The organism is Hypericibacter sp. (assembly GCF_050729195.1).
Taxonomy (GTDB): Bacteria; Pseudomonadota; Alphaproteobacteria; order Dongiales; family Dongiaceae; genus Hypericibacter.
Genome location: NZ_JBOHKS010000159.1, coordinates 1 through 55987, shown reverse-complemented (window position 1 = coordinate 55987; position 55987 = coordinate 1). Strand labels below are relative to the sequence as shown.

Below are 55987 nucleotides of genomic sequence, written 5' to 3'. Positions count from 1 at the left end.
GCGAGCTTGGTCAGCTTCACCGACGGCCGCGCATGAAGACCCACCTGGTGGGTGATGAGGATCGAGCGTTCGGTGGCGTCAGGCATCGTGGTTCTCGAGATCGTCATCGGGGCGAAAGTTCTTCGGCGGTGGCGCGAACGGCCTGCAGATTGCCGCCGCCCGCGGCCTCGGTCGCGGCCATCACCGCGCCTTCGACGATTGGCGCATTGCAGACCACGACCTTGTCGCGGCGATCCTCGGGCAGCATCTCGATCGCCATCTCGCTGTTGCTTTCAGCACCGCCGAGATCGACCAGGATCGCGACCCCTTTGGGCGACCAGGCCTTGTCGATGGCGGCCAGGATCGAGGCCACGTCGGTGCCGAGCCCGCCGGCCGGATTGCCGCCGCTGAAGGCCATGGGAATCTCGTTGCCGACCATCTGGCGCACCATGTCGATGGTGCCCTTGGCGACCTCGTGGGAGTGCGACACCACCACGATGCCCACCCGATCGGTCATGCTTTCCGCGCGTTTCATGTTCTCAAGGACTCCGCGACCGCGTCGCATACCGCATGGATCAACAACTGGCTCGAGCGGGCGCCCGGATCGAGATGGCCGATCGACCGGTCGCCCAGGAAGGAAGCCCGGCCTTTGGTGGCCTTCATCGGCTTGGTGCGTTCGAGCGCGGCATCGGCCGCGGCGCGCAGGCTCGCCATCGTTTCCGCCGCCGGCGCATGGTGCGACAGCTTGCCGGCAAGCGTCTCGCTGACCGGCACCAGCACATCCAGCATCGTCTTCTCGCCGACATCCGACTTGCCGCGCTTCTTCACCGCGGCGATGCCTTCGTTCAGCATCGTCTGGACCTGCGCGCCTTGCGTCGGATCGCCCGCGACCGCCTTGCCCATCGCCATCAGCAGGCTGCCGAAGAGCGGCCCCGAGGCACCGCCGACCTTCATGACCAGGGTCATGCCGGCCTTCTGCAGCGCATCGCCCAGCGGCAGCGCCTTGATCTCGGCGGCTTCCGCGATGGCATCGAAGCCACGCTTCATATTGATGCCGTGATCGCCGTCGCCGATCGCTTGATCGAGGCCGGTCAGTTCGTCGGCATGGTCGCGGATCGCCGTCACCGCGGCATCGACCAGACGGCCGGTCAGCTCATGTGCCATGGCGCAGCTCTCCCCGGTCGGGTCGTTCGCTGCGCGCTGCCCAAGGCAGGCGCCGGCCTTCGCGATCGAAGAACAAAGTGGTGCCGGGGATGACGCGCACGGTGGTGTTGTCCTGCGGGCGCAGCATCGGGCCCGGGCCCGCCAGCGCATGGACGCGCGAGCCCGCCACCTCGAGCAGGATCACGGTCTCGGCCCCCAGCGGCTCGACCGTCAGGACCCGACCCGCCACCCCACCCGCACCAATGACCACGTCCTCAGGCCGAACGCCGATGGTGGCGGCACCGGCCGGTCCGTCCATGATGCCGAGCGACCCCACCGGAAGCTCGTTGATCTGCGGCGAGCCGAGGCGGTTGGCGACATAGAGGCTGTCGGGCTCGGCATAGATCTGGCGCGGCGTGCCGATCTGCACGAGGGCCCCCTCGCGCAGCACCCCGATCCGGTCGGCCATGGTCATGGCTTCGACCTGGTCGTGGGTCACATAGAGGATGGTGGCGCCGAGATCGAGCTGGATGCGCTTCATCTCGATCCGCAGGTCGGCGCGCAGCTTGGCGTCCAGCGAGGAGAGCGGCTCGTCCATCAGGAACACCGCCGGCTCGCGCACCAGCGCGCGCCCGATCGCGACGCGCTGCATCTCGCCACCGGAAAGATGAGTCGCCTTGTTCTTCAGCTTGGGCTCGATCCGCAACAGGGTCGCAACCTCCCGCACCCGTTGCTCGACTTGAGATTCGGGCAAGCGGCGCAAGGGCGAACGCAAGGGGAAAGCCAGATTGTCGAAGACGGTGTAATGCGGATAGAGCGAGAATTGCTGGAACACCATGGCGACATCTCGCGCCGCCGGCTCGAGTTTCGTCACGTCGATTCCAGCGATCGAGATCGAGCCGACCTCGGCCCGCTCCAGTCCCGACACCAGCCGCAAGGTCGTGGTCTTGCCGGCACCGGTCGGCCCCAGCAGCACCACGAACTCACTGTCGGCGATCGTCAACGAAAGGTCGCGGACAGCGGTGACGGGCCCGAACTTCTTGGTCACCTGGTTGAGAACGACCTCAGCCATGGGCCGCCCTCCGACTCGCAATCGGGGCACCGTTCATGAGATCGCTCGCCAGCGCGCGTTCGGTGCGTCCATCGAACAGGACCAGCGCCTCGCTCCGGAAATCGATCCCCACCGTGTCGCCCACTTTCGCCTTGCCGGTATTGGCCGCCCTCACCTTGATACGACCGACCGACGTATCCACCGTGACCAATTGGCGCGCACCGAGATATTCGACGCCGAAGACCCGGCCGCGGAACGCAGCCGCGTCCACCAGATCCAGATGTTCGGGTCTCGCCCCCAACATCCCGCGATCATGCGGCAGAGGCTCATGCAACTTCGGGATCGACACGCTGGTGCCGTTCACCGCGACCGTCTGTGCGCCCGCGGCCACCGGCCCGGAGACGGGCAGGAAGTTCATGGCCGGGCTGCCGATGAAGCCGGCGACGAACATGGTGGCCGGGCATTGATAGACCTCGTTGGGCGGCCCCGCCTGCAGGATCTCGCCCTTGTCCATGACCGCGATCTGGTCGGCCATCGACATGGCCTCGATCTGGTCATGGGTGACATAGACGGTGGTGGCCCCGATCCGGTCATGGAGCTGGCGCAGCTCCTCGCGCATCAGGTCGCGGAATTCCGCGTCGAGCGTGCCCAGGGGCTCATCCATCAGGAAGGCCTTGGGCCGGCGGATGATGGCACGGCCGAGCGCCACGCGCTGGCGGTCTCCGCCCGCAAGCCGCCCGACCGGCGACTTCAGCAAATGCTCGATGCGCAGGAGCCTCGCCACCTCGGCCACCTGCTTCTTGACCTCGGCTCGCGGCGTTCCCTCGCTTTTGAGCGGAAAGGCCAGGTTCTGTCCCACATTCATATGGGGATAGAGAGCGAAGAGCTGGAACACGAAGGCGATGTCGCGTTTCGAAGCGCGCAGGAAGGTGACATCCTCGCCGTCGAGCAGAATCTTGCCGGAGGTCGGGATCTCCAGGCCGGCGATCATCCGAAGGGTCGTGGTCTTGCCGCAGCCCGAAGGACCCAGCAGCACGAAGAAATCGCCATAGCGGACAGTCAGGTTGGAATCGCGCACGGCCACGAAGTCGCCGAAGCGCCGATGCAGGTTTTCGATGCGGATCTCGGCCATCTTCCTACTCCGGGAAATGGCTGACGATCACGAACATGAGCGTACCCACGAGGATGATCGAGAAGGAATAGGTGAAGAGCACAAGGGCCAACGGCTGCATCAGCATGATCACGCCGGCCGCGATCAGGCAGCAGGCGAGGTTCTCGAGCGGACCCCGCTTGAGCCAACGACGCCAGCCCGGTTTCTCGACGGTCTGCATCGTCATTTGCGCACCGCGCCGAAGGTGATGCCGCGCAGCAGATGCTTGCGCAGGATGATGGTGAAGAAGACGATCGGCAGCAGGAACAAGGTCGTTCCGGCGCCCACCGCGGGCCAGTCGAGCCCGCCCTCGCCGATGATGGTCGGGATGAAAGGCGGTGCGGTCTGCGCCGTGCCGCTGGTGAGCAGCAGGGCAAAGGCATATTCGTTCCAGGAGAAGATCAGGCAGAAGATCGCCGTGGCGGCGATTCCGGTCACCGCCTGCGGCAGCACCGCCATGCGGAAGGCCTGGAAGCGCGTATAGCCGTCGATCATCGCCGCCTCCTCATATTCGGGCGGGATCTCGTCGATGAAGCCCTTCAGAAGCCAGACCGCGAGGCTGATATTCACGGCCGTATAGAGAATGATCAGCCCCAGATGGGTGTCGCTCAAACCCAGCACGCGATACATCAGATAGATCGGAATCGCGACCGCGATCGGCGGCATCATGCGGGTCGAGAGGATGAAGAACAGCAGATCGTCCTTGATCGGCACCTTGAAGCGCGAGAACCCATAGGCTGCGAGCGTGCCGAGGAAGACCGCGAGGAAGGTCGAGCCGAAGCCGACGATCAACGAGTTGATATAGCGCCCGCCGATCGGCGACGGCCCCGCGATCACCATGTTGCGGGTGCGCACCAGCGCGTCATACCAGGTCTCCGGCGGCGGCAGGCTCTGCATATACTCCGGCGTCTGGCGCGTGCGGGTGGTGAAGAGGTTCACATAGCCCTCGAGCGAGGGCGAGAAGAACACCTTGGGCGGATAGGCGATCGCGTCGGGCGGCGTCTTGAAGCCGGTCATGACGATCCAGAGCAGCGGGATCGACGCCACCAGCGCATAGAGGATGACCAGCCCGCCGGACAGCCATTTGGTCCGGGCCGTCGGTTCGAGAACCGTGCGGGCGCTGTCGGAAGCGGCGCTCATCGCTGCTTCACCTTGTTGAGGATCTTCACATAGATGTTCGCGGCACCGAACACGGTCACGAACAGGATGATGGCGAAGGCCGAGCTGTAGCCCGTGCGCCAGTTCTCGAAGGCCTCGCGCTTGAGATTGATCGAGGCGAGTTCCGTGGCCGAGCCTGGGCCGCCCGAGGTCAGGTCGACCACCATGTCGAACATCTTGAAGTTCTCGATGGCGCGGAACAGCACCGCCAGCATCAGGAAGGGCAGCACCATCGGCACGGTGATGTGCCAGAACTGGCGCCATTGCGAGGCGCGATCGATCTCTGCCGCCTCATAGATATAGTCGGGAATGGAGCGCAGCCCCGCGAGGCAGATCAGCATCACGTAGGGCGTCCACATCCAGGTATCGACCAGCACGATCGCCCAGGGCGCCAGATCGACATCGCCGATCATGGTGAAGCTGTCCGGTTCGATGCCGGCGAAGAAGGCGATGATGTAGTTGAAGATGCCGGCCTGGGGTTGGAACAGATAGGTCCAGAAGTAACCGACCACGGCGGGCGACAGCATCATCGGCAACAGAATGACGGTGGTCCAGGTCGCATGACCCTTGAAGCGTTTGTTGATCAGCAGCGCCAGGCCGAAGCCCAGCAGCACCTGGAGCGCGATCGAGAAGACGACGAAATGGGCGGTTGCCTGCAGATAGCCCCAGATGTCGTCGCTGCCGAGGATCTGCTCGTAATTGCGCAAGCCCACCCATTTGACGGGAACGCCGGGCTTGTTGGCGCGATAGTTGGTGAAGCTCAGATAGATCGCCCAGATCAACGGGAAGATGTTGATCGCCAGCAGCAGCAGGATCGTCGGCGAGATGAAGAGCCAGGCGATCGACCGGTCGCTCAACCCTTTCAGCTTGCCGCCGATAGCCGGGGCGGACCGGGCCCGCCTGGGTCGCTCCGCTTGAGCGACGCCGCCAGAGGGCGCGATGTTGGTCGCGTCGGTCATGTAAGGACGTATCCCGTAGAAATCCGCTTGTCGTGCAGCCGTCCGCCGCCGGGCCCGGCCGGCGCCCTTTCGGACGCAGGCCGGATTCCGGCTTGAGACGTGATGCTATTCGGTCAGCTTGCCGTCGTCGATGAAGACCTGCTTCCAGTCGGCGACCAGCTTGTCGAGGGCTTCCTGCGCCGTGCCCTTGTCGGCCACGACATAGTCATGCACGCGCTTCTGCATCGCCTGGAGGAGCTCGGCGTAAGTCGGCTCCTGCCAGAAGTCCTGGACATGGCTCATCGCCTTCAGGAAGTCCGCCGCGAACGGTGCCGACTGCGGGAAATCAGGCGCCTCGAGCACCGCCTTGGCGCAGGAATAGCCGCCCAGTTTCCACCACTTCTTCTGCACGTCGGGCTGAGCGAACCACTTCAGATATTCGAGGGCCAGATCCTTCTTGTCGGAATAGCTGACCACCGAGATGCCCTGGCCGCCGAGCGTGGAGGCCTCGACCTTCTCCATCGGATTGACGAAGAAGCCCGACTTGTCGCCGCCGACATCCGGATCCTTGGCGATGCCGGGGAAGAAGGCGAACCAGTTCATCTGCATCGCCACCTGGCCCGACTTGTAGGCGTCGAGATTGGCGGTCATGTAGGCGTCGGAGTGACCCGGCGGGACGCAGCACTTATAGAGCGACTTGTAGAACTCGAGCGCCTTCACGGCGTCCGGGCTGTTGACGAACCCGTCCATGTGATAGGGCTTGTTGGGGTCCTGATACTGGAAGCCCCAGGCATAGAGCGCCGCGGTCACGCCCATGGTGATGCCCTCGGAGCCGCGCTCCGTGTAGATCGCCATGCCGTAGACCTTCTTGCCGTCGATCTCCCGACCCTGGAAGAACTCGCCGACCTGCTTGAGCTCGTCCCAGGTCTTGGGCGGGCCCAGGTCGCGGCCATACTTCGCCTTGAACTCGGCCTGAAGCTCCGGCCGTGCGAACCAGTCCTTGCGGTAGACCCAGCCGAGCGCATCGCCCATCGCCGGCAAAGCCCAGTAGTTCGGCGTTCCCTTGGGCCAGGTCGAGTAGCCATAGACCGCGGCCGGCAGGAAGTCGTCCATCTTGATGCCGTTCTTGTCGAAGAAGTCGTTGAGCTTGACATAGTGGCCGTAGGTGGCGGCGCCACCGATCCACTGGCTGTCACCGATCAACAGGTCGCAGAGCTTTCCCTTCGAGTTCAGTTCGTTCAGGAAGCGATCGGCAAAATGCTCCCACGGCACGAATTCGAATTTCATCTGAATGCCGGTCTTGGTCGTGAAGTCCTTCGACAACTCGACCAGCGCGTTGGCCGGATCCCAAGCCGCCCAGCAGAGCGTGATCTGCTTGTCTTCGGCTTGAGCGTTGCCGACTCCGATGCCCGCGAGGCCCGCCGCCAGAGCTGCGGCCGCCAGGCATGTTTTCCACAATCGCATTGAGCGATCCTCCCCAGTTGTGAGACGGCCCGGCTTCTTAAGAGTCCGGGCCCGACACAGTTTCGCGATCCGCACGATCTTTTTCTTGTTCGGGCCTCGTCGTCGATCCGAGGACGGTCGCTGAGAACCCGCTGCTCTCATGTTGAGCTCAGTGGACCTATACTCAACTAAACTAAACATGCGTCAAGCCAGCCGTCTCGCGAGTGCGAAGTCGCGCCGCAACATGACAGGGAATGTCTGTCAGACGGGAAACGAGCAGATCGAAGAATCCCTGCGGCGCAACAACTATTCTGATTCCGATCGCGACGCGAAGAGTAGGACTCTAGCCCGCCGGAGCCGCCGGCGAGTGTGCTTCGCAACCAAGGATTGAGGCAGCGTTGTTTACATATTTCATCGAAATCCAGGAGCCTCGGCAGAGGAAAAGGGGATTTAGGATTTTATTCTTGCCCCCTGCTCGCCCGGGCTTCCGGCGCCGCGCCGCGACGGAATTGCCCGTCTCCGGAAAAGTTGCGTCTCCGCAACCCGAAAAGAATTGGAACCCCCGACAAATGCTGGCGTTTTGCCACGGTACGGCCACGGTTTCCGGTTTCATTACGCGTGGCGCCCATGGCAAGCAGCGGCTAGACTCCCTCTCACCTGCCCGACATGACATCGCTTTGAAAGACACCGGGCCTGCCCGGACTGCCGCTGGATCCGTTTTGTTTTCTGTATTGGAGACGATGTTGGTGAACTGTCTGCGAGGCCTCCTGGTCGCGGCGACCGGCCGCGACAACCCATTGCCCTTTCTTTCTGGGCGATCGCCGCAGCGATTGGCCGGTCTCGCACTCGCCCTGGCCCTGCTGGCCCTGCCGCTGGCCCAGGCGCAGGCGGCCGACACAGGCAGTGCGACGACCAGCGGCGGCAGCTCGACCGACACGTCCACGGCGACCACCACGACAACGACGACCACGCCCGAATCCGGAGCCACCGACAGCGCGGTCTCGCGGACCGACATCGACCATCTGATCCAGATCCTCCAAGACGACAAGGCGCGCGGCCAGCTGATCGAGGGCTTGCGCGCGGCGGCCGGCGAGGAACCGGCCGCCAAGACGGAAGCCACGATACCCGAACGCCCGGCGACCCGTTTCCTGGTGTCGCTGGGCGAGGCGGTCACCGGCGTCGGCCGGGCGATCGCGCAGGCCGGCGACTTCGTGCGCGACTTCCCGCGCTTCTATCGCTGGGCGCAGCATCGTCTCTCGGATCCCGACACGCGCGAGCAATTGATGCTCGAGGTCGGGCAGGTGGTGGTGATCCTGGCCGTCGGCGGCGTGGTCGAGTTCGGATTGCCCCTGCTCTACCTCGCCTGGCGCCGCCGGCTCGAGCGGCAGACGCCGGCGACGATCTGGCGTCGGATCCCCTTGGCGCTGGGATTCACGCTGCTGCGGCTGCTGCCGATCATCGGTTTCTGGATCGCTTCCATGGCGATGGTGGCGGCGTTCCGTCCCGATCCCCTCGCGACATTGATCGCGGTCGCGATCGTCAATGCGCATGTCGTCACCGCGATCCTGAGCCTCACCCCCTTCTTCCTGCTGGCACCGACGGCGCCCGGGCTCCGGCTCGTGAAAATGCCGAACCGCTCGGCGCGCGATATTTACGGCACGATCAGCACCATCATCGGCGTCGCGGCCTTCGGCTATTTCGCAGCGATCGCAATGGGCGCCGCCGGCCTGCCGCCGCATATCTACGAGTTCCTGCTCGACCTTCTCGGCGTGGTGGTCGCCGGCCTCCTTGCCCTACGCGTCTGGCAATGCCGGCCGCGCACCGACCGGCAGGAGCCCGTGGCGGAACCCCAGACCGCGGTCGAGCGCAGCCGCAGCTGGATCGAGAGCATCTGGCATTGGCCGGTGCTGGCCTATATCGCGTTCGCGCTCCTGGTCTGGCTGACGCGCGGCGGCGACGGCATCCTGTTCCTGGCCCGCGCCACCGCGACCACCGCCTTCATCGCCGCCGTCATTGCCGTCATTATGCTGGGCGTTCGCCACCTCCGGAGCCGGCTCGAAGTCCGCACCGGCCGGATCCACCAGCGCAATGCCTCCTTCGGCGGCCGGGTCAAACTCTATGTGCATGCCATCATCTGGCTGATCCTGGCCGCGGTTACGGTGATCGCCGTCCTCGCCGTGGCCGAAACCTGGAGCGTGCCGATCATGGTCTGGCTCGCCACGGTCGGCGGCGAAAGGATCATCGGCAGCCTGATCTCGATCGCGATCATCACCGCGGTCGGGCTGGTGCTGTGGGAGCTGCTCAATTTCGGCATGGAGCGGCTGGTCCGGCCGGACGATCACACCCTCGAGGGCATGCGACGCGCCGCCCGGCTGCGCACCCTGCTACCCCTGTTCCGGCAGGTGAGCCTCGCGGTGTTGGCCCTCTTCGTCGTGCTGATCAGCCTCTCGGAGATCGGGATCGACATCGGGCCCCTGATCGCCGGCGCCGGCGTGGTCGGTATCGCCGTCGGCTTCGGCGCCCAGGCCATGGTCAAGGACATGCTGGGCGGCGTCTCGGCCCTGATCGAGGACACGATGGCTGTCGGCGATGTGGTCGCGGCCGGCGGCAAGAGCGGCGTCGTGGAACTGATGACCTTGCGCTCGATCCGGCTGCGGGACTTCGACGGGACCCTGCATACGGTTCCCTTCAGCGACATCACCATCGTCAGCAACTCGACCAAGGATTTCGCCTTCGCCGTCTTCCGCGTGAACGTGGCCTACAATGCCGACATCGCCGAGGTGCAGGCCATCATCCAGCGGATCGTGAAGAAGCTTCGCGAGGAACCCGAATTCAAAGCCCGAATCTGGGACGATGTGGAGATGCTGGGCGTCGACAGCTTCGGCGATCTCGCCGTCACCGTGCTGGCGCGCGTAAAGGTGGCGCCCGGCATGCAATGGGCGGTGACCCGCCGGTTCCAGGGTCTGCTCAAGGAGGAGTTCGATCGCGAGCGGATCGACATGCGCTCCCCCGCCCGCAGCATCTCCCTGCCGCCGCCGACGGTGACGACCGCGCCGGCAGAGACCACGCCAAACGAAGACGAGGCCCAGACATCCGCATGACGGCGGATGTCGCAGGGCCTCGTCGATCATGCAAGGGCATCCTGAGGCTGCCGGCCGGCAACTCCGGGAAGGCGGCAAACTCTCAGGCGGGAAAGGACGCTGGCGGCCGGAGCCTTCGCTACAAGACCGCGCCGGCACCGAGCATCGGGAGCACGCGGACGAGAATGGCGCCGAGGCAGACCAGCACGATCAGGATCTTGAGCAGATTGCCGAGACGGCCGTCGCGCACGAAACGGTCGACGACCCAGAAGAAGATCGCGCCAATGACAATGATGATCAGAATGTTGATGGCAAGCAAAACCATGAAACCCTCCTTGAGCGACGCTCGTTCCTGCAATGCCCGCAGCCTCGATTGAGGTCGCGGTGGAACCGCGCCAACCCCGTCAAACGCAGGCGGGGCTTGCCAGGTTCCCAGGAACCGAGCCCGACGGGCAGAGAACCTGCCTTCAAGAGATCCAGGCCTTCCGACATGCCTGATATAACACGCCATGCCGTACCGCGGTTAATCATGATTCGATTCCAAGGAGATATCACCCATGAACGGATCGCGACTCGTCGCCATTGTTCTGATCGCCGCCGGCGTTCTCGCCCTTGCCTATGGCGGATTCACCTACACCAAGAAAACCCATGAGGCGCAGATCGGGACCCTCGAGCTGTCCGTCCAGGAAAAGGAGACCGTGGACATTCCGATGTGGGCAGGCGTCGCGGCCATCGTCGGTGGGGCGGCGCTGCTGCTCCTGGGTGCACGCAAGAGCTGAAGGTTACCTCAGGCACGCGCCAGGGTAGCGGCGATCTCTCGCTCGATCGCGGCGCGTGCTCATGACCCTCGGTGGCGAGCAGCGCGGGAAATTTCTGTCAGCCCTGTCTGTCGCCGGGTCGACTGAATCCGAACGGGACGCGGTCCCGCCCCTGTGACATGGCCTTCGACCTCCGAGCGATCCCCGACATAAGCGGTGATGCAGAGGCAGGGGGCATGGGACACCCTGCCCTCGCCTCGACGACCGCCCCCCGCGATTCGAAATACGCCTGCCCGCAGGCAGGCAAACGCGGGCGCAAGGGCGAAGCCAACCCCTCTCTCGTTGCAGAAAATTCATATTGGGCGCCGGATCAGCGATCCCTTTGCGCGGGCGGCTTCTCCAGGCTTCCTGCCGCAGCAGCAGGCGCTGTCATATAACTTTCATCCAACTTCAATAAATTAAAACGGCTTCTTGGCGTCAGGTTCGGCCCGCCAGGTCGCGACGGGGGCGAATGGGTTCTTGGTGCTCGCGGCAGATGGCATCTCAACAAATGAGAGGGTTCCCATGAACTTGTCTGTAAAAGCCATTCGGCTTCTGGCGGCCGGCGTTGCGGCAGCCGGCTTCGTCACCGCAGCCTCGGCGGCCGAGATCTCCGGCGCCGGCGCGACCTTCCCTTATCCGATCTATGCCAAGTGGGCCGATGCCTACAAGCAGATCAGCGGCAACAGCCTGAACTACCAGTCGATCGGCTCGGGCGGCGGCATCAAGCAGATCACCGCCAACACGGTCACCTTCGGCGCCTCGGACAAGCCGCTGACGCCCGAAGAGCTCGACAAGGCGGGGCTGGCCCAGTTCCCGACCGTGATGGGCGGCGTGGTGCCGGTGGTGAATCTGGAAGGCGTCAATCCAGGCGACCTGGTGCTCGACGGCCCGACGCTCGCGGACATCTTCCTCGGCAAGATCACCAAATGGGACGACGCGGCGATCAAGAAGCTGAATCCGAGCCTGACGCTCCCCTCCCAGGCGATCGCCATCGTGCATCGCTCGGACGGATCGGGCACCTCCTTCATCTTCACCAACTATCTCTCGAAGATGAGCAAGGAATGGGCTGACTCGGTCGGTTCGAACACGGCGGTCCAGTGGCCGACCGGCATCGGCGCCAAGGGCAATGAAGGCGTCGCCGCGAACGTCGGCCAGACCGGCGGTTCGATCGGCTATGTCGAATACGCCTACGCCAAGCAGAACAAGCTGACCTTCACGAAGATGGTCAACCACGAGGGGCAGACTGTCGCCCCGACAGCCGACGCCTTCACGGCGGCGGCGGCCGGAGCCGATTGGGGCAGCGCCAAGGGCTTCTACATGATCCTGACGGATCAGGCCGGCGCCCAGAGCTGGCCGATCACAGCGGCGACCTTCATCCTGATGCAGCGCCGCCCGACCGACCAGGCCGCCTCGATCGAAGCCCTCAAATTCTTCGATTGGGCCTATGCCAATGGCGATCAGATGGCCGCGGACCTCGACTATATCCCGATGCCCGACGCCGTCGTGAAGCTGATCCACGCCTATTGGAAGGAAAGCATCAAGGGCTCGACCGGCACGGCGATCTATAGCGGCAGCATGTAAGACGGCTGTCATCGAAGAGTGCCATCGGTTCTTTAAGTGCCGCGCAGGCGGTGAGGAGGCTCCGAGAAGCCCCCTCACCGCTTGCTAAATTTGGGGATCAGCCTGCATGTCCGAAGCCGCCATGCCCGAATACAGCGCCGCTCCTCCGATGGACACAAGCCGCCTCGCGGCAGCGCGCCGTTTCTCCCGCAAGGATCATTTCTTCCATCGCCTGACCCAGGCATCGGCACTCGCCGTTCTGGGCATTCTCGTCGGCGTCATGGTGTCGTTGCTCATCGGCGCAGCGCCCGCGCTCGGAACCTTCGGCTTCAGCTTCCTCTGGACCGAATCCTGGAACCCTGTCACGGAGAAGTTCGGTGCCCTGGCGCCGATCTATGGCACGCTGGTCACCTCGGCGATCGCCATGCTCATCGCGGTCCCGATCGGCATCGGCATCGCGACCTTCCTGACCGAACTCTGCCCGCCCATTCTGCGCCGCCCCGTGGGCATCGCGATCGAACTCTTGGCCGGTGTGCCCAGCATCATCTACGGCATCTGGGGCCTGTTCGTGTTGGCGCCGATCCTGCAGCGCACCGTCCAGCCCTGGCTGATCGAGGTTTTCGGTCAGGTCCCCGTGCTCAGTTCCATCTTTGCCGGACCGCCCTACGGCATCGGCGTTCTCACCGCCGGACTAATCCTGGCGATCATGGTGCTGCCCTTCATCACGTCGGTGACACGCGACGTCTTCGACGCCGTGCCGCCGATGCTCAAGGAATCGGCGTATGGCCTCGGCTGCACCCGGCGCGAGGTGATGTGGAAGGTCGTGCTGCCCTATGCGCGCGTCGGCGTCACCGGCGGCATCATGCTGGCGCTGGGCCGCGCGCTCGGCGAGACCATGGCGGTCACTTTCGTCATCGGCAATGCGCATCGCATCAGCGCCTCGATCCTGGCTCCGGGCACGACGATCTCGGCCTCGATCGCCAATGAGTTCACCGAGGCGGTCGAGGACATCTACACCTCGTCCCTGATCTCCCTCGGCCTGATCCTCTTCATCATCACCTTCATCGTGCTGGCCCTGGCGCGCTACATGCTGCTGCGCATCGAACGCAAGACGGGAGGCTGAGTCATGGACGCAAAGATCTACGGCGTCCGGCGCATCCGGAACCATATTTTCCTGACCTCCTGCTTCGTCGCCACGGCGATCGGATTGACCTGCCTCGCCGTGATCCTCATCACACTGGTGGTGCATGGCGTCAGCGGCCTCAACCTCGCGGTCTTCACCGAGAGCACACCACCGCCAGGGTCCGCCGGCGGGCTCCAGAATGCGATCCTCGGCAGTCTGGTGATGACGACCCTGGCCGTGATCTTCGGCACGCCCCTGGGGATCATGGCCGGCACCTATCTCGCCGAATATGGCCGCCACGCCAAGCTCTCGGTCGTCATCCGCTTCATCAACGACATCCTCCTGAGCGCGCCCTCGATCGTGGTCGGCCTGTTCGTCTATGAGGTGATCGTGACGACCATGGGCCATTTCTCGGCCTGGGCCGGTGCCGTGGCGCTCGCCATCATCGTCATCCCGGTGGTGGTCCGCACCACCGAGGACATGCTGCGGCTGATCCCCGATCCCCTGCGCGAGGCCGCATCGGCGGTCGGTGCCCCGCGCTGGACCATGATTTCCCAGGTCGCCTACAAGGCGGCCCAGTCCGGCATCATCACCGGCATCCTCCTGGCCGTGGCGCGCATCAGCGGCGAGACCGCGCCCCTCCTCTTCACAGCGCTCAACAACCAGTTCTGGAGCAACAACTTCAATTCGCCGATGGCGAGCCTGCCGGTCACCATTTTCCAGTTCGCCATGAGCCCTTATGAGGAATGGCAGCAACTGGCCTGGACCGGCGCGCTGCTCATCACCTTCGCGGTGCTGGCGCTCAGCATCGGCGCGCGCATATTGGGATCGAAACGGAGATAACACATGGCCGCAACCGCGGTGAAGGTAGCCGTCAACAACCTGTCCTTCTATTACGCCAACTCGAAGGCGCTGAAGAGCATCAATCTCTCGATCCATGAGCGCGAAGTGACGGCCTTCATCGGGCCCTCCGGCTGCGGCAAGTCGACCCTGCTGCGCGTCCTCAACCGGATCTACGAGATGTATCCCAAGCAGCGCGCCGAGGGCGAAGTGCTGCTCGACGGGAAGAACATCCTGGACGGCGCCCAGGACATCAATCTCCTGCGCGCGCGCGTCGGCATGGTGTTCCAGAAGCCCACGCCCTTCCCGATGACGGTCTATGACAATGTCGCCTTCGGAATCCGCCTCTATGAGCGCTTGCCCAAGTCGGAGCTGGACGGGCGGGTCGAGCATGCGCTGCGCCATGCCGCCATCTGGGACGAGGTCAAGGACAAGCTCCATGCCAGCGGCCTGGGGCTCTCGGGCGGTCAGCAGCAGCGCCTCTGCATCGCCCGCACCGTCGCGACCAAGCCCGAGGTCATCCTGCTGGACGAGCCCTGCTCCGCGCTCGACCCCATCTCGACCGCGAAGATCGAGGAGCTGATCGAGCAGCTCAAAAACGAATACACGATCGCGATCGTGACCCACAATCTGCAGCAGGCCTCGCGCGTCTCCCAATACACGGCCTTCATGTTCCTGGGCGAGCTGATCGAGTTCGGCGAGACCGAGAAGGTCTTCACCAAGCCGAAACAGAAGAAGACCGAGGAATACATCACCGGCCGCTTCGGCTGAGGACAAGGTCGAGGCCGTCGGCTTCGCGCGACGGCTAAGGCTCGAGGCTCGCCCGGAACGCGGCCAGCTCCGGCGAGTTCTTGACTTCCGTGGCGCCGACTTCGACCAACTGGTCCACATCCGCATCGGGGATCGTCAGGCCGGTCGGAATGGCCGCGAGCCGCGCCCGCAGGGCGGGATCGGCGATCTCCTGCAGCGAGAGATGGATGAAATAGCCCTCGACATCCTCGCAAGGGTGGCCGTCGATCACGGCCCCCTCCTCGCAACGCACCTGGCGAATGGCCTTGACCATTTCCTGAAGCTGCAATTGCGCCAGCATCGAGGTTTCGAAGTTGTAGCTGTCGATCTGGGTGCCGGACACGGCGCTGAAGATCTGGCCGATGCTGCTCACCGTCCGTTGCGTGGGCCAGCTGGTATCGCGGCTGGCCTGTCCGTCGACGCTGACGAGAAGGACACGGCGCGCCTTGTCCAGACCGGCAAAGCGGATCCGCTCGGGATCGTCCGCATAAGCGAGGATGCTGTTGATGAACCCGCGCATCGCCAGATTGTCGGCGATGCCGCCATCCATCAGGTGGATGTATTTGGTGTTCTTGCCGTCGAGATAGAGGCGGGCGAACTGCGCCAGATAATGCTCCCGCGAATTCGCGCTCTTGGCCTCGCCGCGCGTGACCCAGCCCGGGACCCAGCCATTGCAATCCTCGGCATGGTTCTCGAGCGTGATCGGCGTGAACAGGACGGGGAAGCCGTTGGAGGCCGCGACCGCGCGCGCGACCGGGAAGCTGCTCAGATCGGAGCAGATCAGGTCGAACTGGTCCTGAACGAACGGGAACACCGTGCCGAAATTCACGTCGGTGGCATCGATCGAGATCAGCGGGCGACCGAGCTTGATCAGGTCGGCATAGGTCGCGCCATGGAACATGAGCTGGTCGTAGATTTTTTCCATCTGGTCGTTCGTCCCGTAGAGCGGGTTGAACCACCATTCCCAGTTCCAGGGCAGCAGATACATGCCGTAGATGTAGCTCTCGAGATCGACGCGCAGGAAATCCTTCTCGAAATCGGTGAAGATCTTGTCGCGATAGAGCCCGTAATAGGCGGCCGGGAAGCTGCCGCCCGAAACGGCCGACATCGAATCGACCTCGTCGAGCAGCCGGCGCTCGCGCCCGCCGATCTTGATCGTCAGATCGCGCAGGCCGGTCAAGGCGCCATAGCCGAAGGCCGCCGATCGCTTGCCGCCGCCGGAAAAGGCCAGCGCCACGAACAGCTCGGGCGAATTGTCGGTGGGCGGCAAGGCACCGAAACGATAGCCCTTGCTCAGGTCGGGTCCGGCGGTCGCGACATCGGCCTTCGCCGGCAGCGATCGGTTCATGGGAACCGTCGTGCAGCCCGCCAAGAGCAGAACAAGGCCGACCAGGACGAAGCGCATGGCGCCCGATTATGCGCAAGCCCGCGCGATATCGAAATGGACCTTTTGGAGGCCGGCCGGGGGGCGCCCCCTGCTTCCTTGCAGCGACGGGAGCCGGCCGTTAGGGTCGCGGTCCCGTCGCCGAAATGTCATCCATGAGCCCGCGCCGCACCTCCCATCTCGAACTCGTCATCATCCTCGGCGCGCTGACCGCCTTCGCGCCGCTGGCGATCGACATGTATCTGCCGGCGCTGCCGACGCTCGAGCGCGCCTTCCTGGCGACGACGGCCGAAGTGCAGCGAACGCTGGCGACCTTCTTCCTGGGCTTCGCCCTGGGCCAGGCCCTCTATGGCCCGGTCGCCGACCGGTTCGGCCGCAAGCCGCCGCTCTATGCCGGGCTGGTGCTGTTCGGCCTGGCCTCGATGGCCTGCGCGCTGGCGCAGTCGGTCGAGGCCCTGTCCGCCCTGCGCTTCCTCCAGGCCATCGGCGCCTGCTCCGGGGCTGTCGTCGCCCGGGCCATGGTGCGCGACCTGTTCGAGCCGCAAGAGACCGCGCGGATTTATTCGGCCCTCATGCTGGTGATGGGCGTGGCGCCCATCCTGGCCCCGCTGCTCGGCGGCTATCTCCTGGTCTGGTTCGGCTGGCAGGCGATCTTCTGGCTGCTGGCGGCGCTGGCCCTCGCCTCGATCGCAGCGGTGGCCCTCCGGCTGCCCGAAACGCACGACCCCAAGACCGCTCATTCGCTGTCGCTCGGCCCCGTGCTGGCGCGTTATGCAGCACTTCTGCGGCACCGGCATTTCGTGGGCTATGCGCTCTCGGGCGGCATGAACGCGGCAGGCATGTTCGCCTATATCGCCGGCTCGCCCTTCGTCTTCATCGAGCTCTATCACGTGGCGCCCGAGCATTTCGGCTGGATCTTCGGCACCAATGCCGCGGGCCTCATCTTCGCCTCGCAGGTCAATGGCCGCGTCGTGCATCGCTACGGCGCCGACAGGATCCTGCGCTTCGGCAATCTGCTGCAGACGATCGCCGCCTTGGCGCTGGTCGCCACCGCAGCGACGGGATGGGGCGGCATTCTCGGCATCGTGATTCCGCTCTTCGTCTATGTCGGTTGCGTGGGTCTCGTCAGTCCGAATGCGATCGCGCTCGCCATGGCGCCGCAAGGGGCACAGGCCGGCAGCGCGTCGGCCCTGGTGGGAACGCTGCAATTCTCGGTGGCCGCGATCGCCGCCACTGCGGTCGGCGCCATTCATCGGGAGAGCGCGCTGCCGATGGCGATCATCATCGCGATCTGCGGCACGCTGGGCTTGCTGTTGCATCGCTGGCTGGTCGGCGGATTGTCGTCGCGCGCCAGCGTCTAGATCGAGATCTCGACGGTCGGCGCGAAGACCCGGTCGACGGGCCGCGAACGAAAGTCTCGGTGCCAAACTGTGGTTCCGGGTTGCGGCCCCCGGCAGAAATTCTTGCGGCTGTGGCCCGCTTGCATCACTCGCCCCGGTGCTGTCTCCCGGGGCCTTTGGGGCGCTTTGTAAAGGCGACGAAACGAAGGCGAATCTGCCCGACTCTACAAATTCTTTGCCCCATTTCTTGTTGGACCGCGTTAAGCACGCCCCCGCTCGCATCTGGGCTTGGAATCGGGCGAATCCCGGCTCGCGCGGACGGCGGTAAGATCGCGTTAAGCCTGTTCGTTCAGGGAATCCTGTGGATAACTACAATCGATTCATTTCTTCTTAAAAATGACGGCGCAAATGTGGTTTCACGGCGCAGGTAAGTGTCGTTATGGCCCCGCACGATCCAGGTAGGATGGAGGAAACCATGTCGCTCTCGAAACGCTCCCTCGAAACACTGCTCGACCTCGTCGAGATCAAGCTCAGCTGCATCGAAGTGTTCGACCGCGAAGACCAGCGTGAACGTCATTCGCTGGAAGCCGCCCGCAAGGAATTGACCGCCCTGATCCCGCAGCGCAATGCGGCGAAGAGCACGGTCCGTTCCGAGATGAGCGCGCAACACTAAGACCACCCACATTGCCTGCCCGAGCCTTCTCGGGCGTCCTGTCAGGCCCGCCGGCAACGCTTGCCGGCGGCCCCACGGCCCGCTTACTCTGCCTCCCTGCACCGGTCCGGTGCGGTGAGCAATGAGGATCGTGGGCCATGGCAACACTTGCCGTCGCTGAAATCGGCGGGTCTCCGCGCGAGCGGGGACGCCAGCATGGGCGCCAGCTCAAGGCCCTGGTGCGCGAGCGCGACCGGCGCTGGCGGGCCGAGATCGAATCCTTCATGGCCATGCCCTCGGACCGGTTCATCGGCCAGTTCCTGGCCGAGACCCAGTTCGTCGCCGCGATCGAACGCCATGCGCCCGACCTCCTCGACGAAGTTCGTGGCATCGCCGAAGGCGCCGACCTGCCCTATGACGCCGTCCTCGCCGCCCAGTTCATGGACGAGGAGTGGTGGTATTCCGTGGGGCTGAAGCGGCGCCAGGCGAACGAGACCCCGCATCACTGCAGCGCCGTCGCCAGCCTCCGGCCGGGCGGCGCCTTGCTGGCGCAGAACATGGACCTGGCGCGCTGGAGCGATGGGCTCCAGGCGATGCTGCTGATCCGCGACGTGGCGCCGGGCATCGACGCCGCCCTGCTGACCATGGCCGGCATGATCGGGCTCTGCGGCGTCAACAGCGCCGGCCTCGGCTTCACGGTCAACACACTGGGCGATCTCGAGAGCGCCACCGACGGCGTTCCCGTGGCCTTCATCAGCCGGATCCTGCTGGCGCAATCCAACTATGACGAGGCCAGCCGTGTCCTGCGCCAGGTCCGTCATGCGTCGGGGCAGAATTACGTGCTGTCCGACGGCCGCCAGCTCGGCGATTTCGAATGTTCGGGCGACCATGCGATTACCTTCGCGCCGTCGGGCGCCTCCCCGGGCTGCATCTGGCACACCAATCACGCGCTGGCGAACCCCAATCGCGGGAAGCCGTCGGAATCGGAAGAGTCAAAGCGCGCGCGGCACAATTCGCGCCAGCGCATGAGCGCGCTCGAACGCCGCCTTCAGGGGCGTGCCGGTCCCTTCAATGAGGCGGCCGTACGCGATGCGCTCACCTCGCAGGACGACCCCGACAATCCGGTCTCGATCACCACCGAGAATGCCGACCGGCGCAAGAGCGGCTTCTTCACTTTCGCGAGCGTGATGTGGGACATCGGATCGGAAATCACGGCGCATGTGGCTCCGGGCGCTCCGTCGGCATTCGAGCATCAGACCTTCCACCTCGCCCGCCGCGCACCCACACGCGCCGTCGCGGAGTGAAATGCCTTAAGGCGACATGAGGGCCACGAAACCCAGGACGATCGTGGTGGGAGCCGGAATCGTTGGCGCTTCCATTGCCTATCACCTGGCACGCGCTGGTGCGCCCGTCATGCTGGTCGACAAGAGCCAGCCCGCGAGCGCAGTGACCCGCAAGGCCTTTGCCTGGATCAATGTCTCGCACGGCGTGCCGAAGCCCTACGCAGAGCTTCGCCTGCTTGCGATCCAGGAATATCGCAGGCTGGAACAGGAGCTCGATCATGCCCTCCAGGTGGATTGGTGCGGCGCCCTGACTTGGAATCGCGATCTTGCCGAGACCGAGCGCCTGGCCCGCGAGCATGCGGCGGCGGGCTATGATGTCCGGCTGATCGAGCGGGACCAGATCGCGCTATTGGAGCCGAATCTTGTGGAGCCGCCAAACTGCGCGGTCCATGCACCCAGCGAAGGCGCGGTCGATCCGGTCGCTGCCACCGAAGTCCTCGTCGATGCCGCCCGGCAAGCCGGTGCCGATGTCCGGCTTGGGACGGAGGTGATCGCCCTCACCGCGAATGGTCGAGGGATCACGGGCATCCGCACGCGCGATGAGGCCGTAGGTGCCGACGCCGTTGTCATGGCGGCAGGCACGGACGCTCGCTTGCTCTGTCAGCCGCTCGGCCTGGATCTGCCCATCGACCCCTCGCCGGCCTTGTTGCTGCGGTTCAAGACGCCCGGCCCTTTGGTCAACGGGATCATCTCAAGCTCCGATATGGAGATCAGGCAGGCCTCCGATCATTGTCTTCTTGCCGCCGACGACTATATCGACGAATCGCCTGACAATGGCCCCGATGCCATTGCGGGCCGTGCGCTCGCTGCCGTGAAGAAACGTCTGCGGGGAGCGGCGGGCATCGAATTGGAAAGCGTCAGCGTCGGTGTGCGGCCCATTCCCGCCGATGGCTGCCCGATCGTCGGCTTCAGTCCTCGGATCCAAGGACTCTACATTGCCGTGATGCATGCCGGCGTCACCATGGCGCCGGCGATCGGCCGTCTCGCCACAACCGAGATCCTCGATGGCGCTCGTGTGAAGCTGCTCGAATCCTGCCGCCTCGAGCGGTTCGCGACTTAAACCGCCCGCAGCGCCTGCTCCATGTCCTCGATCAGGTCGCCCGTGTCTTCGAGGCCGACCGACAGCCGCAGCAGGTCCTTCTGTACCGGACTACTCGGCCCTTCGACCGAGGCACGATGCTCGAGCAGGCTCTCCGTCCCGCCGAGCGAGGTCGCGCGCACCCAGAGCTGGCAGCGTGCGGCCACCTTCAAGGCGCCTTCGGCGCCGCCCTTGACCCGCAGCGACAGCATCGCGCCATAGCCGCCATCCATCTGCCGCTGGGCCACGGCATGGCCGGGATGACGCTCGAGGCCGGGATAGAGCACTTCGACCAGCTTCGCATGGCCGTCGAAATGGCGCGCGATCGTCAGGGCTGAGGACGAGGCGTGACGCACACGCACGAACAAGGTGCGCATGCCGCGCAGCAGGAGCCAGGCTTCGAAAGCACCGAGCACGGCGCCACCGCTGCCGCGCACCGCCAGGATACGCTGCCAAAGCTCGTCCTGGCGCGCCGTCACCAGCGCACCCGCCAGCAGATCGGTATGACCGTTGAGATATTTGGTCGCCGAATGCATCACGATGTCGGCGCCGAGCGCCAGGGGCTTGGTCAGGACCGGCGTCGGCACCGTGTTGTCGACCGCCAACCGCGCGCCCGCCCGCTTGGCGATGGCGGCGACGCCCGCGATGTCGGTGACGCCCCAGTCCGGATTGGCCGGCGTCTCGATCCAGATCAGCCGCGTGCGTCCCGGCTGCACCGCCGACGCCACCGCCTCCAGGACGGTGGTGTCCACCAGATCGACCGCGAGGCCCCAGCGTCTTCCTTCGCCGGTCAGCCAGTCGCGCAGGCCCCAATACATCGAGCGGGGCGCCACCACATGGTCGCCGGGCGACAGCGCCTGGAACAGCGTGACGGCCGAGGCCATGCCGGAAGCGAAGAGCGCCGCCGCCTCGCCGCCCTCCAACGCCGCCAGCAGAATCTCCGGCTGCTCCAGCGTCGGATTGTTGGGTCGCGCGTAGGAGCGCCCGCCGATCAGCTCATAGCTCTCGTCGCGCGCATAGGTGGTGGCGTTATGGATCGGCGGCACGACCGCGCCGGTCTCGGCATCGATCCAGCCCAATCCTTGCGCCGCGATGGTGGCAGGGTTGAGGTTCGTCCGGGGCGAGTGATGTTTCTTGCTCATGGGACGCCATCCTAGCGCCGAACGAACGCGGGCGTCACGCGGCCACCACGCCCTCTCCTCTTTCCTGTCATCCTCGGACCGGCTCCTCTTTCCTGTCATCCTCGGACCGGCCGAAGGCCGGATCCGGGGATCCAGTCTCGCCGGCCCCTGGATTGCCGGGTCAAGCCCGGCAAGGACAGAAAAGGAAGCAGCGCGTCCGTCGATGGCGAAGGGACGACGTAGCGACCGTGCCCCTCAGCGCTTCTTATATTGCGTGGCGCCGAACAGCATCTCCTTCGTCTGCGCATCCATCTCGGCGCGCTGGACGTCGCTCAGCACCGTCACGGCCTTGATCACCGCGGGCCGTGCCGCGATCTGGTCGAACCAGCGCTTGGTGTTGGGATAGTCCGGGAACTGGACGCCCTGGCGTTCCCAGGACCGGAGCCAGGGGAAGATCGCCATGTCGGCGATCGAATAGTCGCCGGCGACGAACGGACGGTCGGCCAGCCGCCTATCGAGCACACCATAAAGACGCTTGGCCTCGTTGGTGTAGCGGTCGATCGCGTAGGGAATCTTCTCCGGCGCATAGCCGCGGAAATGATGCACCTGGCCCAGCATGGGTCCGATGCTGCCCATCTGGAACATGAGCCATTCCAGGGTCTCGTAGCGCCCGCGCGGCGCCTTCGACAGGAACTTCCCGGTTTTCTCGGCGAGATAGATCAGGATGGCGCCGGATTCGAAGATGGAGATCGGTTTTCCGTCCGGACCGTCGGTGTCGATGATGGCCGGAATCTTGTTGTTGGGGCTGAAGGCGAGGAACTCGGGCTTGAACTGATCGCCGCGGCCGATATCGACCCCGTGCACGGTGTAAGGCAGCCCGGTCTCTTCCAGCATGATGTGGATCTTGTGGCCGTTGGGCGTGGCCCAGCTGTAAAGCTCGATCATCGTGGCTTCGCGTCCTTCATGAGTGACGGGCCTCCTCGAGGCGGCCCCCATCGTTGCTAGTTAGGCAATTCGGCGAAACCCTGCAACGCTCTCGCCGGTAACCGCGTCGGGCGAAAGGCTGTTCGCGGCCGGCCGGTCCGAAGCGGAAACGGCGAGGATCTGGGCCGGTCTGCCGCCGCCGGCAAGGCCTGAAAAGAACCGGCTGTCCGTGGAATGTGACAGTGTTATGACAGCACCCTGAAGCAGGGATAAGGTGAGTTTCACCCTCCCTGGCCTCGGCTGCTCCCCTCCGGTTTCCTTCCGATCCATCCATGCGCGCCGTCCTCCTCGCCACCGCACCGCTCCTGATCGGGGTTGCCCTGATCATGGCCGGCAACGGCCTGCAGGGCTCGCTCCTGGCCTTGCGGGCGACGCTCGAGGGGTTTCCGGCCTCGGTCACCGGCATCATCATGTCGGGCTACTATGTGGGCTTCCTGTTCGGCTCCCAGCTGACCCCCAAGATCGTCGAGCGGGTCGGCCATGTCCGGGTGTTCGCGGCGCTGGCCGCCCTCGCCAGCATGGCGATCCTGATCCAGGCCGTGTTCGTCTATTGGCAGAGCTGGACCTTCTTCCGCGCGCTGACGGGCTTCTGCTATTCCGGCCTCTATGTCGTGATCGAGAGCTGGCTCAACGACCGCGCCTCCAACGAGAACCGCGGCCGGCTGCTGGCGGGCTACACCGTGATCCAGGCGGCCGCGATCGCCAGCGGCCAGCTCATGCTCAATCTGCACGACCCCGCCGGCTTCCAGCTCTTCACCCTGGTCGCGATCCTGATCTCGGCTTCGGTGCTGCCGGTTCTGTTGGTCAGCGCGCCGCAGCCGCATTTCGGCGAATCGCGCAAGCTCTCTTTGCGCACGCTCTGGCGCCTGTCGCCCTTGGGCACGCTCGGCACCTTCGGCGCCGGCCTCACCTTGAGCGGCTTTTCCGGCATGGGCGCCGTCTATGCCCGCGCGATCGGCTTCTCGGTGTCGGAGGTCTCGCTCTATATGGCGCTCGCCGTCATCGGCAGCGCGATCTTCCCCTGGCCGCTCGGCTGGCTGGCGGACCGGTTCGACCGGCGGCGAATCATCACCGCACTGACCACCGTCCTGGCGGTGCTCTGCCTCGCCGGCCTTTATGTCGCCGATGTCTCGCGCATCGGCCTGCTGACCGTCGTGTTTCTCTATGGTGGGTTCGGCATGCCGATCTATTCGCTGTCGGTCGCCCATGCCAATGACCGCCTCGAGCCCGATCAGATGGTGGCGGCCAGCTCGAGCCTGATGCTGGCCTATGGCATCGGCGCGATCCTGGGCCCAGTGACGGTCGGCCAGGCGATGCAGCATCTGGGGCCGCCGGGCTATTTCGTCTATCTCGCCGCCGCCCATGTTTTGATCGGACTGTTCGCGGTCTGGCGCATGATCCGCAGGCCGACCTGACTCCGCGCTAAGGTCCGGGCGTCTCCAGCAGCAGCATCTTGCCGTCCCAGCCCGCGTTGGTGGCGGCCCCGACATGCGCGACGAGCCGCCCCGACTGCAGGGTCTGCGCCAGCACATCGCGTGCCGCGTCGAACGAGCCTTGCATCCGGTTGAGCGTGATCAGCTTCAGCAGCCGGCGCGGCGCCTGCGCCGCGACCATGCCAACCATCACCGGCTGGCTGGCGCCGGTCTCGTCATGGATCGCCAGTTCGGTCGGCCAGAGCCGCAGGACGAGCCGCGATCCGTCGGGCCGCGGCAGCAGCCGGATCAGCACCGGCGAACGGCCGTCATCGAGACGCGGCAGGACCGGCAAGGCCTCAGGTCCCGGATTGGGCAACAGCCAGGCCAGCAGGCTGGAGAGGCTCCAGCGGACGGGCTCGCGCCAGCCGGCTTCCTCGAGCTTCATGGCGATCGCGCGCGGCGGCCCCACCCAGGCCACGGTGAAGGGCTCCTCGTAATGGCCCTTCAGATCGACCCGCCGTTCCGGCAGCGTGTTCCATCCGCCCTGGCGCCAGGCCTCGAGCGACATCGCCTGGGTCTGCTGGCGAACGCCATAGAAAGCCAGATCGCGGTCGTGGTTGCTGTGGATATGGAAGGCGCCGATGCCGACCAGGGCCGCAACCGCCGCCACGGCCAGCCCCTTGCTGTGGATCCGTTCCGGACGGTGATGCAGATAGACCGTCCCCAGCAATGTCAGCCAGGCCGCGCCGAAGGCAAGGCCCGCGCTGACATCCGAGAACCAATGGGCGCCGAGATAAAGGCGCGAGACCGCGATGAGGCTGACGAAAGCGACGGTGAAGCCGATGAAAATGCGCCGCCCCAGCGGCTTCATTTCCCGCGTCGCCAGGAAGGCCAGGAAGCCCCACATCACGATATTCACCGTGGCGTGGCCGCTGGGAAACGAGAAGGCGCCCCAGCCGCTATAGAGATCGGGTGCCGGCCGCGGCCGGTAGAGCATCATCTTGAGGCCGGTATTGAAGAAGGAGCTGAGCGTCACCGCGGCCATCCAATAGAGCGCGGTGCGCCAGGCCCGCTGCAACAGCAGCCAGATCAGCACGGCCAGCGTGATGCCGATGACCACCACCGGATCGCCAAGCTCGGTCACCGCCACCATCAGGCCGTCGGCCCAAGGCGAGCGCAGATTCTGGAGCAGCCCGAAGATCGCGGAATCGGCGCGCACCAAAGGCTCGCCGCCGACCACGCCTTCGAGGATCGCGAAGAACAGCCAGAGCGTCGCCACCAGCAGAGCGACGGCGACGATCAATCCGCGCAACTCGCGCTCGCCAGGCTCGAGCAGCGAGCGCATCAGCCGCTGCGGCCAGCGATCGCCGGTGACGGCCCAGGCATCCGCCCGCGCTGCCAGACGGCCGATCCAGGGGATGAAGATCCGCAAGGTGAGGCGCGCCAGCCACAAGGCCAGGAACAAGACGGCCGCCAGGAGTGCGATGAAGATCAGAAGCCGGCCGGCCACCGCTCCCGCCAAGGTCAGCGACGCACCGACCGCCACGCCGGGCAGGATATGAGCGAAGGCCCACATCGCCGCGGAGAGGATGACCGCCGGATAGAACCGCGCGGGCGACAAGCGGAGGATGCCGGCGAAGAGCGGGACGAAGGCGCGGGTCGCCGGCAGGAAGCGGCCGAACAGCACGCTCTTGCCGCCATGGCGCGCGAAGAAGCGCTCGGCCTCCTCGACCAGGCGCGGATGACGGCTGAAGGGCCAGCGAGTAACGATCGAGCGGCCGTAATAGCGGCCGACATTGTAGGCGATGGTGTCGCCGATGACCGCGCCGAGGATGACCCAGCCCGAGAGCGGCCCGAGCCGGATCGAATCCGTCGCGACCAGGGCCCCCGTTGCGATGATCAGGGTCGAGCCCGGAATGACCGCGCCGATGACCGGCAGGGCCTCGGCCATGGCGGCGAAGAACCCCAGCCCATAAGCCAGGGCCGGATTGGCCGCGAAGAAATCGAGGAATCCGCGCAGGTAATCAAGCATGGAAGACCCGCCGGACGCCCGGCGGCCCATTCCGCGCCCGCCTCGCCGCCTTCCGTCGACGGACGGTGTCAGAAGGCAGCGGGGACGCGGGGATCATTCTCGCGAGGGTGCGTCGCTCAGCCCGCGAGCTTCTTCTTCAGAAGCTCGTTCAGCATGGCGGGATTGGCCTTGCCGCCGGTGGATTTCATCACCTGGCCGACGAAGAAGCCCAGGAGCTTGTCCTTGCCCGAGCGATACTCGGCGACCTTGTCCACCTGCTCGGCCATGACCTTGTCGATCGCGGCCTCGATGGCACCGGTGTCGGTGACCTGGCGCAGGCCTTTCTCCTCGACGATCGCCTTGGCGCCCTTGCCGGTCTCGACCATCGCCTGGAACACGTCCTTGGCGAGGCGTCCGGAAAGGGTGTTGTCGGCCAGGAGATCGACCAGCTCGCCCAGCGAGGCGGCCGAGACCGGGGATTCGCCGATCTCCTTGTTTTGCTTGTTGAGCACGCCGAACAGCTCCGAGATGACCCAGTTGGCCGCCAGCTTGGCATCGCGACCTGTCGCGACGCTTTCATAGAAGGCCGCCGTCTCGCGCTCGCCGACCAGCACGCCCGCGTCATAGGCGGAGAGCCCGTAAGCCTTGATGAATCGCGCTTTCTTGACGTCGGGCAGCTCAGGCAGCGTCGCCTTGATGTCTTCCACCCAGCCTGCATCGAGCTCGAGCGGCAGCAGGTCGGGATCGGGGAAATAGCGGTAGTCATGCGCATGCTCCTTGCTGCGCATCGGCCGCGTGATGCCCTTGCCGGCGTCGAACAGCCGCGTCTCCTGCCTGACCTTGCCGCCATCCTCGACCAGCTCGATCTGACGGCGGGCCTCATGCTCGATCGCCTGCTGCACGAAGCGGATCGAGTTGACGTTCTTGATCTCGCAGCGCGTGCCCAACTCCCCACCGGGCTTGCGTACGGAGACGTTCACGTCGCAGCGGAAGCTGCCCTCGTCCATGTTGCCGTCGCAGGTGCCGAGATAGCGCAGGATCGAGCGCAGCTTCTTGAGATAGGCCGCGGCCTCCTCGGAGCTGCGCATGTCCGGCTCCGAGACGATCTCCATCAGCGCCACGCCCGACCGGTTGAGATCGACATAGGTCTTCTTCGGATGCTGGTCATGGAGGCTTTTGCCCGCATCCTGCTCGAGATGGAGCCGCGTGATGGCCACCTCACGCGAGCGCCCTTCCGGCAGATCGAGGATGATCGTGCCCTTGCCCACGATCGGCTGCAGATACTGCGAGATCTGATAGCCGGCCGGGAGATCGGCATAGAAGTAATTCTTGCGGTCGAACACCGAGCGCAGATTGATCTGGGCGTTGAGGCCGAGGCCGGTGCGAACCGCCTGCTCGATGCAATAGCCGTTGATGACCGGGAGCATGCCGGGGAACGCGGCATCAACCAGGCTGACCTGTGTGTTCGGCTCGGCGCCGAAAGCCGTGGCGGCACCCGAGAACAGCTTCGAGTTCGAGATGATCTGGGCATGGACCTCGAGGCCCAGCACGATCTCCCAGGCGCCGGTGCGGCCCTGGACCAGATCGCTGTCATTGACGATGGCGGTTTCGCTCATGGTTATCACATCCCCGGCCGCGCGGTGAAGTTCGCGGCCTTTTCCAGCATCTGCCCCGCCTTGAGCAGCGTGGCCTCGTCGAACGCCTTGCCGATCAGCTGCAACCCCAGCGGCAGGCCTTCGGCCGAGAGCGCCGCCGGCACCGAGATGCCCGGCAGCCCCGCGAGGTTCACGGTGACGGTAAAGACGTCGTTCAGATACATCGCTACCGGATCGTCGCTGTTCTCGCCCTCGGCGAAGGCGGCCGTCGGCGTCGCCGGCGTCAGGATCACATCGACCTGCTTGAAGGCCTCGGTGAAATCGCGCGCGATCAGGCTGCGCAGCCGCTGCGCGCGCAGATAATAGGCGTCGTAATAGCCGGCCGAGAGCACATAGGTGCCGATCAGGATGCGCCGCTTAACCTCGGCGCCGAAGCCGGCGGCGCGGGTCAGCTCATACATCTCGTCCAGCGTGTCGGCCGGAACGCGCAAGCCGAACCGCACGCCGTCATAGCGGGCGAGGTTCGAGGAGGCCTCGGCCGGCGCGATGATGTAATAGGTCGGCAGCGCATATTTCGTATGCGGCAGCGAGATCTCGACCGGAATGGCGCCGGCGGCCTTGAGCCAGTCGGCGCCCTGCGCCCAGAGCTTCTCGATCTCGGCCGACATGCCGTCGACGCGATACTCCTTCGGGATGCCGATCTTCATGCCGCGGATATCGCCGGTGAGAGCAGCACGGAAATCCGGCACCGGCATATCGACCGAGGTCGAATCCTTGGGATCGTAGCCCGCCATGGCCCCCAGCATGATGGCGGCATCCTCGACGCTGCGGGTCATGGGGCCGGCCTGATCCAGCGACGAGGCGAAGGCGACGATGCCCCAGCGCGAGCAGCGGCCATAGGTCGGCTTGATGCCGACGATGCCGCAGAAGGCCGCCGGCTGGCGGATCGAACCGCCGGTATCGGTGCCGGTCGCGGCCATCGCGATGCGCGCGGCCACCGAGGCGGCCGAGCCGCCCGACGAGCCGCCCGGCACCAGCACCGACGGATCGCCCTTGCGCTTCCAGGGATTGGCGACATGGCCGTGATAGCTGGTCATGTTGGAGGAGCCCATCGCGAACTCGTCCAGATTGGCCTTGCCCAGCATCACTGCGCCGGCCTTCCAGAGATTGGTCGAGACGGTCGATTCATAAGTCGGCTTGAAGCCATCCAGGATGTGCGAGCCGGCCGTGGTCAGCACGCCGTCGGTGCAGAACAGATCCTTGATCGCCAGCGGAATGCCGTCCATGGCGCCGGCTTTGCCGGCGCGGCGGCGCTGATCCGACGCCTCGGCCATGCTCAAGGCCTTCTCGGGCGTCTCGGTGATGTAGGCATTGAGATGACGCGCGGCCGCCATCGCAGCGAGATGGGCCTGCGTCAGCTCCCTGGCGGAGAAGCTGCCCTTGGCGAGCCCGTCGAGCGCGCCGGCAACCGTGAGATCGGTGAGCTTGGTCATGGGTCCGCTCACTCCACGACCTTGGGAACCGAGAAGAAGCCGGCCGCGGCATCCGGCGCGTCGGCCAGGATCCGGTCGCGGCAATTGCCGTCCGTCACCTCGTCCTTGCGCTTGGGCAAGGCGAAGCGGCCGACGCCGCTCATCGGCTCGACGCCCGAGACATCGACCGCATTCAGTTGCTCGACCCAATGCAGGATGCCGTCGAGTTCCTTGGCATAGGCATCGAGCTCCTCGTCCGTGAGCTTGAGACGGGCGAGGGTCGCGATATGGGCAACGGTCTTGCGGTCGAGCGACATGGGAATCCTAAGGATGCTCCGGTTAACGGCCGGGGAGAACGCTCCGGGAATGTCGGGAGGCGGGGAAAATATCATCCGCCCCGGGGCCCCGCAACAGCGCCTTCCGGGGCGCCGAGGCGGCCAAACTGCCCGATTTCCGCCCGATTCCAGGGCGCTGGGCTGGCGTTCCCCGGTGTTGCCCGGGCCGACCGCCGGGACTGAGGTTGCAGATCGCAAGAATTTCACGTCAGACTGGTTCTGTTGACCTGACTTTCCCCCTCTGCGATTTCGCCCGAGGGCCTGGCCCCGTCCCGACCGGGACATTGCAATCCGACGAGCCCTCGCGCCCGATCACCCATGACAATCCCCCGCATGTCACGCCACCTCCTGATGGCCTTTGCCCTCCTGCTCGCCCTTTCCCACGCCGGTTTCGCCGCCTCGACAGGCGAGCCTCTTCCCGGGAAGCTCTTCAAGGCAACCGACGGCTATGTGAAGTCGCTGCTCGCCCAGGCGGGCCTGTCGCCGCGCACCATGACCGACGGCGATGTCGCCATCGACTGGCATGTCGACGGCACGAACTATCCCGGCTTCGTGAATCTGGATCGGAATCCCGATGGCCAGATCTGGAACCTGCGCATCGCCGCGATCCTGCCGGCCAAGCCCAAGGAAGATCCCGATCCCGCCATGCTGGCCGAGTTCATCAACCGGTGGAATCGGGTCGAAGGCATGATCACCCTCTATACCGGCGAGGACGACATCCTGATCGCCTCGAGCAACATGCCGGTCGAGTACGGAATCAATCCCGATGAGTTCCAGGCCAACGGGCTGCGCCGGTTCGAGCAGACGCTGAGCCGCATTCGCGAGCAGCTCGAGGAGTTCGCCAGCAGCTACAACTCGACGAGGAAGAAAGCCGATATCAGCCAGTTGCCGGCCCAGGCCGTGGGGCTGCTGGAGCTGGACGACGGCTATTGCACCGCCAGCGTGGTCGGGGCCGACGTGATTCTCACCGCGGCCCATTGCCTGTTCAATTTCGCCGGCAGGGCGGTGAAGCCCAAGCGCTTCCGGGCCGCCTATGTCGACGGCAAGGCCATCGTCGAGGCCGGCATCCGCGACGTGTTCGTGCCGCCGGAATTCGACATCACCCGCATCTTCAGCGCGAATGGCATGGAGGGCCTCGACTGGGCCTTCGTGCGGCTCGACCGCGCCATCGGCGACAAGACCGGCATCCTCGCCATCAAGCAATTGGATTCCGCCACGCTCGACCGCATGATCGACTCGAAAGACTATCAGGTGTTCCGGGTGGGCTATGGCAGCTCGAAGGAACTCACCATGCAGAGCGATTGCCACCTTGCGCATGTGTGGAAGGACAATACCTACGCGCATCTCTGTCATATCGAGCCGGGCGATTCCGGTTCGCCCGACCTGCTGTTCGAGAACGGCAGCTACAGCATCATCGGCATCGACGAGGCGATCATCGATTTCCGCGACGTCAAACATGCCAATGTCGCGGTTTCCAGCACCGCCTTCATCAACGCGCTGCCCGAATTCCTGAATCATGCCTCGACGCGCGACGCCTCCGAGAAGTCGGAGAACGCGGGCACCCGCAGCACCCGATAGAGACGCTTCCTTGCGCGCAATCCTCGCCGGCCTTGCCTTCATCCTGACATTCGTCGCGACCCTCGCCACCGGTTTCGCGGATGACGCACCCGCGGGAACCCTGACCGCGGCGCAAGCCTCCAAGACCGTCGAGGATCTCGGGATCGACTCCAAGCCCTCGAGCGACGCGAAGGAGATCGAGGTCACCTGGGTCAAGGGCAAGGTGCCGGTGCCGGGTAGCATCACCCTCAATGTCGATGCCCAGGGCAAGGTCCGCGCCATCGATCCCCTGGCGCCGATCCCGGCCGACAGGATCCTGTTTCTCAGCCGCGAGACCCTGCAAAACTTCACGCTGCGCTGGAACAGCGAGAATCCGGGTGCGGAACATCTCGATCTCGAAAACAGCGGCGTGCTGGTCCTGACCGCGACTTATCCGCGGGCGTCGGCGCCCTATGACGCGGCCATGCTCAAGCGTCAGATCGGCACGTTCCGGAGCGCACTGGATCGGGCCCTCGACGATCTCGACCGCGAAAGCAAGGCCCACCAGTCCCAAGGGGACAAGGCCTATGCCTCGGACTGGGAACTGGCGGATCCTTCGAAAATGCCCGCGCGCGCCGTCGGCCGCCTCGAAACCCAGGGCGGCTATATCTGCACCGCCACTCTGGTCGCCGAGGATATCATCCTGACGGCCGCCCATTGCGTGATGGACGACAAGGGGCGGCATAAGAAGCCGCTGCAGTTCAATGCGGGCATCGATCATGGCGATGCCGTAGCGACCGCCAATGTGACGGCGGTCCATGTCGATCCCGACTACGACCCGGTGCATCAGTTCGACGGCAAGACCATCGACAATCCGATTTTCGGCAGAGACTGGGCGCTGCTGAAGCTGGATGCGCCCATCGGCCGCGACACCGGCACCATCGATGTCTTTGCCGCGACCCGCAGCGATCTCGAGGGCATCGTCGATGATACGAAGTCCGACGTGATTCAGATCGGCTATGGCGGCCAGGGCGGCTTCCGCCCGAAGCTTCGCCATCGCTGCGGGCCGGCCGACGTGCTGGACGCGCGCTACTACACGACCCAGTGCGGCCTGGTGAAGGGCGATTCGGGCTCGCCCCTGCTGCTGCATCAGGGCGAGAAATACCGCATCATCGGAATCAACTATGCCTGGGTCGATCTCGACTACGTCAATCACGTGTTTCTGGTGGTCGGCAGCGCCGCCTTCGCCCCGACCCTGAAGGACCTCGTTTCCGGCAAGCTGCAGGCGACACCGGTCGAGGACTGGATCAAGGACCCATCGGACGACAAGACGGCCGGCACCATGGGACAGCCGAACGGCAGGCTTTGATCGGCCGTAACGGCGGACCCGCTCCTTCGGCCCCGCAAAGCGGGGAGCAAAACGGCCGCGATCCAGGCATAATGTCCTGACGGGGGCCGGCAAGGTCCTCGAAGTCCCGATAGCCGAGGTTCGGATGCGCCCCTCTGCCTTTACCGCCGGCCTGCTGGCCTTCCTGATCGGCGTGACGCTGTGGGCCTGGCCCGGCCCCGTCCTGGCCTTCAAACCGCCCGTCGACAGCCGGATCGCGACCCCGCTCTATCGCGTCACCGCGGCGTTGCTGCAGTCGCTGCTCGCCGACGAAGGCATCCGCAGCAAGATCGACAATGAGGGCGATGTCTCCCTCACTTTCCAAGCCGAGCATCACGATCTGCCCGGATGGATCGTGCTCGACCGGGTCGACGAGCGCGAGGTCTGGAACATCCGCTTCACCACGATCATTCCCCAGGAACTGACTGGCGATCGCGACCGCGACGCGCTGATCGTCTTCGCCAATGGCTGGAATCGCGACGAGATCGCGCTGAAGCTCTATCTCGACGAGGAGGGCCAGCTCGAGGCCGAGCATAACCAGCCGGTCCAGTTCGGCATCAATCCCGACGAGTTCAAGGAAAACGGGATCCGGCTCTATCAGGACGCGCTCGCGCGCGCCCTCAACGCCCTCGCCTCACCCGGCAACGGCGCCAGCGACGGCGCCTCGAACGGGCAGCAGACCCAGGAAGAGACCGACAATCCGCATGGCGACACCCCCGGCGAACCGATCGACGCCAGCGCTCCGCCGGCGCGCGCCATCGGCCTCCTGGAAATGTCGGATGGCGGTCTCTGCTCGGCCTCGGTCGTGGCCGACAATGTGATCCTGACCTCCGCCCATTGCCTGTTCGATGAGGACCATCAGAGCGTGATCGCCGAACGCTTCAGCGCCGGCTACGACCAGGGGCATTTCGTCGCGACGGCGCTGATCCGCGATGTCTATCTGCCGCCCGAGTTCGATCACAAGCGCTTCCTCGAGACCAACGAGATCGACGGCTATGACTGGGCGCTGCTGCGCCTCGATCGCAGCGTCGGCCAGGATACGGGGATCCTGCCGATCCACGCGCTCGACCCCAAAGACCTCGAGGCCATGATCGAGGCGGACGGTCCCTCCATGACACAGGTCGGCTATGGCGACGAGCAGAGCGACCATCCCGTGGCGCGGCGCGACTGCCATCTCTCCATGGTCTGGAAAGACAATACCTATGCCCATCATTGCGGCACCGTTCCCGGCGATTCCGGCTCGCCCGATCTGATCTGCGAGAACGATGCCTGCGTGATCATCGGCATCGAATCCGCCGAGGTCGATTTCCGCGAGATGAAAGGCGCCGATATGGCGGTCTCGGCGGCAGCGTTCGCCGCCGCCCTCCCAGGCTTCATCGCCAGTGCCCCGCAGGAGGCCGCCATTCTGGGGCAAAGCAAGCAGGGCCAGGTTTCGAGATCCCAGCCATGAGGGCCATTTTCACCCGATTGCGCATCGCCCCCGCTTCGCGCGAAAATTCGATGCCGATTGCCGAAATCATGCGGGCCCCCGGCGGCCCGCCTTGGGAGGTTCGATGTTGCGTTCCGCGTTCCTGACCGCCGGCCTGACGGTTCTCCTGGTCGCCATGGCGCCCGGTCCCCTGTCGGCTCCGGCCTTGGCGTTCGACGCGCCGAAGGGAAGCCGGCTCGACAGCGCGCTCTACAAACCCTCGGCCGAGCTGGTGCGCTCGCTGCTGAGCGACGAGCATATCAAGAGCAAGATCGACGGCGAAGGCGACCTCGAGGTCACGTTCCACGGCAACGATGTTCCGGTGGAAGGCTGGGTCGTCCTCGACAAGCTCGATGACGGAACCATCTGGAATCTGCGCTTCACCGCCCCGATGCCGTCCTCGGAGATCCGGGGGATCGACCGCGACGGCCTGCTGCGCTTCGCCAACAACTGGAATCGCGACGAGATCGCCGTGAAGCTCTATGTCGACGACGACGGCAACCTGCAGACCGAGCATGACCTGAATGTGCAGTTCGGGGTCAATCCGCAGGAGTTCCAGGAGAACGGCATCCGCATCTATGAGAGCGCACTGGGCCGCGTCGTCGACGGCCTGGCCGAGGCGCGCGGCAGCGACAGCAGCAGCGACGACAGCGGATCGAGCAACTCCAGCAGCGGCAGCATGCCGGAGCCCAAGCCCGACACCGGCAGCGCCAACAGCGGCGCGACCGGCAATCAGCAACCGCAGAAGAGCATGATCCAGCCCGACCAGGGCGACGGCATCTGACGCCGGGCGGGGCTCGTCAGCGCCCGGGTCAGGCCACGGGAACGCGCGGCAGGTCCAAGAGATCGAGCTTGCCGCCGGCGAGCCCCGGCGCTGTTTCCCGCAGCTGATCGTGCGGTATCCCCAGTGGAACGGCGCTGGCAGCGTCCAGCTTCGCCACCTGCTCCGGCGTCAGCTTCACCTCGACGGCGCCCAGCGTGTCGTCGAGCTGCGTGCGGGTGCGTGAGCCCAGGATCGGAATCAGCCCCGCCGTCGAGCGCGCCGATTTCTCGAGCAACCAGGCGATGGCGATGTGGGTCGGCGTGGTTCCCACCTCCTTGGCGACCGCGAGAACCGCATCCAACAGGGCCGTCTCGCGTGCCGATTTCTCGGTATGGACCAGCATGCCGAGCTTGGTGAGTCGGCTGGTTTCTTCCTTCTCGCGATATTTGCCGGTGAGGAACCCGCCGCCCAGCGGCGACCAGAGGGTGGCGCCGAGGCCCAGCGCTTCCGCCATCGGCAGGAGCTCGCGATCGCCCGTGCGCTCGGCCAGGCTGTACTCGATCTGGATACCGACGATCGGCAACGAGCCGCGCAGCTCCGCCAGCGTCGCGCCGCGCGCGATGCGCCAGGCTGGAAAGTTCGACAGGCCCGCATAGAGGATCTTGCCGGCGCGTGCCAACTCATCGAAGCCGCGCAGGATCTCCTCCATCGGCGTCATGCCGTCCGCCATATGCGTCCAGAGCAGATCGATGCGATCGGTCTTGAGCCGCTTGAGGCTCGCCTCGACCGACCGGATCATGTTCTTCCGGCTGTTGCCGGTCTGCAGCAGCCCATCTTCGGAGGTGGTCCTCAGCGTGTATTTCGTCGCCAGCACGAAATGATCGCGGTCGGCGGCGATGAACTCGCCGACCATCTGCTCCGATTGACCGAACTGATAGCCATTCGCCGTGTCGATGAAATTGCCGCCGGCCTCGGCATAGCCGTCGAAGATCTTCTTGGCCTCATCGCGCTCGGCGCCATGGCCCCAGCCGGTGCCGAAATTGCCGGCACCCAGCGCCAGCTCAGAAACACGCAGACCCGTATGACGGCCGAACAGCTTGTAACGCATGGAGTTTTCCTTCGTTTCGGTGGCGGACGCCACGATTATATGTCGGCGATCATCATTGTATATATGATAATCATAATTTATACTGTCATACCAAAGAACGTGAATTAGGAGCAGCCCATGAAAGTCAGTCGAGAACAGGCCGCGCGCAATCGGGAGCGCGTTCTCGCTGCGGCGGCGAAACTGTTCCGCAAGCGGGGCTTCGAGGGCGTGGGCGTGGCCGATGTCATGCGCAGCGCCGGCCTGACCCATGGCGGCTTCTATGGCCAGTTCGCCTCCAAGGAGGAGCTGGCGGCCGAGGCTTACGCCCGCTCGATCGCCGAAGCAGTGGAGCGCTGGAACAAGCTTGCCGACCGGCCCGGCGGGACAGCTTTGCAGATGCTGGTGAATTCCTATCTCTCCACCCGTCACCTCGAGGATCCGGGTCGGGGTTGCCTGTTGTCGTCGCTTGGGACCGAGATCCCGCGCCAGAGTCCCTCGATCCGCCACAATGTGACGGAGGGGTTGCGGTCCCTTATCGACAGCGTGACAAAATTGATTCCCGGCCGCTCCGCCGCCGTGAAGCGCAAGAGGGCCCTCGCCGTCTTTTCGAGCCTGGTGGGAGCGATGGTCCTGGCGCGGGCGGTTGACGATCCCGCCTTCTCCGAAGAAATTCGTCACGCCGTATCGGCTTCGCTCACCCCCGCCGCGTCCTGACCAGGCCCACTTGGCCCGGATTGCGTTCCCACCTTCCAAGGACCCGAACCGAATGAACGTTTTCGAGGAACATCGCGGCCGGCTCACCGGCCTCGAGCAATTGCAGTTGCTGATGAAGACGGGCCGGCGGCCGCCGATCGCGGAGACGCTCGATTTCAATCTGGTCGAGGTCGAGAAGGGACGCGCGGTGTTCGAGGGCGTGCCCGGACCGCATGCCCTCAACCCGATCGGCAGCATGCATGGCGGCTATGCCGCGACGATGCTGGACTCGGCTTGCGGCTGCGCGACCCATTCGGTGCTCTCGGCCGAGCAGGGTTACACGACCGTCGAGCTCAAGATCGCCTATCACCGTGCCATCACGCTCGAGACCGGCCCCGTGCGTGCGGACGCTCACATCGTCTCGATCGGCAAACGCGTGGCGTTCACCGAGGGCCGCCTGACCGACGCGAGCGGCCGACTCTATGCTTCCGCCACCTCCACCCTGCTGGTGTTCGAGCTCAAGGCGTCGAGGGAGCCGAAGGCATAAGACGCAGGAGCAACGGCTTCAGCGCAGCGCGGTCCAGACCGCGAACAGGCCGAAGCCGATCAGGATCAGGCCCGACAGGCGGTTGATCCAGATCAGCAGTCCCGGCCCCAGGCGCGTGCGCAGCCAGCCGACGCCGCTGCTGAGGAAGAGCCACCAGGCGGCGGAGCCGGAGAACACGCCGGCGATCGTGACCAGTGCCGCGCCGATGCTGCCGGCGCTCATACCGCCGGTGGATCCAGCGCCCAGACCCAGCCCCGCGAAGACCGCCGCAAAGGAGAGAATGGTCGCGGGATTGGTCAGGGTCAGCGCGAAGGTCGAGAGGAAATAGCCTGCCAGATCGCGGGCGCTGCGCGACAGCGCCGCCGCCTCGGTCGCCGGCGCCCGGCGGATTCCGGCGATGCCGAGCCAGATCAGGAACAGCCCGCCGGCCAAGGCCAGCCAGCGCTGCTGATCGACCAGCAGGGCCGAGATCGCCGTGATGCCGAAGGCCCCGATCGCGCCATAGACGCCGTCGGCCGTGGCGGCGCCCATGCCGGTGACGAACCCGGCGAGCTTTCCCTGCGCCAGGCTGCGGCGGATGCAGAGCAGGCCAATGGGCCCCACGGGGGCGGCGATGGCGAGGCCGATCGCCAGCCCCTTCAACAGCAGATCCAGATTCGACATGGTTGCGGGCCCTCGCTCATTCGACGGCCCAACGCATGGCCTCAACCAGCACATAGCCGCCGAACAGCAGCAAACCGACGGCGCAGACGCGGTTGAAGGAGTGCAGCCATTGCTGGCTCAGCCGCTTGCGCATCGCCAGCGACAGCGCGACCAGGAAGAACCACCAGCCGACCGATCCCACTAGCACGCCCAACACCAGCTGCAGCACGAAGTGATAATCATAGGCGCTGGCCGTGGTGAGATTCTCACCTTCCTCGGGCAGGGCGCCGATCGCCACCATCACGGCGACGAAGGACAGCAGCGTCATGGGATTGGCGAGGGTCAGGATCAGGATCGAGAAATAATGTCCTGCGAGCCCGACCACAGTGAGGCTCTTCTCATTGATGCGATCGGCGATATGGCTGCGCCAGCTGACGATCGCGAGCGTCACCAGGATGACGCCGCCGATGAAGGCGAGCCACCCGCGTTCGGCCATCAGGAAGTCACCGATCAGCGAAAGGCCGGCGACGGCGACCAGACCATAGATCGCGTCGGCCGTGCCGGCACCCAATCCGGTCGCGAGGCCCGCGGGCCAGCCGCGCGCGAGCGTGCGCCGCACCAGGATCAGCGCGGTGGGACCCACGGGCGCTGCAATGGCAAGTCCTACCAGGACGCCCTTGACGAAGAACGCACCGGGAAATCCCTCAAGCATCGGACGGAGTCCGGCTGTCCAGCGTCAGGGTTTCCTTGGCGGTCGAGAGCGCAATGATGCTGTGGGTCCGCGCCACGCCCGCGATCGGCTTGATGCGCCGGCCGATGATCTGTTCGAGATGGGCGGGGTCCCGCGCGCGGAGTTTCAGCAGATAGGAGTAGTCACCGGTGATGTGGTGACACTCCAGGACTTCGGGCATCTCACGCATTCGCCTGATGAACTCCCCCTCGCCCGCAGGCTTGTCCATCAATACGTGGATGAAGGCGAGGATGTCGAGTCCGAGCGCCTCGGGATCGATGCGCGCCTGGATCGCGATCAGCGTGCCCGAAGATTTAAGTTTTTTGATACGTTCATTGACCGCCGAGACAGACAGCCCCACGGCGCGGCCGAGCGCCGCCAGCGGCCGCTCACCATCGCTTTGAAGGAGCTGGATAATTTTTCTGTCTAATTCGTCCATGGCCGCATAATTTACTGCCAAATCTCATTATATCAAGATATTTTACGGAACGATAAAACAGACCCGGCTTGCTGTGGAGGCGCCGCCGCTTTAGGAAAGAGCCCATGCCCCTCCTCGCCCCCGCCGCCTTGCGCGAAACCCTGCCGACGAAAGGCGCGCTCTTGGGTCTCGATGTCGGCACCAAGACCATCGGCATCGCGATCTCCGATCCCGGCCGCAGCGTGGCCTCGCCGGTTGAAACCATCCGCCGCACCAAATTCAGCGACGATGTGCTGCGGCTCGAAGCCCTGATCGACAGCCGCCGCGTGATCGGATTCGTGATCGGCCTGCCGGTGGCGCTCGATGGCAGCGAGGGACCGCGCTGCCAGTCGGTCCGGCAGTTCGCCGCCAATCTGATGGCGCGGCGCGATCTCCCCACCTTGCTCTGGGATGAACGCTTCTCCACCGCCGCGGTGGAGCGCTTTCTGGTGGACGAGGCCGATATGAGCCGCAAGCGCCGGGCCGAGGTGGTGGACAAGATGGCGGCGGCCTACATCCTGCAGGGCGCGCTCGATGCGCTGAATCGCGTTGCCTGAAGGGCTTGGCCCGGGGTCCGCCCACGCCAGTTGACCGGGCCCCCGGCCGTCGCCAGAGTGCGCCCTCCAATTCGGGCCTATCGCGTCAACCTCTGCCACGGACCCTGTCATGTCTGGACCGCTCGCGGGTCTCCGCGTGTTCGATCTGAGCCGCATTCTTGCCGGCCCCACCTGCACCCAGCTCCTGGGCGATCTCGGCGCCGACATCATCAAGATCGAACGGCCCGGCCAGGGTGACGACACCCGCAAATGGGGTCCGCCCTATATCAAGGACAGGGACGGCGCCAATACCGGTGAGAGCGCCTATTATCTCTCGAGCAACCGCAACAAGCGCTCCGTGACGATCGACGTCGCGAAGCCCGCGGGCCAGGCGCTCGCCAAACGGCTGATCGCGACCTGCGACATCATGGTCGAGAATTTCAAGGCCGGGGACATGGCGCGCTATGGCCTCGCCTATGCCGACCTCAAGGACCAGTTCCCGAAACTGATCTATTGCTCCATCACCGGTTTCGGCCAGACCGGCCCCTATGCGCCGCGCGCGGGCTATGACCTGCTGGCCCAGGGGCTGGGCGGCATCATGAGCGTCACCGGCGAAGCCGATCGCCCGCCGATGAAGGTCGGTGTCGGCATCGCCGACGTCATGTGCGGCATGTATGCGACCACCTCGATCCTGGCGGCGCTGCATCACCGCAACGCCACCGGCCGCGGGCAATATATCGACCTCTCGCTGCTCGACACGCAGGTCGCCTGGTTGGTGAACATCGGCCTGAACTACCTCACCTCCGGCAAAGTGCCGGGGCGCGTCGGCAACGAGCATCCCAACATCGTTCCTTACAATGTGCTCGAATGCGCCGACGGATACTTCCTGCTCGCGGTCGGCAACGATGCGCAGTTTCAGAAATTCTGCGCCTTCGCCGGCTGCCCGGAGCTCGCGACCGATTCGCGCTTCGTCACCAACGAAGCCCGCGTCCATAACCGCCGGGTGCTCTATGACGAACTGCTGCCGCCCGTCACCCGGAGCAAGACCCAGGCCGAATGGAACGAGGGCCTCGCCAAGCTCGGCGTGCCGGCCAGCCCGGTCAATAATGTGAAACAGGTGTTCGAGGATCCGCAGATCCAGCATCGCGGCATGAAGATCACGATGCCCCACCCGCTCGCCGGCTCGGGCCAGGTCGATCTCATCGGCAATCCGATCAAATATTCCGAGACCCCGGTCGAATATCGCATGGCTCCGCCCTATGCCGGGCAGCATACGGAAGAGGTGCTGAAGGAGCTGCTTGGCGTCGGTGACGCCGAGATCGGCCGCTTCAAGACCGACGGCGCCATCTGATGAGCATTGCCGCGGCGGCCAGCAGCGGCGCCCGGGCGCGCAGCCTCACTTGCGTGATCGCGTCCGTGACCCTGGCGACGCTCAATTACGGCATCACCTTTCCGTTGCTGGCGCTGATCCTCGAACGGCAAGGGGTCGAAAAAGGCCTGATCGGCCTCAGCACCGCGGCATCGGCCATGGCCGTGATCGTCTCCGCCCCGATCAGCAGCCGCCTGATGCTGGCGCTGGGTCCGCGTCGCCTGCTCCTTGGCGCCATGCTGCTGTCGGCCGTGATTTATGGGCTGCTCCCGACCTTTCCCAATTACTGGACCTGGTTTCCGCTGCGCTTCATCCTCGGCTCCTGCGGCTCGGTCATCTGGGTCGCCAGCGAGGCCTGGATCAACACCATGGCGCCCGACGAGAAGCGCGGCCGGATCATCGCGATCTATGCGACGGCCTCCTCGGCCGGCATGGCGCTCGGACCGCTGCTGCTGCTGATCACCGGCTCCAGCGGGTTCCCTCCCTTCATCGTCGCGGCAGCCTTCTCGCTCGTGGGCTGCGTGATCACCCTGCTGGCCGGCCACGCGGTGCCCCGCCTCGAGGGCAGGCCCAGCGTGCATTTCCTGCGGTTCCTGCTGCTGGCGCCGATGCCTTATCTCCTGAACCTGCTGTTCGCCGCCGTGGGCGAGGCGTTCCACACTTTCTTCGCCATCTATGCCGTCGATCACGGCACCAGCGAGCAGCGCGCCTTCATGATCATGACCGTCATGAGCCTCGGCGGGATCGCGCTGCAATATCCGCTGGGCTGGCTTGCCGATCATATGAACCGGCGCCTGCTGTTCCTGCTCTGCGTGCTGGTCAGCATCGGCGGCTTCCTCCTCGTCCCTTTCGCCATCGGCGCCGAGTATCTCGGGCTGGCCCTGTTCTTCTTCTGTGGCGGCATCTTCGCCATGCTCTACAGCTTCGGCGTCATCATGCTGGGCGAGCGCTTCACCGGCTCGGACCTCGCCACGGCGAGCGCCGTCTTTACCCTGATGTGGGGCCTCGGCACCCTGACCGGTCCCGTCCTCGCCGGCGCCGCCATGGACCATCTGGGTTCCCCCGGCCTGATCTGGACCGCGGTGGCGCTGCTGCTGCTCTATTTGCCGATTCCGGTCGTGTCCTGGCTCCGGAGCCTGCGCAAACGGCCGGCGCCCGCGCAGACATGAGGACCCGTGCCGGAGTCGCCCGGCGGAAGCGCAGAAAACCCTTGGAGTCGCGCTTGTCCGCTTGCCCCGCGCCGGGCGCCCCGCTTATAGTCCGGCCTCGATGACCCGCAGCACCGAAAGGCCGGCCCCGCTCAGCTTCCGGCACCGCCATTTGCTCGGCATCGACGGCCTCACCCGAGACGAAATCTCGGGACTGCTGGACCTTTCCGAATCCTATATCGACCGCATGCGCCAGAAGGAAAAGGGCTCGCTCCTCCTCGGCCGCACGGTCATGAACCTGTTCTTCGAGAACTCGACCCGCACCCGCACCAGCTTCGAGCTGGCGGCGAAGCGGCTGGGCGGCGATGTCATCAATATGCAGGTGCAGGCGAGCTCGATCAAAAAGGGCGAGACCCTGCTCGACACCGCCATCACCCTCAACGCCATGCATCCCGACGTGCTGGTGGTGCGCCATCCGGACTCGGGCGCCGTCAATCTCCTGTCGCAGAAGGTGGATTGCGCCGTCATCAATGCCGGCGACGGCAGCCATGAGCATCCCACCCAGGCGCTGCTCGACGCGCTGACCATTCGCGGACGCCGGGGCCGGCTCGAAGGCCTGATCGTCGCCATCTGCGGCGACATCCTTCATAGCCGCGTGGCGCGCTCCAACATCCACCTTCTGACGACGATGGGTGCCACCGTGCGGGTGATCGCCCCCCCGACCCTGCTTCCGGGCGCCATCGAGAAGTTGGGGGTCAAGGCCTTTACCGACATGCGCAAAGGCCTCGACGGCGCCGACATCGTGATGATGTTGCGCCTCCAGACCGAGCGCATGCAGGGTTCCTACGTGCCCTCGATCCGCGAATATTTCCGCTTCTTCGGCCTCGACTACGACAAGCTCGGATCGGCCAAGCCCGATGCCCTCATCATGCATCCGGGCCCGATGAACCGCGGCGTCGAGATCGACAGCGAGGTGGCCGACGATATCGGCCGCAGCGCCATTCGCGAGCAGGTGGAGATGGGCGTGGCCGTGCGCATGGCCTGCCTCGATCTCCTGACCCGAAACTTGCGCGACAATCTGGGGAGCTGAGGCGATGACCCGCAGCTCCAAGCTGCCGCCCCGCCCGACTGCGCTTCTCAATGCGCGGTTGATCGACCCTGCCTCGGGCTATGACGGGCCCGGCGGCATTCTCGTGATCGACGGCGAGATCGCCGATCTGGGCCCGGCGCTCGGCCAGTCCGGCCTGCCCGCCGATGCCATCGAGGTCAATTGCGGCGGCCATTGCCTGGCACCGGGCCTGGTCGATATGCGGGTCCAGCTGCGCGAGCCCGGGGAAGAGCACAAGGAGACCATCGCGACCGCCAGCGACGCGGCCGCGGCCGGGGGCATCACCAGCATGGTGACCCTGCCCAATACCGATCCCGTGATCGACCATGTGTCCGGCGTCGAGTTCATCGCGCGGCGCGCCCGCGAGACCAAGGGCACCAAAGTCTATTGCTATGGCAGCGTGACGCGGGGCGCCGAGGGCAAGGATATCGTGGAGTTCGGCCTGCTGGCCGAGAACGGCGCCTTGGGCTTCACCGACGGCACCAAGGCCGTCGCCAGCGCCCGCGTGCTGCGCCGTGCCATGAGTTATGCCAGCACCTTCGACCTTCTGATCCTGCAGCATCCCGAGGAACCGGATCTGGCGGCCGGCGGAGTGATGAATGGCGGCGAGCTCGCCACCCGTCTCGGCCTCTCCGGCATCCCGCGCGCCGCCGAGGTGATGATGATCGAGCGCGATCTCCATCTCGTCGCGATGACAGGGGCGCGCTATCACGTCGCCCATCTCTCCACCAGCGACGGGGTCGCCGCGATCCGAGCCGCCAAGGCGCGCGGTCTCAAGATCACCTGCGACACGGCCCCGCCTTATTTCACCCTGACCGAGGCCGAGGTCGGCGATTATCGTACCTTCGCGAAGCTCTCGCCCCCCTTGCGCAGCGAGAGCGATCGCGCCGCGATCACCGCCGCCATTGCCGACGGCACCATCGACGCCATTGCCAGCGATCATGCGCCCCACGACACGGAATCCAAGCGCGTGCCCTTCGCCCATGCCGAATTCGGCATCGTCGGGCTCGAGACACTGTTGCCGCTCTCCCTGGCGCTGGTGCATCAGGGCAAGCTCACCCTGATCGAGCTGATCCGCCGGTTGTCGACGGCGCCGGCCGATATCCTGCGGCTGCCCCAGGGCCGCCTTGCCAAGGGCGCCCCCGCCGACCTGCTGCTGTTCGATCCGGAGGCCAAGGGCAAGATCGAGGTCGATCACTTCCGCAGCAAATCGAAGAACTCGCCCTTCGACGGGCGCGCCGTCAAAGGCCGCGTGCTGCGCACCATGGTCGACGGCCGTACCGTCTTCGAGGCGTACGCATGATGACCGATCCGGGTTCTGGCTTCGATCTTTCCTGGCTTCATCTTGTTGCGCTGGTGCTGGGTTATCTGCTGGGCTCGATCCCGTTCGGCCTGCTGCTGACGCGCGCCGCCGGCCTCGGCGATATCCGCAAGATCGGTTCCGGGAATATCGGCGCCACCAATGTCTTGCGCACCGGCAACAAGCTGCTGGCGCTGGCGACGCTGCTGCTCGATGCCGGCAAGGGCGCGGCCGCGGTGCTGATCGCGCAATATTGGGGCGGCGATGCCGGCGGCCCTGCGCTGATGTTCGCCGCCGGCGCCGGCGCCATCCTCGGCCATCTCTATCCGGTGTGGCTCGGCTTCAAGGGCGGCAAGGGCGTCGCCACCGGTCTCGGCATCCTGCTGGCGCTCGACTGGCGCGTCGGCGCGCTCGCCTGCGTGACCTGGCTCGCGGTCGCGCTCATCTTCCGCTTCTCGTCTCTCTCGGCGCTCCTGGCCTTCCTCCTCGCGCCACTCTATGCGTGGCTCATGGCCGGGCCCCGTCTCGCGATCTTCGTCCTCCTTCTCGGCGCGCTCGTCTGGTGGCGCCATCGCGAGAACATCCGCCAGCTCCTCAAAGGCGAAGAGCCGAAGATCGGGAAGAAGAAAAGCTAACCTTCGGCAGCCTTTGTTTCCAGCACCGGGGCAGCAGACAGATTCCGCGCGCGTGATCGGCCGGTGCCAACGCTCCTGACACCATGTTGTCAGGAGGGCTCCCATACAGTCCCCTGAAGCACGAGCACGAAGGAGTTCATGGATGTCGAACGACTCTGTGATGCGCGATCTATTCGACCGATGGGAGCGAGTTTGGCATGACGGTCAATACGACCTGATCACCAGTTGCGTGGGGAGGAACTACATCAGGCATGACGAAAAAGGCGATCGGACGGTAACGGGAGAGGCCTACGCGGCGGAGATCGCCGCAACCCGGGAGGAGCGACCCAACACACATTTCGTGGTGTACGATCACGCCTTCGAGGGCGACCGTGCGTGGTTCCGCTTTACGCTCAATTGGACCGACAGGAAGAGCGGCGAAACGCGCACTCGAGCCGGCATGCAACTCTACCGAATCGAAGCGGGCAAGCTCGCGGAGACTTGGCTCATGTTGCTCCCACCAGGCTCTGCATGGACCGACGCCGTTGCGCAAGAACGCTGGACGAGCCCGCTGCCCGCCAAGCGAGGCTGACACGGCGGCCGGGGCGTTCGCGGTTCGGCTTCCGAGCTGCCGCCGCGCGCCTTCCTCTTGGCGCGGGTCTATGCGTGGCTCCTCGCCGGCCCGCCCCTAGCTGCCTTCGCCATCCTCCTCTGCGCGCTCGTCTGGTGGCGTCATCGCAAGAACATCCTCCGCCTGCTCAAGGGTGAAGAGCTGATGATCAGGGAGAAGACGTACCCGGCACCTGGCAGCGGCCAGTTCGCGGCTTCCTTGCTTCGACTAGGAACGGTACCCTGCTGTCGATGTGAGCGACCCAGAGGAGCAGGCCATGGCAATTCTGCGCATTTCCTATATCGACAAGCAGATCGCGGTCACGCGCTCGCTGGTCGCCCAGGACACCAGCGAGATCCTCTTCAACAAGGACTATCTGGAGAGCCTGGTCGCCGGTCGGGAAAAGAGCGAAGGCACCACCAAGAAATATGCCTTCATCGTCCTGATCTGCATCAGCTTGCTCTTCTTCTACGTCCAGGACTTCAAGCTGCCGGTCAAGATCTTCGATGTCGATCTCGCCTCGGTCGTCGGCTATGGCGAACTCGTCTTGCTGATGAGCAGCCTCAGCTTCGCACTCATGTGCAATGCCTTCGTCGAGCTTTGGATCCGCCAAGTTGCCGTTGCCGCCTATATCGAAGGCGACCTGATGCGCAAGCAGGCGGCGTCCCGGGCCGCCCTGACCCTGAAGTTCCTTCCTTATGGGACGATCGGGCATCTTATCTACAACGATCCCTCGGATGAGCTGTTCACGCTGACCTCCCGAAGCCGGGTCTCGCTTTCATCGATGATGATGCTGATGGTGGTGATGGGCACGGCCGTGCTTGCCTTCCTCGGCGTCAATATCTACGCGATGATCTACGTCCTTCTTCACCCGACACTGCTGCCGTGGCTGACCTGGATCATCGTGCTGCTCACAGCCCTCTGCGACATCGGTGGCGTACTGGCGGTTCTCTATCTGGCGATCAAGCAGTCCTTTAACGCGCAAGACGGGACGCCTCAAACGAACACGTCCGCAGCGCCGGCCCCGGCTGCGCCGAGCGCCGGGGCAGGCACGGAGTAGGATCCGGATGGGATCACCGAAGCGGAGCGCCCGCGGCTGAACCTATTCGGGAATCATTCCCGCGACGACGCGATCCGAGGGACGATCGCTCGAAGCGAGACCGGCGGCGACGCCGGCGCGGTCTTCGGCGGTGCGGTTCTGACTCATCTTGAGCTTGCCCTCGAGACGGGTAATCGGCATGCGAAAGCCGACGATGCCGCGCAGCTGCGCCTTGATGAAGTCTTCGGGCGCGTCGCTGACCGCCCAGGGCTGCGCGCGCGGCGTCTCATGGAGGGTCGTCAGCCGCGTCACGATCGCGAGCAGCCGGTCGGCATCCTCGAAGAATTCGACCGGGCCATAGGCATGCACGGCGCTGTAGTTCCAGGTCGGCACGACCTTGCCGGTTTCGCGCTTGGTCGCATACCAGGAGGGAGTGACGTAGGCGTCCGGCCCCGTGAACAGCGCCATGGCCTCGCCGATCGGCGCGGTCTTCCATTGCGGATTGGCGCGGGCGACATGGCCGTAGAGCACGCCCCGCTCGCCCTCCTTATCGTCGATGATGGGCGGCAGCGGCGTCGCCATCAGCCCCTCGGACGTGGCCGTGACGAAGTTGCAGAGACGCGCCGCGCGCATCGTCGCATGAATCTCGGTGATGTCGTCCTGGCGAAAGGCCGGAGGCAAATACACGGCGCTGCTCCTTGCTGGCGTCCTGGAAACAATGGTCGGGCGGATCGGCGATGCGATCAAGCGATGCGTTAGGATCGCGATGTCCCGGTGACAACGGCCGACTCTCAAGGCTCCTTTACGTTCCTATACATCTTAAAGTTGTATATATTGACGGTTATTCTCCGAAACCTTAAACTCGGCGCCATGCAGCCCGCCCGCAAAACCGCCCTGAGCGATCCTGAACGTGCCGACCGGCTGCGGCTGGCGCGGACCTTCAGCATCGGGCCGATCACCTTCAGGCGCCTGCTCGATCGCTTCCACAGCGCGGCCGAGGCGTTGCGCGCCTTGCCCGAGCTGGCGCGGGCGAGCGGCGCCGAGATCCTGCGTCCGCCCTCGCGCGCGCAGGCCGAGGACGAGATCGCCGCCCTCGCCCGTTTCGGCGGGCAGTTCCTGACCTTGGGCGAGGCGGGCTACCCCGAGCCGCTCGCGGCGATCGAGGATGCGCCGCCGCTGCTGGCATTGCGCGGCACCGCCGCCCTGCTGCTGCGCCCGTCGATCGGCGTGGTCGGCGCGCGCAATGCCTCCGTCAGCGGCCGCAAGCTGGCCGAAGAGCTGTCGCGCGATCTGGGGGCCGCGGGTCTCGTGGTCGTGTCGGGCCTCGCGCGCGGCATTGATGCCGCGGCGCATCAGGGGGCGCTTGCCACCGGCACGGTCGCGGTCTTCGCCGGCGGGCTCGACCAGGTCTATCCGCCCGAGCATGACGACCTCGCCCAGGCCATCCTCGACCAGGGCGGCGCCTTGGTCTCGGAGATGCCGCTGGGCACCGAGCCGCAGGCGCGCCATTTCCCCCGCCGCAACCGGCTGGTCTCGGGGCTCTCGCGCGGCGTGCTGGTGATCGAGGCCGCGCTCAAATCGGGCTCGCTCACCACGGCGCGCTTCGCGCTCGAGCAGGGCCGCGAGGTCATGGCCGTGCCCGGCTCGCCGCTCGACCCGCGCTGCCGCGGCACCAACCAGCTGCTGCGCGAGGGCGCCGGACTGGTCGAGACCGCTGCCGACGCCCTGCTCCATCTGGGTCTCGATCCGGAGCTCGCCTGGCAGCCACACTCTATATGTAAGAGGCTCGCGGCCCCCGGCCCTCGCCAGGGTTCCGGGCTTCCTCCCGCCCCACCCCAGATTGTCCCGATTCGGACCCAATCGGCGAGTCCGGATCCGGAGTCGCCCCTTGCGCCGGTCCCGGACCGACCCGATCTGCCCTCGGGCGATGGGTCGCAGCCCGCATTCCCAGAAGCCCGCCAGGAGGCGCAAGACCTCGTTAAGGAAAATCGAGCCAGTCTCGGCACTTCAGGCGGCCTGCGGCCGGCTGGAGACGAGGCGGCGGCAACGGCCGAACCCACCCGCAAACTCGCGGAATTGCTGGGTTCTGCGCCGGTATCGGTTGACGAACTGGTCCGGCGATGCCAAATGTCACCCCCCGTCTTGCGGGCGGCGCTGCTCGATTTCGAGCTCGCCGGCCGGTTGGAGCGCCATCCGGGCGACCGCGTTTCGCTCCTGCCGGATTAGTCCCGCTGCTGTCGCCGACGCGCCGTCCTGTCACGGGCGAGGCGTTAACTCACTGGATTTGCGGGCGGGATCTGCGGAGCTGAAACGGAACAGACGGAGCCGATGAACAGCGTCGTCGTCGTGGAATCGCCTGCCAAGGCGAAGACTATCAATAAGTATCTCGGCAAGGATTATCACGTGCTGGCCAGTTTCGGCCATGTGCGCGACCTTCCGCCGAAGGACGGTTCCGTGCGCCCGGACGAGGACTTCGCCATGAGCTGGCTGGTCGAAGGCCGCGGCGAGCAGCGCCTCAAGGAGATCGCCAGCGCGCTCAAGGGCGCCGACAAGCTGATCCTGGCGACCGATCCGGACCGCGAAGGCGAGGCCATTTCCTGGCATCTGACCGAGGAGCTGAAGCGGCGCAAGGCGCTGAACGGCATCGAGGTCGAGCGCGTCGTCTTCAACGAAGTGACCAAATCCGCCGTGCTCGACGCGATGCGCCACCCGCGTGCGCTCGACAAGGAGCTGGTCGAGGCCTATCTGGCGCGCCGCGCCCTCGATTATCTCGTGGGCTTCACCCTTTCGCCCGTGCTGTGGCGCAAGCTGCCCGGCAGCCGCTCGGCCGGCCGTGTGCAATCGGTGGCGCTGCGCCTCATCTGCCAGCGCGAGGCCGAGATCGAAGTTTTCGTCCCGCGCGAATTCTGGACCATCGAAGGCAAGTTCCGCACCGCCGCCGGCCAGGTCTTCCCGGCCCGGCTGACCGAGCTGGACGGCAAGAAGCTCGAGAAGTTCGACCTCCCCACCGAGGCGGATGCGAAGCGCGCGGTCGCGATCGTCACCGGCGGCGAGCCCTTCACCGTGCGCTCGGTCGAGCGCAAGACCGTCCGCCGCAACCCCTTCCCGCCCTTCACCACCTCGACTCTGCAGCAGGAGGCCTCGCGCAAGCTGGGCCTCGGTGCCAGCCGCACCATGCGCGTCGCGCAGCGGCTCTATGAAGGTGTCGAGCTCGGCGGCGAGACCGTCGGTCTCATCACCTATATGCGTACCGACGGCGTGCAGCTGTCGCAGGAAGCCATCACCGCCGCGCGCAAGCTGGTCGCGGCCGAGCATGGCGCCCGCTATGTCCCCGCCGAGCCGCGCCAGTACAAATCGACCGCGAAGAACGCGCAGGAAGCCCACGAGGCCATCCGCCCCAGCGACATCACCCGCAAGCCGGCGGACGTCGCGCGCTATCTCGAAGGCGATGAAGCCAAGCTCTATGACCTGATCTGGAAGCGCACCGTCGCCAGCCAGATGGCGAGCGCCGAGCTCGATCAGGTCGGTGTCGATATCGTCTCCAAGGATGCCAAGGCGGTCATGCGCGCGACCGGCTCGGTCGTGACCTTTGACGGCTTTCTCGCCGTCTATCAGGAAGATCGAGACGATCCGTCCGACGACGAGGAAAATGGCGGCCGCCTGCCCAACCTGACCGAGCGCGAGGGCGTCACGCCCGCCGAGGTCTCGCCGGAGCAACATTTTACCCAGCCCCCGCCGCGCTATTCCGAGGCGAGCCTGGTGAAGCGGCTGGAGGAGCTCGGCATCGGCCGGCCCTCGACCTATGCCTCGATCATCCAGGTCCTGCAGGACCGCGATTATGTGAAGATCGACAAGAAGCGCTTCGTGCCCGAGGACCGCGGCCGTGTGGTGACAGCGTTCCTCGAGAGCTTCTTCAATCGCTATGTCGAATACAATTTCACGGCCGATCTGGAGAACCAGCTCGACGAGATCTCGGGCGGGCGGATCGACTGGAAGACGGTGCTGCGCGATTTCTGGCGCGACTTCTCGGCTGCCATCGCCGGCACCAAGGATCTCTCGATCACGCAGGTGATCGACGAGCTCGACAAGGAGCTGGGTCCGCATTTCTTCCCCGAGCGCGCCGACGGCACCGACCCGCGCGTTTGCCCGGGCTGTCAGGCCGGCCGTCTCTCGCTCAAGCTCGGCAAGTTCGGCGCCTTCATCGGCTGCTCGAACTATCCCGATTGCCGCTATACGCGCCGGCTCGGCGTCAGCAATGGCGAGGATGGTTCCGAGATCGATATGGGGCCGAAGCTGCTGGGCCAGGATCCCACCACCGACCTGCCGGTGAGCCTGCGCAAAGGGCCTTACGGCACCTATATCCAGCTGGGCGAAGCCGTGCCGGGCGCGCCGAAGCCCAAGAAGAAAAAGAAGAAGGCGAAGGGCAAGGAGGAGACGGGCAAGGCGAATGGTGCCGCGCCCGCCGAGGCCGCGCCCGAAACACCCGAGCCGCCCAAGCCCAAGCGCGTGTCGCTGCCGCGCGGTCTTTCGCCCGCCGACGTCACACTCGACAAGGCGCTGTCGCTGCTGTCATTGCCGCGTCACCTGGGCACTCATCCCGAGGATCAACTGCCCATCATCGCCGGCATCGGCCGCTTCGGGCCTTACATCAAGCATGGCGACCGCTTCAAATCGCTGGCCAAGGATGACGACGTCCTCACCATCGGCATGAACCGGGCCGTGGCGCTGCTGGCCGAACCCTCCACGGGTCGCGGCGGGCGTGGCGGCGCGCCGGGCAAGAAGATCGGCGAGCATCCCGATGGTCAGCCGATCACGCTCCATGCCGGCCGCTACGGCCAGTACGTCAAGCATGGCAAGATCAACGCGACCCTGCCCAACAATATCGAGCCCGAGCAGCTCACGGTCGAGCAGGCCGTGGCGTTGATCGAGGCGCGCGCCCAGGCCAAGGGCGTGAAGCGCGGCGGCGCGAAGACCAAGGCGAAAACGAAGCCCGCGAACGACGACGCCGCACTGGCCGAACCCAAGGCCCCCAAGATCAAGGCCGCCGCCTCCGCCACCGCGAAACCGCCCGCCAAGGCAAAGGCGCCCGCCAAAGCCAAGGCGAAGGCCAAGGCGAAACCGAAAGCCAAGACCGCGCCGGCCGCGCCGGATACGGACGGGGAATAGGATGGGCTGCGCCCGAACTCTCTTGTCCCCTCTCCCGCTTGCGGGAGAGGACTAGGGAGAGGGAAGATTCGATCGGCGCGGCGTCATCCCCCTCCCTTCCCTCCTCCTCAAGGGAGAGGGGATGATGGTGCGGACGCCCTCTCTGCTATGCTGGCCCTCCCCGAATTCCCGCATGAAGGACCCGCCGACCATGGCCGAAGCTCCCCAGGCTCAACCGACCTTGCAGGTCGATAATGATCGTGTGCGGGTGATCCAGTGGCGGTTCGCGCCGGGCGCGGAGACCACCTGGCATCGCCACGAATACGATTATGTCGTGGTGCCGCTCACCACCGGCAAGCTCAAGCTGTGGGACGGCAAGGAAGAGCGCTTCGCGACTCTCGAAGCGGGCGGCTCCTACTATCGCGCGCTCGGTGTCGAGCACAACGTGATCAACGCCAACGCTTACGAATTCGCTTTCGTCGAAATCGAATTCAAGACCAAACCCTGACCCCCTTCCCGATCTTCGAGCCCCGCCGCGACGCGGGGCGGAATCCATAGCCATGGCCCGCGGCAAGGCGCCGGCGCTCCCGACGCGCGAACAGATCCTCGACTTCATCCGCCAGAGCCCGACGCCGGTCGGCAAGCGGGAGATCGCGCGCGCCTTCCATCTCAAAGGTGCCGACAAGATTCCGCTGAAGGCGCTGCTGAAGGAATTGGCCGAGAGCGACGAGGTCGATCGCGGCCGCAAGCGGCGCATGGCCCCGCCCGGCAGTCTCCCCGAGGTCGCGGTGCTGGTGATCGACGGCCCGGATGCCGACGGCGATCTGCTGGCGCGGCCGGTGAGCTGGGCCAGCGACGACGCGCCGCCGCGCATCGAGGTGGCGCCCGAGCGCCGCGGCGCGTCCGCCATGGCCGCGGGCGACCGCATCCTGGCGCGGCTCTCGCGCACCGGCGCCGACAGCTACAGCGCGCGCATCATCCGCCAGCTGGTGGGACAGCCCTCGCGCATCATCGGCATCTTCGAGAAGCATCCCGAGGGCGGCGGCCAGCTGCGCCCCACCGACCGGCGCGTGAAGGCGGAATATCGCATCATGCCGCCGCATACCAACGGCGCCGAACCCGGCGAGCTGGTGGCGCTCGAGGTGCTGAACACGCATCGCGCGGGCCGGCTGCAGGGCCGCGTCGCGGAACGGCTGGGGCGTTTCGGCGAGCCCAAGACCATCAGCCTCATCGCCATCGCCGAGCAGGAGATCCCGACCCGCTTCACCGAGGAGGCGCTGACCGAGGCCCGCAATGCCGGTCCGGTCACGCTCGGAACCCGCACCGATCTGCGCGACATGCCGCTCGTCACCATCGACGGCGAGGATGCGCGCGATTTCGACGATGCGGTCTGGGCGACCGCAGATGACGATCCAAAGAATCCCGGCGGCTGGCAGGTCGTGGTCGCGATCGCCGACGTCGCCCATTATGTGCGTCCGGGCTCGGCGCTCGATCGTGCCGCGCGCGACCGCGGCAATTCGGTCTATTTCCCCGACCGCGTCGTGCCGATGCTGCCCGAGGAGCTCTCGAACGGCTGGTGCTCGCTCAAGCCCAACGAGGATCGCGGCTGCCTCGCGGTGCGCATGGTCTTCAACCTGCAGGGCGAGAAGCTCTCACACCGCTTCTATCGCGGGCTGATGCGGTCGGCGGCACGCCTCACCTATAACCGGATGCAGGCGGCGATCGACGGCCGGCCCGACGAGCTGACGGCGCCGCTGCTCGAGCCCGTCATCAAGCCGCTCTATGGCGCGTTCCAGGCGCTGCTGGCCGAACGCGAGCGGCGCGGCACGCTCGAGCTCGACATCCCCGAGCGCCGCGTGGTGCTCGACGAGCAAGGCCAAATCCTCAAGATCGCGCCGCGCGAGCGGCTGGACAGCCACAAGCTGATCGAGGAGTTCATGATCGCGGCCAATGTCGCCGCGGCCGAGACGCTCGAGCTCAAGCACCAGCCGGTGATGTATCGCGTCCATGATCAACCGGACGCCGCCAAGGTCGACGCCCTGCGCGAGAGCCTCAAGGGCCTCGGCCTCACCCTCGCCAAGGGCCAGGTGCTGCGCCCGAAGATGTTCACCGAGCTGCTGGTCAAGGTGCGCGGCACCACCTATGCCGCCATGATCCACGACCTGGTGCTGCGCACCCAGGCGCAGGCCAATTACAGCCCGCATAACCTGGGCCATTTCGGCCTGGCCCTCTCGCGCTATGCGCATTTCACCTCGCCGATCCGGCGCTATTCGGACCTGCTCGTGCATCGCGCGCTGATCGACGCGCATCATTTCGGGGATGATGGCCTGCCGAAGGACGCCGAGGCGAATTTCGAGAGCCTCGGCCAGCATATCTCCTCGACCGAGCGCCGCGCGGCCGCGGCCGAACGCGACGCGATGGACCGCTATGCCGCGGCCTTCCTCGCCAACCGCGAGGGCCAGGTCTTCAAGGGCCGGATCAATGGCGTCACCCGCTTCGGCCTGTTCGTGACCCTGGAAGACACCGGGGCCAGCGGGCTGGTGCCGATGGGCAGCCTGCCCGACGACTGGTACGATCATGACGAACGCGCCCATGCGCTGATCGGCCGGCGCTGGGGCCGTGAATACCGGCTGGGCGAGCCGGTCCATCTGCGCCTGATGCAGGCCGATGCCGCCACCGGCGGGCTTCTGCTCCATATCATCGAAGGCGAGGACGCAGCCGCCGAGCCAGCCCCGCCGCGCCGCGCCGACGGCGGTCCCGGCGGCCGTTCGGACGGCCGCAAGCCCGGCGGCTTCGCGCCGCCCCCGCGCAAACCCGGCGGCCCGAAACACAAGGGCCCGCCCCGCGGCGCCGGCAAGGGCCCACGCAAGAAGAGCGGCAAGGGTCCGAAGCGCGGCAAGAAGAAGCGCTAGGTTCTGTGGACAGTTACCGTAGCCAGAGGACGATCGCGGCGAGGGTAACGACAGCCCGGTAATTGCGCGCGGTTTTTTCGAAGCGAGTTGCAACGCGGCGAAACTGCTTGAGCTTGCTGAAGCAGCATTCCACCAGATGGCGCTGGGCATAGAGGTGTTTGTCCAGCGGATGCTTTTGGGCGCGCGAAGGATTGTTCGGGATTACAGCGAGTGCGCCCTTTTGAGCAATGACCTGCCGAAAGGAATCGGCGTCATAGGCGGTATCGGCCATGACGATCTCGGCGGGCAGGCCTTCGATCAAGGCGGCGGCTTGCGGCGCATCGCCTTTCTGGCCGGCCGTGAGCGTGAACCGCACGGGACACCCCAGGCCACGGACAGCCATATGGATTTTGGTACTCAGGCCGCCGCGCGAGCGACCGATCGCCTGATCTTCAGACCCCCTTTTTTAGCCCCAGCCGCATGCTGATGGGCGCGCACGATGGTGGAATCGACGATCAGGTACTCGAAGTCCGGATCATCGGACATCGCCGCGAAGATACGCCACCAGACGCCCTTGCGGCTCCATCGGCTGAAGCGCCGAAAGACGCTGTTCCATTCGCCAAATACGACTGGAAGATCGCGCCACGGCGAACCCGTGCGCACAATCCAGAGTACCCCTTCAACGAACATCCGGTTATCGCGTCCGGTCGAACCCTTCTGGTCAGGGCGACCAATGATAAGCGGCGCCATCCGCTCCCACGCGCCATCGCTCAGCACCAACCGATCCATCACACCCAAGACCGCCTCCCCAAAAGCAGTCTTGAATCACAATCCCCGCCTCAAGGGAATCCCTAGAGTCCACAGAACCTAGACGGTGGCATCATATCCCGCGCCGAAGTCGAGGACTTGGCGTTCGATGCGACCGGGGATCTGCGGAGCGCGCTCGACGAAGCCTTTATCAAACTGTTGGAGTTCGCATACGATTGCGAAAGTGGAAAGAAGAAAGCCAGTGCCGAGTTACTTTCCGATCTCCAGGCATCATTAGATAAGATCGTCCGTGCGGCGGAACCCAGATTAGGACAACTCAAGCCGACTTAGGACAGCACCAAAAATCCAGTCGTTTTGTATCCATG

52 protein-coding genes (1 of these 52 cut by a window edge) are annotated in these 55987 nt (G+C 65.5%); 29 read left to right on the top strand and 23 right to left on the bottom strand.

Annotation, left to right across the window (positions count from 1 at the left end):
- The 9 genes from ACREE8_RS12350 to ACREE8_RS12310 form a co-directional block, all read right to left on the bottom strand.
- Positions 1 to 107, bottom strand: partial view of an HPr family phosphocarrier protein gene (locus tag ACREE8_RS12350; protein ID WP_431573303.1) — the 5' end (the start) only. The gene continues 202 nt to the left of window position 1, outside the view; only the first 107 of its 309 coding nucleotides appear in the window; the start codon lies at positions 105 to 107; its stop codon lies beyond the left edge, outside the window.
- The gene (dhaM, locus tag ACREE8_RS12345) at positions 104 to 514 is read right to left on the bottom strand and encodes a dihydroxyacetone kinase phosphoryl donor subunit DhaM (RefSeq protein ID WP_431573302.1); all 411 of its coding nucleotides are present in this window, start codon (positions 512 to 514) and stop codon (positions 104 to 106) included. Before dhaM ends, ACREE8_RS12350 begins: the two co-directional genes overlap by 4 nt.
- A complete protein-coding gene (dhaL, locus tag ACREE8_RS12340) occupies positions 511 to 1143 on the bottom strand; it encodes a dihydroxyacetone kinase subunit DhaL (RefSeq protein ID WP_431573301.1) in 633 nt (210 codons plus the stop codon). Before dhaL ends, dhaM begins: the two co-directional genes overlap by 4 nt.
- Positions 1133 to 2194, bottom strand: a complete 1062-nt coding sequence (locus ACREE8_RS12335; protein WP_431573300.1) for an ABC transporter ATP-binding protein — start codon at positions 2192 to 2194, stop codon at positions 1133 to 1135. Before ACREE8_RS12335 ends, dhaL begins: the two co-directional genes overlap by 11 nt.
- The gene (locus ACREE8_RS12330; protein ID WP_431573299.1) at positions 2187 to 3305 is read right to left on the bottom strand and encodes an ABC transporter ATP-binding protein; all 1119 of its coding nucleotides are present in this window, start codon (positions 3303 to 3305) and stop codon (positions 2187 to 2189) included. Before ACREE8_RS12330 ends, ACREE8_RS12335 begins: the two co-directional genes overlap by 8 nt.
- 4 nt (positions 3306 to 3309) lie before the next feature.
- The gene (locus ACREE8_RS12325) at positions 3310 to 3510 is read right to left on the bottom strand and encodes a hypothetical protein (protein ID WP_431573298.1); all 201 of its coding nucleotides are present in this window, start codon (positions 3508 to 3510) and stop codon (positions 3310 to 3312) included.
- On the bottom strand, positions 3507 to 4463 hold the full coding sequence (locus tag ACREE8_RS12320) for a carbohydrate ABC transporter permease (protein WP_431573297.1): 957 nt from the start codon (positions 4461 to 4463) through the stop codon (positions 3507 to 3509). Before ACREE8_RS12320 ends, ACREE8_RS12325 begins: the two co-directional genes overlap by 4 nt.
- The gene (locus ACREE8_RS12315; RefSeq protein WP_431573296.1) at positions 4460 to 5440 is read right to left on the bottom strand and encodes a carbohydrate ABC transporter permease; all 981 of its coding nucleotides are present in this window, start codon (positions 5438 to 5440) and stop codon (positions 4460 to 4462) included. The genes ACREE8_RS12320 and ACREE8_RS12315 overlap by 4 nt, the downstream gene beginning before the upstream one ends.
- A 105-nt stretch (positions 5441 to 5545) precedes the next feature.
- Entirely contained in the window at positions 5546 to 6883 is a 1338-nt protein-coding gene (locus ACREE8_RS12310) for an ABC transporter substrate-binding protein (protein ID WP_431573295.1), read from the bottom strand.
- A gap of 809 nt (positions 6884 to 7692) precedes the next feature.
- Between ACREE8_RS12310 and ACREE8_RS12305 the strand changes: the two genes are divergently transcribed.
- Positions 7693 to 9963, top strand: coding sequence for a mechanosensitive ion channel domain-containing protein (locus tag ACREE8_RS12305; protein WP_431573294.1), 2271 nt, complete (start codon positions 7693 to 7695; stop codon positions 9961 to 9963).
- 118 nt (positions 9964 to 10081) lie between these two features.
- Here ACREE8_RS12305 and ACREE8_RS12300 read toward each other — a convergent pair whose 3' ends face one another.
- Entirely contained in the window at positions 10082 to 10267 is a 186-nt protein-coding gene (locus tag ACREE8_RS12300) for a hypothetical protein (RefSeq protein ID WP_431573293.1), read from the bottom strand.
- 232 nt (positions 10268 to 10499) lie between these two features.
- Here ACREE8_RS12300 and ACREE8_RS12295 point away from each other — a divergent pair, with 232 nt between their 5' ends.
- From ACREE8_RS12295 to pstB, 5 genes are all read left to right on the top strand, one after another.
- Positions 10500 to 10721, top strand: a complete 222-nt coding sequence (locus ACREE8_RS12295; protein WP_431573292.1) for a hypothetical protein — start codon at positions 10500 to 10502, stop codon at positions 10719 to 10721.
- 543 nt (positions 10722 to 11264) lie between these two features.
- Complete coding sequence (pstS, locus tag ACREE8_RS12290) at positions 11265 to 12323, top strand: phosphate ABC transporter substrate-binding protein PstS (protein ID WP_431573291.1); 1059 nt, start codon at positions 11265 to 11267, stop codon at positions 12321 to 12323.
- A 106-nt stretch (positions 12324 to 12429) separates the two neighbouring features.
- Complete coding sequence (gene pstC, locus ACREE8_RS12285; RefSeq protein ID WP_431573290.1) at positions 12430 to 13425, top strand: phosphate ABC transporter permease subunit PstC; 996 nt, start codon at positions 12430 to 12432, stop codon at positions 13423 to 13425.
- A gap of 3 nt (positions 13426 to 13428) precedes the next feature.
- Complete coding sequence (pstA, locus tag ACREE8_RS12280; protein ID WP_431573289.1) at positions 13429 to 14268, top strand: phosphate ABC transporter permease PstA; 840 nt, start codon at positions 13429 to 13431, stop codon at positions 14266 to 14268.
- A gap of 3 nt (positions 14269 to 14271) precedes the next feature.
- Positions 14272 to 15036 (top strand): phosphate ABC transporter ATP-binding protein PstB, encoded by a 765-nt coding sequence (gene pstB / locus ACREE8_RS12275; RefSeq protein ID WP_431573288.1) that lies wholly within the window; start codon positions 14272 to 14274, stop codon positions 15034 to 15036.
- 34 nt (positions 15037 to 15070) lie between these two features.
- Here pstB and ACREE8_RS12270 read toward each other — a convergent pair whose 3' ends face one another.
- Positions 15071 to 16402, bottom strand: coding sequence for a patatin-like phospholipase family protein (locus tag ACREE8_RS12270; RefSeq protein WP_431573287.1), 1332 nt, complete (start codon positions 16400 to 16402; stop codon positions 15071 to 15073).
- A 191-nt stretch (positions 16403 to 16593) separates the two neighbouring features.
- On the opposite strand from ACREE8_RS12270, the gene ACREE8_RS12265 reads away from it, so the two are divergent.
- The 4 genes from ACREE8_RS12265 (at position 16594) to ACREE8_RS12250 (ending at position 20833) form a co-directional block, all read left to right on the top strand.
- Positions 16594 to 17799 carry a Bcr/CflA family multidrug efflux MFS transporter gene (locus ACREE8_RS12265; protein ID WP_431573286.1) on the top strand — a complete coding sequence of 402 codons (1206 nt, stop codon included), beginning with the start codon at positions 16594 to 16596 and terminating at the stop codon, positions 17797 to 17799.
- A 454-nt stretch (positions 17800 to 18253) separates the two neighbouring features.
- Complete coding sequence (locus ACREE8_RS12260; RefSeq protein ID WP_431573285.1) at positions 18254 to 18451, top strand: hypothetical protein; 198 nt, start codon at positions 18254 to 18256, stop codon at positions 18449 to 18451.
- A 137-nt stretch (positions 18452 to 18588) separates the two neighbouring features.
- A complete protein-coding gene (locus ACREE8_RS12255) occupies positions 18589 to 19734 on the top strand; it encodes a C45 family autoproteolytic acyltransferase/hydolase (RefSeq protein ID WP_431573284.1) in 1146 nt (381 codons plus the stop codon).
- 16 nt (positions 19735 to 19750) lie between these two features.
- A complete protein-coding gene (locus ACREE8_RS12250; RefSeq protein WP_431573283.1) occupies positions 19751 to 20833 on the top strand; it encodes an NAD(P)/FAD-dependent oxidoreductase in 1083 nt (360 codons plus the stop codon).
- Here ACREE8_RS12250 and ACREE8_RS12245 read toward each other — a convergent pair.
- Both ACREE8_RS12245 and ACREE8_RS12240 read right to left on the bottom strand, forming a co-directional pair.
- Positions 20830 to 21993: a trans-sulfuration enzyme family protein gene (locus ACREE8_RS12245; RefSeq protein ID WP_431573282.1), complete on the bottom strand. Its 1164-nt coding sequence runs from the start codon at positions 21991 to 21993 to the stop codon at positions 20830 to 20832. The two genes, ACREE8_RS12250 and ACREE8_RS12245, sit on opposite strands and share 4 nt — an antisense overlap.
- Before the next feature lie 234 nt (positions 21994 to 22227).
- On the bottom strand, positions 22228 to 22917 hold the full coding sequence (locus ACREE8_RS12240; RefSeq protein ID WP_431573281.1) for a glutathione S-transferase N-terminal domain-containing protein: 690 nt from the start codon (positions 22915 to 22917) through the stop codon (positions 22228 to 22230).
- Between the two features lie 311 nt (positions 22918 to 23228).
- Here ACREE8_RS12240 and ACREE8_RS12235 point away from each other — a divergent pair, with 311 nt between their 5' ends.
- Positions 23229 to 24371 (top strand): MFS transporter, encoded by a 1143-nt coding sequence (locus tag ACREE8_RS12235; protein ID WP_431573280.1) that lies wholly within the window; start codon positions 23229 to 23231, stop codon positions 24369 to 24371.
- 7 nt (positions 24372 to 24378) lie between these two features.
- Here the strand turns inward: ACREE8_RS12235 and ACREE8_RS12230 are convergent, their stop codons facing one another.
- The 4 genes from ACREE8_RS12230 to gatC all read right to left on the bottom strand — a co-directional run bounded on the left by ACREE8_RS12230 (position 24379) and on the right by gatC (position 29766).
- Positions 24379 to 26403, bottom strand: a complete 2025-nt coding sequence (locus tag ACREE8_RS12230; protein WP_431573279.1) for a VTT domain-containing protein — start codon at positions 26401 to 26403, stop codon at positions 24379 to 24381.
- A gap of 116 nt (positions 26404 to 26519) precedes the next feature.
- Positions 26520 to 27998 carry an Asp-tRNA(Asn)/Glu-tRNA(Gln) amidotransferase subunit GatB gene (gatB, locus tag ACREE8_RS12225; protein ID WP_431573278.1) on the bottom strand — a complete coding sequence of 493 codons (1479 nt, stop codon included), beginning with the start codon at positions 27996 to 27998 and terminating at the stop codon, positions 26520 to 26522.
- A 5-nt stretch (positions 27999 to 28003) separates the two neighbouring features.
- A complete protein-coding gene (gatA, locus tag ACREE8_RS12220) occupies positions 28004 to 29470 on the bottom strand; it encodes an Asp-tRNA(Asn)/Glu-tRNA(Gln) amidotransferase subunit GatA (protein ID WP_431573277.1) in 1467 nt (488 codons plus the stop codon).
- 8 nt (positions 29471 to 29478) lie between these two features.
- Positions 29479 to 29766: an Asp-tRNA(Asn)/Glu-tRNA(Gln) amidotransferase subunit GatC gene (gene gatC, locus ACREE8_RS12215; RefSeq protein WP_431573276.1), complete on the bottom strand. Its 288-nt coding sequence runs from the start codon at positions 29764 to 29766 to the stop codon at positions 29479 to 29481.
- A gap of 351 nt (positions 29767 to 30117) precedes the next feature.
- On the opposite strand from gatC, the gene ACREE8_RS12210 reads away from it, so the two are divergent.
- The 4 genes from ACREE8_RS12210 to ACREE8_RS12195 all read left to right on the top strand — a co-directional run bounded on the left by ACREE8_RS12210 (position 30118) and on the right by ACREE8_RS12195 (position 34959).
- On the top strand, positions 30118 to 31362 hold the full coding sequence (locus ACREE8_RS12210) for a YbjN domain-containing protein (RefSeq protein WP_431573275.1): 1245 nt from the start codon (positions 30118 to 30120) through the stop codon (positions 31360 to 31362).
- A 10-nt stretch (positions 31363 to 31372) separates the two neighbouring features.
- Positions 31373 to 32689: a trypsin-like serine peptidase gene (locus ACREE8_RS12205; protein ID WP_431573274.1), complete on the top strand. Its 1317-nt coding sequence runs from the start codon at positions 31373 to 31375 to the stop codon at positions 32687 to 32689.
- A 124-nt stretch (positions 32690 to 32813) separates the two neighbouring features.
- Entirely contained in the window at positions 32814 to 34157 is a 1344-nt protein-coding gene (locus ACREE8_RS12200) for a trypsin-like serine protease (RefSeq protein WP_431573273.1), read from the top strand.
- Positions 34158 to 34260: 103 nt separating this feature from the next.
- The gene (locus ACREE8_RS12195) at positions 34261 to 34959 is read left to right on the top strand and encodes a YbjN domain-containing protein (RefSeq protein ID WP_431573272.1); all 699 of its coding nucleotides are present in this window, start codon (positions 34261 to 34263) and stop codon (positions 34957 to 34959) included.
- Positions 34960 to 34987: 28 nt separating this feature from the next.
- Here ACREE8_RS12195 and ACREE8_RS12190 read toward each other — a convergent pair whose 3' ends face one another.
- Complete coding sequence (locus ACREE8_RS12190; RefSeq protein WP_431573271.1) at positions 34988 to 36046, bottom strand: aldo/keto reductase; 1059 nt, start codon at positions 36044 to 36046, stop codon at positions 34988 to 34990.
- A gap of 117 nt (positions 36047 to 36163) precedes the next feature.
- Here ACREE8_RS12190 and ACREE8_RS12185 point away from each other — a divergent pair, with 117 nt between their 5' ends.
- Entirely contained in the window at positions 36164 to 36739 is a 576-nt protein-coding gene (locus ACREE8_RS12185) for a TetR/AcrR family transcriptional regulator (RefSeq protein ID WP_431573270.1), read from the top strand.
- A 52-nt stretch (positions 36740 to 36791) separates the two neighbouring features.
- Entirely contained in the window at positions 36792 to 37265 is a 474-nt protein-coding gene (locus tag ACREE8_RS12180) for a PaaI family thioesterase (RefSeq protein ID WP_431573269.1), read from the top strand.
- An 18-nt stretch (positions 37266 to 37283) separates the two neighbouring features.
- Here the strand turns inward: ACREE8_RS12180 and ACREE8_RS12175 are convergent, their stop codons facing one another.
- From ACREE8_RS12175 to ACREE8_RS12165, 3 genes are read right to left on the bottom strand one after another with little or no spacing between them, the layout of a single operon-like run.
- Positions 37284 to 37928: a LysE/ArgO family amino acid transporter gene (locus ACREE8_RS12175; protein WP_431573268.1), complete on the bottom strand. Its 645-nt coding sequence runs from the start codon at positions 37926 to 37928 to the stop codon at positions 37284 to 37286.
- Positions 37929 to 37944: 16 nt separating this feature from the next.
- Positions 37945 to 38619 (bottom strand): LysE family translocator, encoded by a 675-nt coding sequence (locus tag ACREE8_RS12170; RefSeq protein ID WP_431573267.1) that lies wholly within the window; start codon positions 38617 to 38619, stop codon positions 37945 to 37947.
- The gene (locus tag ACREE8_RS12165) at positions 38612 to 39076 is read right to left on the bottom strand and encodes an Lrp/AsnC family transcriptional regulator (RefSeq protein WP_431573266.1); all 465 of its coding nucleotides are present in this window, start codon (positions 39074 to 39076) and stop codon (positions 38612 to 38614) included. Before ACREE8_RS12165 ends, ACREE8_RS12170 begins: the two co-directional genes overlap by 8 nt.
- Before the next feature lie 104 nt (positions 39077 to 39180).
- Between ACREE8_RS12165 and ruvX the strand changes: the two genes are divergently transcribed.
- The 8 genes from ruvX (at position 39181) to ACREE8_RS12125 (ending at position 46839) form a co-directional block, all read left to right on the top strand.
- Positions 39181 to 39651, top strand: coding sequence for a Holliday junction resolvase RuvX (gene ruvX, locus ACREE8_RS12160; RefSeq protein WP_431573265.1), 471 nt, complete (start codon positions 39181 to 39183; stop codon positions 39649 to 39651).
- A 109-nt stretch (positions 39652 to 39760) separates the two neighbouring features.
- Positions 39761 to 40981: a CaiB/BaiF CoA transferase family protein gene (locus ACREE8_RS12155; protein WP_431573264.1), complete on the top strand. Its 1221-nt coding sequence runs from the start codon at positions 39761 to 39763 to the stop codon at positions 40979 to 40981.
- Complete coding sequence (locus ACREE8_RS12150; RefSeq protein WP_431573263.1) at positions 40981 to 42168, top strand: MFS transporter; 1188 nt, start codon at positions 40981 to 40983, stop codon at positions 42166 to 42168. Before ACREE8_RS12155 ends, ACREE8_RS12150 begins: the two co-directional genes overlap by 1 nt.
- Positions 42169 to 42268: 100 nt before the next feature.
- A complete protein-coding gene (locus tag ACREE8_RS12145; RefSeq protein ID WP_431573262.1) occupies positions 42269 to 43237 on the top strand; it encodes an aspartate carbamoyltransferase catalytic subunit in 969 nt (322 codons plus the stop codon).
- Between the two features lie 4 nt (positions 43238 to 43241).
- A complete protein-coding gene (locus ACREE8_RS12140; protein ID WP_431573261.1) occupies positions 43242 to 44558 on the top strand; it encodes a dihydroorotase in 1317 nt (438 codons plus the stop codon).
- Positions 44558 to 45190: a glycerol-3-phosphate 1-O-acyltransferase PlsY gene (gene plsY, locus ACREE8_RS12135; RefSeq protein ID WP_431573306.1), complete on the top strand. Its 633-nt coding sequence runs from the start codon at positions 44558 to 44560 to the stop codon at positions 45188 to 45190. Before ACREE8_RS12140 ends, plsY begins: the two co-directional genes overlap by 1 nt.
- 142 nt (positions 45191 to 45332) lie before the next feature.
- On the top strand, positions 45333 to 45761 hold the full coding sequence (locus tag ACREE8_RS12130; protein WP_431573260.1) for a nuclear transport factor 2 family protein: 429 nt from the start codon (positions 45333 to 45335) through the stop codon (positions 45759 to 45761).
- A gap of 295 nt (positions 45762 to 46056) precedes the next feature.
- Complete coding sequence (locus ACREE8_RS12125) at positions 46057 to 46839, top strand: hypothetical protein (RefSeq protein WP_431573259.1); 783 nt, start codon at positions 46057 to 46059, stop codon at positions 46837 to 46839.
- Between the two features lie 42 nt (positions 46840 to 46881).
- Here the strand turns inward: ACREE8_RS12125 and ACREE8_RS12120 are convergent, their stop codons facing one another.
- A complete protein-coding gene (locus ACREE8_RS12120) occupies positions 46882 to 47505 on the bottom strand; it encodes an FMN-binding negative transcriptional regulator (protein WP_431573258.1) in 624 nt (207 codons plus the stop codon).
- A gap of 87 nt (positions 47506 to 47592) precedes the next feature.
- On the opposite strand from ACREE8_RS12120, the gene dprA reads away from it, so the two are divergent.
- The 4 genes from dprA to rnr all read left to right on the top strand — a co-directional run bounded on the left by dprA (position 47593) and on the right by rnr (position 54875).
- Entirely contained in the window at positions 47593 to 49044 is a 1452-nt protein-coding gene (dprA, locus tag ACREE8_RS12115; RefSeq protein WP_431573257.1) for a DNA-processing protein DprA, read from the top strand.
- Positions 49045 to 49146: 102 nt separating this feature from the next.
- Positions 49147 to 51984 carry a type I DNA topoisomerase gene (gene topA, locus ACREE8_RS12110; protein ID WP_431573256.1) on the top strand — a complete coding sequence of 946 codons (2838 nt, stop codon included), beginning with the start codon at positions 49147 to 49149 and terminating at the stop codon, positions 51982 to 51984.
- A gap of 190 nt (positions 51985 to 52174) precedes the next feature.
- Positions 52175 to 52471: a cupin domain-containing protein gene (locus ACREE8_RS12105; protein WP_431573255.1), complete on the top strand. Its 297-nt coding sequence runs from the start codon at positions 52175 to 52177 to the stop codon at positions 52469 to 52471.
- A 52-nt stretch (positions 52472 to 52523) separates the two neighbouring features.
- Complete coding sequence (gene rnr / locus ACREE8_RS12100; RefSeq protein WP_431573254.1) at positions 52524 to 54875, top strand: ribonuclease R; 2352 nt, start codon at positions 52524 to 52526, stop codon at positions 54873 to 54875.
- Positions 54876 to 54888: 13 nt separating this feature from the next.
- Here rnr and ACREE8_RS12095 read toward each other — a convergent pair.
- Positions 54889 to 55652, bottom strand: a protein-coding gene (locus ACREE8_RS12095) for an IS5 family transposase (RefSeq protein ID WP_431573253.1) whose coding sequence is annotated in 2 segments (ribosomal slippage) — positions 54889 to 55314 and positions 55317 to 55652 — 762 coding nt in all. Because the reading frame shifts where the segments join, the coding sequence is not laid out codon by codon here.
- Positions 55653 to 55987 lie beyond the last annotated feature (335 nt).

Coding starts and splice junctions, on each gene's coding strand:
- dhaM (WP_431573302.1), bottom strand. CDS start 514: ATGAAACGCGCGGAAAGCATGACCGATCGGGTGGGCATCGTGGTGGTG.
- dhaL (WP_431573301.1), bottom strand. CDS start 1,143: ATGGCACATGAGCTGACCGGCCGTCTGGTCGATGCCGCGGTGACGGCG.
- ACREE8_RS12335 (WP_431573300.1), bottom strand. CDS start 2,194: ATGGCTGAGGTCGTTCTCAACCAGGTGACCAAGAAGTTCGGGCCCGTC.
- ACREE8_RS12330 (WP_431573299.1), bottom strand. CDS start 3,305: ATGGCCGAGATCCGCATCGAAAACCTGCATCGGCGCTTCGGCGACTTC.
- ACREE8_RS12325 (WP_431573298.1), bottom strand. CDS start 3,510: ATGACGATGCAGACCGTCGAGAAACCGGGCTGGCGTCGTTGGCTCAAG.
- ACREE8_RS12320 (WP_431573297.1), bottom strand. CDS start 4,463: ATGAGCGCCGCTTCCGACAGCGCCCGCACGGTTCTCGAACCGACGGCC.
- ACREE8_RS12315 (WP_431573296.1), bottom strand. CDS start 5,440: ATGACCGACGCGACCAACATCGCGCCCTCTGGCGGCGTCGCTCAAGCG.
- ACREE8_RS12310 (WP_431573295.1), bottom strand. CDS start 6,883: ATGCGATTGTGGAAAACATGCCTGGCGGCCGCAGCTCTGGCGGCGGGC.
- ACREE8_RS12300 (WP_431573293.1), bottom strand. CDS start 10,267: ATGGTTTTGCTTGCCATCAACATTCTGATCATCATTGTCATTGGCGCG.
- ACREE8_RS12295 (WP_431573292.1), top strand. CDS start 10,500: ATGAACGGATCGCGACTCGTCGCCATTGTTCTGATCGCCGCCGGCGTT.
- pstS (WP_431573291.1), top strand. CDS start 11,265: ATGAACTTGTCTGTAAAAGCCATTCGGCTTCTGGCGGCCGGCGTTGCG.
- pstC (WP_431573290.1), top strand. CDS start 12,430: ATGTCCGAAGCCGCCATGCCCGAATACAGCGCCGCTCCTCCGATGGAC.
- pstA (WP_431573289.1), top strand. CDS start 13,429: ATGGACGCAAAGATCTACGGCGTCCGGCGCATCCGGAACCATATTTTC.
- pstB (WP_431573288.1), top strand. CDS start 14,272: ATGGCCGCAACCGCGGTGAAGGTAGCCGTCAACAACCTGTCCTTCTAT.
- ACREE8_RS12270 (WP_431573287.1), bottom strand. CDS start 16,402: ATGAACCGATCGCTGCCGGCGAAGGCCGATGTCGCGACCGCCGGACCC.
- ACREE8_RS12265 (WP_431573286.1), top strand. CDS start 16,594: ATGAGCCCGCGCCGCACCTCCCATCTCGAACTCGTCATCATCCTCGGC.
- ACREE8_RS12260 (WP_431573285.1), top strand. CDS start 18,254: ATGTCGCTCTCGAAACGCTCCCTCGAAACACTGCTCGACCTCGTCGAG.
- ACREE8_RS12255 (WP_431573284.1), top strand. CDS start 18,589: ATGGCAACACTTGCCGTCGCTGAAATCGGCGGGTCTCCGCGCGAGCGG.
- ACREE8_RS12250 (WP_431573283.1), top strand. CDS start 19,751: ATGAGGGCCACGAAACCCAGGACGATCGTGGTGGGAGCCGGAATCGTT.
- ACREE8_RS12245 (WP_431573282.1), bottom strand. CDS start 21,993: ATGAGCAAGAAACATCACTCGCCCCGGACGAACCTCAACCCTGCCACC.
- ACREE8_RS12240 (WP_431573281.1), bottom strand. CDS start 22,917: ATGATCGAGCTTTACAGCTGGGCCACGCCCAACGGCCACAAGATCCAC.
- ACREE8_RS12235 (WP_431573280.1), top strand. CDS start 23,229: ATGCGCGCCGTCCTCCTCGCCACCGCACCGCTCCTGATCGGGGTTGCC.
- ACREE8_RS12230 (WP_431573279.1), bottom strand. CDS start 26,403: ATGCTTGATTACCTGCGCGGATTCCTCGATTTCTTCGCGGCCAATCCG.
- gatB (WP_431573278.1), bottom strand. CDS start 27,998: ATGAGCGAAACCGCCATCGTCAATGACAGCGATCTGGTCCAGGGCCGC.
- gatA (WP_431573277.1), bottom strand. CDS start 29,470: ATGACCAAGCTCACCGATCTCACGGTTGCCGGCGCGCTCGACGGGCTC.
- gatC (WP_431573276.1), bottom strand. CDS start 29,766: ATGTCGCTCGACCGCAAGACCGTTGCCCATATCGCGACCCTCGCCCGT.
- ACREE8_RS12210 (WP_431573275.1), top strand. CDS start 30,118: ATGTCACGCCACCTCCTGATGGCCTTTGCCCTCCTGCTCGCCCTTTCC.
- ACREE8_RS12200 (WP_431573273.1), top strand. CDS start 32,814: ATGCGCCCCTCTGCCTTTACCGCCGGCCTGCTGGCCTTCCTGATCGGC.
- ACREE8_RS12195 (WP_431573272.1), top strand. CDS start 34,261: ATGTTGCGTTCCGCGTTCCTGACCGCCGGCCTGACGGTTCTCCTGGTC.
- ACREE8_RS12190 (WP_431573271.1), bottom strand. CDS start 36,046: ATGCGTTACAAGCTGTTCGGCCGTCATACGGGTCTGCGTGTTTCTGAG.
- ACREE8_RS12185 (WP_431573270.1), top strand. CDS start 36,164: ATGAAAGTCAGTCGAGAACAGGCCGCGCGCAATCGGGAGCGCGTTCTC.
- ACREE8_RS12180 (WP_431573269.1), top strand. CDS start 36,792: ATGAACGTTTTCGAGGAACATCGCGGCCGGCTCACCGGCCTCGAGCAA.
- ACREE8_RS12175 (WP_431573268.1), bottom strand. CDS start 37,928: ATGTCGAATCTGGATCTGCTGTTGAAGGGGCTGGCGATCGGCCTCGCC.
- ACREE8_RS12170 (WP_431573267.1), bottom strand. CDS start 38,619: ATGCTTGAGGGATTTCCCGGTGCGTTCTTCGTCAAGGGCGTCCTGGTA.
- ACREE8_RS12165 (WP_431573266.1), bottom strand. CDS start 39,076: ATGGACGAATTAGACAGAAAAATTATCCAGCTCCTTCAAAGCGATGGT.
- ruvX (WP_431573265.1), top strand. CDS start 39,181: ATGCCCCTCCTCGCCCCCGCCGCCTTGCGCGAAACCCTGCCGACGAAA.
- ACREE8_RS12155 (WP_431573264.1), top strand. CDS start 39,761: ATGTCTGGACCGCTCGCGGGTCTCCGCGTGTTCGATCTGAGCCGCATT.
- ACREE8_RS12150 (WP_431573263.1), top strand. CDS start 40,981: ATGAGCATTGCCGCGGCGGCCAGCAGCGGCGCCCGGGCGCGCAGCCTC.
- ACREE8_RS12145 (WP_431573262.1), top strand. CDS start 42,269: ATGACCCGCAGCACCGAAAGGCCGGCCCCGCTCAGCTTCCGGCACCGC.
- ACREE8_RS12140 (WP_431573261.1), top strand. CDS start 43,242: ATGACCCGCAGCTCCAAGCTGCCGCCCCGCCCGACTGCGCTTCTCAAT.
- plsY (WP_431573306.1), top strand. CDS start 44,558: ATGACCGATCCGGGTTCTGGCTTCGATCTTTCCTGGCTTCATCTTGTT.
- ACREE8_RS12130 (WP_431573260.1), top strand. CDS start 45,333: ATGTCGAACGACTCTGTGATGCGCGATCTATTCGACCGATGGGAGCGA.
- ACREE8_RS12125 (WP_431573259.1), top strand. CDS start 46,057: ATGGCAATTCTGCGCATTTCCTATATCGACAAGCAGATCGCGGTCACG.
- topA (WP_431573256.1), top strand. CDS start 49,147: ATGAACAGCGTCGTCGTCGTGGAATCGCCTGCCAAGGCGAAGACTATC.
- ACREE8_RS12105 (WP_431573255.1), top strand. CDS start 52,175: ATGGCCGAAGCTCCCCAGGCTCAACCGACCTTGCAGGTCGATAATGAT.
- rnr (WP_431573254.1), top strand. CDS start 52,524: ATGGCCCGCGGCAAGGCGCCGGCGCTCCCGACGCGCGAACAGATCCTC.